This window comes from Nocardia sp. NPDC059229 (assembly GCF_042754165.1).
In the GTDB taxonomy this organism is placed as follows: domain Bacteria; phylum Actinomycetota; class Actinomycetes; order Mycobacteriales; family Mycobacteriaceae; genus Nocardia.
This window is the reverse complement of the sequence record NZ_JBHZAK010000020.1, coordinates 1-57,671: the sequence shown is the minus strand read 5'-3', so window position 1 is coordinate 57,671 and position 57,671 is coordinate 1. Positions and strand designations below refer to the sequence as shown.

Annotated in this window: 50 protein-coding genes and 1 pseudogene (1 of these 51 running past the window's edge); 14 read left to right on the top strand and 37 right to left on the bottom strand. The window is 69.7% G+C overall.

Annotated elements, in window-relative coordinates:
- Positions 1-568, top strand: partial view of a TetR/AcrR family transcriptional regulator gene (locus tag ACFXHE_RS34585; RefSeq protein ID WP_379388863.1) — the 3' portion only. The gene continues 11 nt to the left of window position 1, outside the view; only the last 568 of its 579 coding nucleotides appear in the window; its start codon lies off the left edge, out of view; its stop codon occupies positions 566-568.
- Positions 569-620: 52 nt separating this feature from the next.
- On the opposite strand, the gene ileS is transcribed toward ACFXHE_RS34585, so the two are convergent.
- The 21 genes from ileS to ACFXHE_RS34480 form a co-directional block, all read right to left on the bottom strand.
- Positions 621-3,776, bottom strand: a complete 3,156-nt coding sequence (gene ileS / locus ACFXHE_RS34580) for an isoleucine--tRNA ligase (protein ID WP_379388862.1) — start codon at positions 3,774-3,776, stop codon at positions 621-623.
- A 310-nt stretch (positions 3,777-4,086) separates the two neighbouring features.
- The gene (locus ACFXHE_RS34575) at positions 4,087-4,290 is read right to left on the bottom strand and encodes a hypothetical protein (RefSeq protein ID WP_379388941.1); all 204 of its coding nucleotides are present in this window, start codon (positions 4,288-4,290) and stop codon (positions 4,087-4,089) included.
- Between the two features lie 126 nt (positions 4,291-4,416).
- Positions 4,417-5,247, bottom strand: coding sequence for a DivIVA domain-containing protein (locus ACFXHE_RS34570; RefSeq protein WP_379388861.1), 831 nt, complete (start codon positions 5,245-5,247; stop codon positions 4,417-4,419).
- A 72-nt stretch (positions 5,248-5,319) separates the two neighbouring features.
- Positions 5,320-5,622, bottom strand: a complete 303-nt coding sequence (locus ACFXHE_RS34565) for a YggT family protein (RefSeq protein ID WP_040856625.1) — start codon at positions 5,620-5,622, stop codon at positions 5,320-5,322.
- Between the two features lie 429 nt (positions 5,623-6,051).
- Complete coding sequence (gene sepF / locus ACFXHE_RS34560; RefSeq protein WP_379388860.1) at positions 6,052-6,849, bottom strand: cell division protein SepF; 798 nt, start codon at positions 6,847-6,849, stop codon at positions 6,052-6,054.
- Positions 6,850-6,953: 104 nt separating this feature from the next.
- Positions 6,954-7,727, bottom strand: coding sequence for a YggS family pyridoxal phosphate-dependent enzyme (locus tag ACFXHE_RS34555; RefSeq protein ID WP_379388859.1), 774 nt, complete (start codon positions 7,725-7,727; stop codon positions 6,954-6,956).
- A complete protein-coding gene (gene pgeF, locus ACFXHE_RS34550) occupies positions 7,724-8,464 on the bottom strand; it encodes a peptidoglycan editing factor PgeF (RefSeq protein ID WP_379388858.1) in 741 nt (246 codons plus the stop codon). The genes ACFXHE_RS34555 and pgeF overlap by 4 nt, the downstream gene beginning before the upstream one ends.
- A gap of 143 nt (positions 8,465-8,607) precedes the next feature.
- Entirely contained in the window at positions 8,608-9,867 is a 1,260-nt protein-coding gene (ftsZ, locus tag ACFXHE_RS34545; RefSeq protein WP_379388857.1) for a cell division protein FtsZ, read from the bottom strand.
- 320 nt (positions 9,868-10,187) lie between these two features.
- On the bottom strand, positions 10,188-11,048 hold the full coding sequence (locus ACFXHE_RS34540) for a cell division protein FtsQ/DivIB (protein ID WP_379388856.1): 861 nt from the start codon (positions 11,046-11,048) through the stop codon (positions 10,188-10,190).
- A 6-nt stretch (positions 11,049-11,054) separates the two neighbouring features.
- Complete coding sequence (gene murC / locus ACFXHE_RS34535) at positions 11,055-12,500, bottom strand: UDP-N-acetylmuramate--L-alanine ligase (RefSeq protein ID WP_379388940.1); 1,446 nt, start codon at positions 12,498-12,500, stop codon at positions 11,055-11,057.
- Positions 12,501-12,577: 77 nt separating this feature from the next.
- A complete protein-coding gene (gene ftsW, locus ACFXHE_RS34530; RefSeq protein ID WP_379388855.1) occupies positions 12,578-14,071 on the bottom strand; it encodes a putative lipid II flippase FtsW in 1,494 nt (497 codons plus the stop codon).
- The gene (gene murD / locus ACFXHE_RS34525) at positions 14,068-15,510 is read right to left on the bottom strand and encodes a UDP-N-acetylmuramoyl-L-alanine--D-glutamate ligase (RefSeq protein ID WP_379388939.1); all 1,443 of its coding nucleotides are present in this window, start codon (positions 15,508-15,510) and stop codon (positions 14,068-14,070) included. Before murD ends, ftsW begins: the two co-directional genes overlap by 4 nt.
- Positions 15,511-15,559: 49 nt before the next feature.
- Entirely contained in the window at positions 15,560-16,636 is a 1,077-nt protein-coding gene (gene mraY, locus ACFXHE_RS34520) for a phospho-N-acetylmuramoyl-pentapeptide-transferase (RefSeq protein ID WP_354843024.1), read from the bottom strand.
- Positions 16,633-18,117, bottom strand: a complete 1,485-nt coding sequence (gene murF / locus ACFXHE_RS34515; RefSeq protein WP_379388854.1) for a UDP-N-acetylmuramoyl-tripeptide--D-alanyl-D-alanine ligase — start codon at positions 18,115-18,117, stop codon at positions 16,633-16,635. The genes mraY and murF overlap by 4 nt, the downstream gene beginning before the upstream one ends.
- Complete coding sequence (locus tag ACFXHE_RS34510) at positions 18,114-19,730, bottom strand: UDP-N-acetylmuramoyl-L-alanyl-D-glutamate--2,6-diaminopimelate ligase (RefSeq protein ID WP_379388853.1); 1,617 nt, start codon at positions 19,728-19,730, stop codon at positions 18,114-18,116. Before ACFXHE_RS34510 ends, murF begins: the two co-directional genes overlap by 4 nt.
- A 239-nt stretch (positions 19,731-19,969) precedes the next feature.
- The gene (locus ACFXHE_RS34505; RefSeq protein ID WP_379388852.1) at positions 19,970-21,928 is read right to left on the bottom strand and encodes a peptidoglycan D,D-transpeptidase FtsI family protein; all 1,959 of its coding nucleotides are present in this window, start codon (positions 21,926-21,928) and stop codon (positions 19,970-19,972) included.
- Positions 21,929-21,962: 34 nt separating this feature from the next.
- A complete protein-coding gene (locus ACFXHE_RS34500; protein ID WP_379388851.1) occupies positions 21,963-22,646 on the bottom strand; it encodes a hypothetical protein in 684 nt (227 codons plus the stop codon).
- A gap of 55 nt (positions 22,647-22,701) precedes the next feature.
- Complete coding sequence (gene rsmH / locus ACFXHE_RS34495) at positions 22,702-23,682, bottom strand: 16S rRNA (cytosine(1402)-N(4))-methyltransferase RsmH (protein ID WP_354843035.1); 981 nt, start codon at positions 23,680-23,682, stop codon at positions 22,702-22,704.
- Positions 23,683-23,866: 184 nt separating this feature from the next.
- Positions 23,867-24,298: a division/cell wall cluster transcriptional repressor MraZ gene (gene mraZ, locus ACFXHE_RS34490; protein WP_213560465.1), complete on the bottom strand. Its 432-nt coding sequence runs from the start codon at positions 24,296-24,298 to the stop codon at positions 23,867-23,869.
- Between the two features lie 457 nt (positions 24,299-24,755).
- Complete coding sequence (locus ACFXHE_RS34485) at positions 24,756-25,181, bottom strand: DUF3040 domain-containing protein (RefSeq protein ID WP_379388850.1); 426 nt, start codon at positions 25,179-25,181, stop codon at positions 24,756-24,758.
- A 125-nt stretch (positions 25,182-25,306) separates the two neighbouring features.
- The gene (locus tag ACFXHE_RS34480) at positions 25,307-25,747 is read right to left on the bottom strand and encodes an SAV_6107 family HEPN domain-containing protein (protein ID WP_354843042.1); all 441 of its coding nucleotides are present in this window, start codon (positions 25,745-25,747) and stop codon (positions 25,307-25,309) included.
- 209 nt (positions 25,748-25,956) lie between these two features.
- On the opposite strand from ACFXHE_RS34480, the gene ACFXHE_RS34475 reads away from it, so the two are divergent.
- The 5 genes from ACFXHE_RS34475 to ACFXHE_RS34455 all read left to right on the top strand — a co-directional run bounded on the left by ACFXHE_RS34475 (position 25,957) and on the right by ACFXHE_RS34455 (position 31,077).
- Entirely contained in the window at positions 25,957-26,568 is a 612-nt protein-coding gene (locus ACFXHE_RS34475; RefSeq protein ID WP_354843045.1) for an N-acetyltransferase, read from the top strand.
- Positions 26,565-28,181, top strand: coding sequence for a phytoene desaturase family protein (locus ACFXHE_RS34470; protein WP_379388849.1), 1,617 nt, complete (start codon positions 26,565-26,567; stop codon positions 28,179-28,181). The genes ACFXHE_RS34475 and ACFXHE_RS34470 overlap by 4 nt, the downstream gene beginning before the upstream one ends.
- Before the next feature lie 161 nt (positions 28,182-28,342).
- Complete coding sequence (locus ACFXHE_RS34465) at positions 28,343-29,122, top strand: carotenoid biosynthesis protein (RefSeq protein ID WP_379388848.1); 780 nt, start codon at positions 28,343-28,345, stop codon at positions 29,120-29,122.
- A gap of 108 nt (positions 29,123-29,230) precedes the next feature.
- Positions 29,231-29,914: an LppM family (lipo)protein gene (locus ACFXHE_RS34460; RefSeq protein ID WP_379388938.1), complete on the top strand. Its 684-nt coding sequence runs from the start codon at positions 29,231-29,233 to the stop codon at positions 29,912-29,914.
- A complete protein-coding gene (locus tag ACFXHE_RS34455) occupies positions 29,911-31,077 on the top strand; it encodes a glycosyltransferase family 2 protein (RefSeq protein ID WP_379388847.1) in 1,167 nt (388 codons plus the stop codon). The genes ACFXHE_RS34460 and ACFXHE_RS34455 overlap by 4 nt, the downstream gene beginning before the upstream one ends.
- A 9-nt stretch (positions 31,078-31,086) precedes the next feature.
- Here ACFXHE_RS34455 and ACFXHE_RS34450 read toward each other — a convergent pair whose 3' ends face one another.
- Together ACFXHE_RS34450 and ACFXHE_RS34445 are read right to left on the bottom strand one after the other, a co-directional pair.
- Complete coding sequence (locus tag ACFXHE_RS34450; protein WP_379388937.1) at positions 31,087-31,866, bottom strand: hypothetical protein; 780 nt, start codon at positions 31,864-31,866, stop codon at positions 31,087-31,089.
- Between the two features lie 97 nt (positions 31,867-31,963).
- A complete protein-coding gene (locus ACFXHE_RS34445) occupies positions 31,964-32,962 on the bottom strand; it encodes a methylenetetrahydrofolate reductase (protein WP_379388846.1) in 999 nt (332 codons plus the stop codon).
- A gap of 175 nt (positions 32,963-33,137) precedes the next feature.
- Between ACFXHE_RS34445 and ACFXHE_RS34440 the strand changes: the two genes are divergently transcribed.
- From ACFXHE_RS34440 to ACFXHE_RS34425, 4 genes are all read left to right on the top strand, one after another.
- Positions 33,138-34,247 (top strand): polyprenyl synthetase family protein, encoded by a 1,110-nt coding sequence (locus tag ACFXHE_RS34440; protein WP_379388936.1) that lies wholly within the window; start codon positions 33,138-33,140, stop codon positions 34,245-34,247.
- A 24-nt stretch (positions 34,248-34,271) separates the two neighbouring features.
- On the top strand, positions 34,272-35,885 hold the full coding sequence (crtI, locus tag ACFXHE_RS34435) for a phytoene desaturase family protein (RefSeq protein WP_379388845.1): 1,614 nt from the start codon (positions 34,272-34,274) through the stop codon (positions 35,883-35,885).
- Positions 35,886-35,948: 63 nt separating this feature from the next.
- Positions 35,949-37,613 (top strand): alpha-(1->6)-mannopyranosyltransferase A, encoded by a 1,665-nt coding sequence (locus tag ACFXHE_RS34430; RefSeq protein ID WP_379388844.1) that lies wholly within the window; start codon positions 35,949-35,951, stop codon positions 37,611-37,613.
- 11 nt (positions 37,614-37,624) lie between these two features.
- Positions 37,625-38,581, top strand: coding sequence for a phytoene/squalene synthase family protein (locus ACFXHE_RS34425; protein WP_379388843.1), 957 nt, complete (start codon positions 37,625-37,627; stop codon positions 38,579-38,581).
- 207 nt (positions 38,582-38,788) lie between these two features.
- Here the strand turns inward: ACFXHE_RS34425 and ACFXHE_RS34420 are convergent, their stop codons facing one another.
- Positions 38,789-39,157 carry an Rv2175c family DNA-binding protein gene (locus tag ACFXHE_RS34420; RefSeq protein WP_354843075.1) on the bottom strand — a complete coding sequence of 123 codons (369 nt, stop codon included), beginning with the start codon at positions 39,155-39,157 and terminating at the stop codon, positions 38,789-38,791.
- Between the two features lie 120 nt (positions 39,158-39,277).
- On the opposite strand from ACFXHE_RS34420, the gene ACFXHE_RS34415 reads away from it, so the two are divergent.
- A complete protein-coding gene (locus tag ACFXHE_RS34415) occupies positions 39,278-41,281 on the top strand; it encodes a PASTA domain-containing protein (protein ID WP_379388842.1) in 2,004 nt (667 codons plus the stop codon).
- Between the two features lie 111 nt (positions 41,282-41,392).
- Here ACFXHE_RS34415 and ACFXHE_RS34410 read toward each other — a convergent pair whose 3' ends face one another.
- Complete coding sequence (locus tag ACFXHE_RS34410; protein WP_354843080.1) at positions 41,393-42,781, bottom strand: class II 3-deoxy-7-phosphoheptulonate synthase; 1,389 nt, start codon at positions 42,779-42,781, stop codon at positions 41,393-41,395.
- A 138-nt stretch (positions 42,782-42,919) separates the two neighbouring features.
- Between ACFXHE_RS34410 and ACFXHE_RS34405 the strand changes: the two genes are divergently transcribed.
- The gene (locus ACFXHE_RS34405) at positions 42,920-43,417 is read left to right on the top strand and encodes a polyadenylate-specific 3'-exoribonuclease AS (RefSeq protein WP_354843238.1); all 498 of its coding nucleotides are present in this window, start codon (positions 42,920-42,922) and stop codon (positions 43,415-43,417) included.
- A 63-nt stretch (positions 43,418-43,480) separates the two neighbouring features.
- Here ACFXHE_RS34405 and ACFXHE_RS34400 read toward each other — a convergent pair whose 3' ends face one another.
- From ACFXHE_RS34400 to ACFXHE_RS34355, 10 genes are all read right to left on the bottom strand, one after another.
- Positions 43,481-44,206, bottom strand: coding sequence for a lysophospholipid acyltransferase family protein (locus tag ACFXHE_RS34400; RefSeq protein ID WP_357005413.1), 726 nt, complete (start codon positions 44,204-44,206; stop codon positions 43,481-43,483).
- A 275-nt stretch (positions 44,207-44,481) separates the two neighbouring features.
- Positions 44,482-45,477 carry an ROK family glucokinase gene (locus ACFXHE_RS34395; protein WP_379388841.1) on the bottom strand — a complete coding sequence of 332 codons (996 nt, stop codon included), beginning with the start codon at positions 45,475-45,477 and terminating at the stop codon, positions 44,482-44,484.
- Positions 45,474-46,373: a hypothetical protein gene (locus ACFXHE_RS34390; RefSeq protein ID WP_379388840.1), complete on the bottom strand. Its 900-nt coding sequence runs from the start codon at positions 46,371-46,373 to the stop codon at positions 45,474-45,476. The genes ACFXHE_RS34395 and ACFXHE_RS34390 overlap by 4 nt, the downstream gene beginning before the upstream one ends.
- Positions 46,370-47,659, bottom strand: coding sequence for an ArsA family ATPase (locus ACFXHE_RS34385; protein WP_379388935.1), 1,290 nt, complete (start codon positions 47,657-47,659; stop codon positions 46,370-46,372). The genes ACFXHE_RS34390 and ACFXHE_RS34385 overlap by 4 nt, the downstream gene beginning before the upstream one ends.
- An 83-nt stretch (positions 47,660-47,742) precedes the next feature.
- Positions 47,743-48,180, bottom strand: a complete 438-nt coding sequence (locus ACFXHE_RS34380) for an SRPBCC family protein (RefSeq protein ID WP_379388839.1) — start codon at positions 48,178-48,180, stop codon at positions 47,743-47,745.
- Positions 48,181-48,199: 19 nt separating this feature from the next.
- The gene (locus ACFXHE_RS34375; protein WP_364616259.1) at positions 48,200-48,592 is read right to left on the bottom strand and encodes a polyketide cyclase / dehydrase and lipid transport; all 393 of its coding nucleotides are present in this window, start codon (positions 48,590-48,592) and stop codon (positions 48,200-48,202) included.
- A 32-nt stretch (positions 48,593-48,624) separates the two neighbouring features.
- On the bottom strand, positions 48,625-49,779 hold the full coding sequence (locus ACFXHE_RS34370; protein ID WP_379388838.1) for a glycosyltransferase family 4 protein: 1,155 nt from the start codon (positions 49,777-49,779) through the stop codon (positions 48,625-48,627).
- Between the two features lie 72 nt (positions 49,780-49,851).
- Positions 49,852-50,862, bottom strand: a complete 1,011-nt coding sequence (locus ACFXHE_RS34365) for a peptidase MA family metallohydrolase (RefSeq protein WP_379388837.1) — start codon at positions 50,860-50,862, stop codon at positions 49,852-49,854.
- A gap of 111 nt (positions 50,863-50,973) precedes the next feature.
- Positions 50,974-52,008 (bottom strand): NlpC/P60 family protein, encoded by a 1,035-nt coding sequence (locus ACFXHE_RS34360; RefSeq protein WP_379388836.1) that lies wholly within the window; start codon positions 52,006-52,008, stop codon positions 50,974-50,976.
- Between the two features lie 227 nt (positions 52,009-52,235).
- Entirely contained in the window at positions 52,236-52,850 is a 615-nt protein-coding gene (locus tag ACFXHE_RS34355; RefSeq protein ID WP_379388835.1) for a C40 family peptidase, read from the bottom strand.
- Positions 52,851-53,520: 670 nt separating this feature from the next.
- On the opposite strand from ACFXHE_RS34355, the gene ACFXHE_RS34350 reads away from it, so the two are divergent.
- Both ACFXHE_RS34350 and ACFXHE_RS34345 read left to right on the top strand, forming a co-directional pair.
- On the top strand, positions 53,521-55,260 hold the full coding sequence (locus tag ACFXHE_RS34350) for a DEDD exonuclease domain-containing protein (RefSeq protein WP_379388834.1): 1,740 nt from the start codon (positions 53,521-53,523) through the stop codon (positions 55,258-55,260).
- Between the two features lie 108 nt (positions 55,261-55,368).
- Entirely contained in the window at positions 55,369-55,989 is a 621-nt protein-coding gene (locus ACFXHE_RS34345; protein WP_379388833.1) for a class I SAM-dependent methyltransferase, read from the top strand.
- Positions 55,990-56,068: 79 nt separating this feature from the next.
- Here the strand turns inward: ACFXHE_RS34345 and ACFXHE_RS34340 are convergent, their stop codons facing one another.
- Complete coding sequence (locus ACFXHE_RS34340) at positions 56,069-57,028, bottom strand: AraC family transcriptional regulator ligand-binding domain-containing protein (RefSeq protein ID WP_379388832.1); 960 nt, start codon at positions 57,026-57,028, stop codon at positions 56,069-56,071.
- A gap of 113 nt (positions 57,029-57,141) precedes the next feature.
- Positions 57,142-57,671, bottom strand: a pseudogene (locus ACFXHE_RS34335) (cytochrome b); the annotation flags it as partial.

Here is a 57,671-nt window from a genome sequence, read left to right as displayed (position 1 = left end):
GCCCAATCCCGAACTGCGCAGCGCCAAGTCCCACCAGGCGATCCTCGACGCGACCTTCGAACTCGCCGTGCGCAATGGCTACGGCAAACTCACCATCGAGGCCATCGCCGCCAAAGCCGGCGTCGGCAAGCAGACCATCTACCGCTGGTGGCCCTCCAAGGGCGCGATCGCCCTCGAGGCCATCAATGACCAGATCGGTTCGGCCACCGACTTTCCCGACACCGGTGACATCGCCGCCGATCTGAAGGCGCAGATCGGCGGCCTCGCCCGAATGCTGGCCGGCGATGTCGGCTGCGTCTACCGCGGCGTCATCGCCGAGGCCCAGAACGACCCGAAGCTCATGCAGATGGTCCGCGAGACCTTCGTCGAACCCCGGGCCCGGAAGGGTGGGCTCCGGCTCGAATCCGCCATCCGCGCCGGGCAGATCCGTGACGATCTGCCAGTGCTCGCCATGACCAATATGCTCTACGGCCCGGTCTACCTGCGGTTCCTGCTCGGCGTCGGCGACGTCCTCGACGCCCCCGAACTGGTGGACCCCATCCTCGACGGACTGCGTCCCCGCTCCTGACGCAAAAGGGAAGGGGCGGAACCGAGTTCGGTTCCGCCCCTTGTCTCTTCGGCTACGCCTTGACGATCGAGACCTTCACGCCGCCGACGACCTCGGGGGCACCGGCACCCACCTCACCGAGAGACAGTGTGGTGGCGAGGATTTCGCCCGCGATCAGCTCGCGGTGGGTCTCCGCCCAGCCCAGGCGCTCGGCCGGGACGTCGAGCACGACCGTGATGCGGTCGGAGACGTCCAGGCCCAGGGACTTGCGGGTCTCCTGCAGGTCGCGAATGAGGTCGCGGGCCCAGCCCTCGGCCTCCAGCTCCTCGGTGACCGCCGAATTCAGCACCACCAGACCGATATTGCCGGGCAGGGCGGCGGTGGATTCGGGTTCGGCGGCGACCAGGCGCTGGGTGTACTCCTCCGGCAGCAGGGCGATGCCGGCGGCGGAGACGGTGCCGTCGGCGGCCTCGCTCCACTCCCCCGCCTTGACGGCCTTGATGACCGTCTGGACCTCCTTGCCCAGGCGCGGTCCGGCGGCGCGGGCGTTCACCACGAGCTCGAAGCGGCCGTGCGCGGCCACATCGGTGGTGAGGTCGACCTTCTTGACGTTCACCTCGTCGGCGATCAGATCCACGAAGGGCCGCAGGCGTTCCGCGTCGGCGGCGGCCACGGTGACCTCCGAGAGCGGCAGGCGCACGCGCAGGTTCTGGGCCTTGCGCAGGCTCAGCACCGTGGAGCAGACCGTGCGGACCTCGTCCATGGCCGACACCAGTTCGGCATCGTGCGGCAGGTCGGTGTCGCTCGGCCAGTCGGCCAGGTGCACCGAGCGCTCGCCGGTGAGGCCGCGCCAGATCACCTCGGTCAGCAGCGGCAGCAGCGGGGCCGCCAGCCGGGTGGTCACCTCGAGCACCGTGTGCAGGGTGTCGATGGCGTCGCGGTCCTCTTCCCAGAAGCGCGAACGCGACCGGCGCACATACCAATTGGTGAGCGCGTCGGCGAAGGTGCGCAGCTCGTCGCAGGCCGTCGCGATGTCGTAGATCTCGAGGGCGCCGGTCATGACGTCGCGGGTCTGCGCCAGCTTGGCCAGGATGTAGCGGTCCAGAACGTTCGGCGAGTCCGTGCGCCAGGTACCCGGCTTGGAGGCGTAGAGCTGCAGGAAGGTCCATGCGTTCCAGAGCGGGCGCAGGGCCTGGCCGACACCCTCGCGGATGCCGCGCTCGGTGACGATGAGGTTGCCGCCGCGCAGCACCGGGGACGCCATGAGGAACCACCGCATGGCATCGGAGCCGTCGCGGTCGAAGACCTCGTTGACGTCCGGGTAGTTGCCCTTGGACTTGGACATCTTGAGGCCGTCGTCGCCGAGCACGATGCCGTGCGCCACCACCGATTTGAAGGCCGGGCGATCGAACAGCGCGGTCGAGAGGATGTGCAGGTTGTAGAACCAGCCCCGGGTCTGGCCGTTGTACTCGACGATGAAGTCGCCGGGGCTGTGCGCGGCAGCGTCGGGGGTGCCCTCGAACCATTCCTTGTTCTCGAACGGGTAGTGCACCTGCGCGTACGGCATGGAGCCGGACTCGAACCAGCAGTCCAGCACCTCGGGCGTGCGCCGCATCATCGACTTCCCGGTCGGGTCATCGGGATTCGGGCGCACCAGCTCGTCGATGCCGGGCCGGTGCAGATCGCTCGGCCGCACGCCGAAGTCCTGCTCCAGCTGATCCAGCGAGCCGTAGACGTCCACGCGCGGGTAGGCCGGGTCGTCGGAGATCCACACCGGGATGGGCGCACCCCAGTAGCGGTTGCGGCTGATGTTCCAGTCGTGGGCGTTCTGCAGCCACTTGCCGAACTGGCCGTCGCGGATGTGCTCGGGAACCCAGGTGATCTCCTTGTTGAGCTCCACCATGCGGTCGCGGAAGGTGGTGACCGCCACGAACCAGGACGGCACCGCCATGTAGATCAGCGGCTGGCCCGAGCGCCAGCTGTGCGGGTAGGAGTGCTCGATGGTCTCGTGCCGCAACAGCTTTCCGGCGGCCTTGAGGTCCTTGATAATGACCGGGTTGGCGTCGAAGACCATGAGGCCCTCGTAGGGCGGCACCATGGAGGTGAACTTGCCGCCCGGGTCGAGGGGCTGCACGACCTCGATTCCATTGGCGGAGGCCACATCCATGTCCTCCTCACCGAACGCGGGCGCCAGATGCACCACGCCGGTACCGGAGTCGGTGGTCACGTAGTCGGCGTTGAGCACCCGGTGCGCATTGGGGTGGCCGAGGAAGAAGTCGAAGGGCGGCAGGTAGTGCAGGCCCTCCAGCGCCGCGCCCGAATACTCGGACAGCACAGTCGGTTCCTCGCCCAGCTCGCGCGCGTAGTGCGAGACCCGCTCGGCGGCAAGCACATACCGCTTGCCGTCCTTGCCCTGGACGTGGGCATAGGTGATGTCGGGGTGCACCGCGATCGCCAGGTTGGACGGCAGCGTCCACGGCGTGGTGGTCCAGATGAGGGCGTTGGCGCCGTCCAGGGCGTGCAGCGGGTGCTCGGCGGGAACCCGCAGCACCATGTCGACGGTGACCGCCGGATCCTGGCGCATCCGGTAGGAGTCGTCGAGCCGCGCCTCCTGATTGGACAGCGGGGTCTGCTCGTACCAGCTGTAGGGCAGCACCCGGAAGCCCTGATAGATCAGGCCCTTGTCGTACAGCGACTTGAACGCCCACATGACCGATTCCATGAAGTCGAGGTCGAGGGTTTTGTAGTCGTTGTCGAAGTCGACCCACCGGGCCTGGCGTGTCACATAGTTACGCCACTCGTTCGTGTAGCGAAGTACCGAGGATTTGCACGCGGCATTGAATTCCGCGAGACCCATGGCATCGATCTGTGATTTGTCCGTGATACCGAGCTGCTTCTCCGCTTCGATTTCCGCGGGGAGGCCGTGAGTATCCCAACCGAATCGTCGTTCCACCTTCTTCCCGCGCATGGTTTGGAATCGCGGGATCAAATCCTTGACGTATCCGGTGAGCAGATGGCCGTAGTGCGGCAACCCATTGGCGAAGGGCGGGCCGTCGTAGAAGACGAATTCCTCTGCATCGGAACGGTTCTCGATGCTGGCGCGGAAGGTGTCGTCGGCGGCCCAGTAGTCCAGGACCCGCTGCTCCAGCTCGGGGAACGACACCTGACCGGACGTCCGGCTCAGGTCAACGCGCGGATATGCGCTTCGGGTGGTGGTCTCGTCCGCCATCGCGGCCTCTCAGCTCCTCGTGCCAGCACTGTGGACACGGGGACGATGCCGGCGCTCGGTGCGCCGTAACCGCGGTACCACCCCGCTTGCCCGGTCCAGGATCACGAAAACCCTTACAGGACCGAGCCTCTCGTTGTGAGCTGTGACGGGCTCACCCGTTCGGGTCTAGTGAGCGAGGCCCTGTCGTTCACTGCTGAACACAGACGCCCGCCGTTCTTCCGAAAGCTCCCCGGTGATGGCCGGATCAACGCCGTATAGCTCTCTACAGTCTAGCGAGGCCGGTCCAGCGGATATTCCGCGGACCCGCCCACTAGTGCTTCGCATGTCTTCCGCTCGGCCGTGACGAGGTGTCCTCGTCATCGGTCCGCAGCGACAACGCACTGACGAGCAGCAGCACCGCGCCTATCACGCACACGATGATGCAGCCCCATGCCCAGATCACCGAACCGGTGGTCAGTGCGGTCACCAGCAGGCCGAAACCCACGGCTGCGAGCGCGAGCGTCACCACGAGCAAGTGCACCACCCCCTCGTTGGGCTTCGACAGCGACGGCTATCGGAGGACTCGAAAGGTTGGCGGCGATACCGCGCCACCCGGGAGTTCGTCCCGCGCGACCTGGCATCGCTGGCCGTATCTACGACTTTACTTGCTGCCCTTGAGAAGTGCGCCGTTGCCGGACCCATCCTGGCCGAACTCGCCGCCGTCGACCGGGACCGCCGAACCACGGTTCTCCAGCTCCTCCAGCTGCGATTCCAGGTAGGACTTCAGGCGCACGCGGTATTCGCGCTCGAAGGTCTTGAGCTGCTCGATCCGGCTCTCCAGCACGCTGCGCTGCTGGGTGATGGTGGCCATGATCTCGGTGTGCTTGCGCTCGGCGTCGGCCTGCAGGGCGTCGGCCTTCTCCTTCGCCTGGCGCAGCTGGGAATCCGAGCGGGTCTGCGCGTCGGACAGCATGGCCTCGGCCTTCTGGCGGGCATCGGCGATCATCGCCTCGGAACGCGTACGCGCGTCGCTGACCAGGCGCTCCGAGTTGGCCCGGGCGTTGGCCAGCAGCTGCTCGGCCTCGGTCTTGGCATCGGAGGTGAGGCGGTCGGCCATCTCCTGGGCCAGCGAAAGCACCTTGGCGGCCTGCAGATTCGCGTCCGCGGAGGGCGCCTCCTGCTTGACGGCGGCCACCGGGACCGGAGCCGGCATGGGGGCCGGGGGCGGCGGCGGAGCGGCCTTGATGGGCTCCGGCGCGACGGGCGCCTTCACCGGCTGAACCGCGGGACCCCGATTCTTCTTGGCGTCGGCCAGTTCCGCGTCCAACTCGGCAACTCGCTGGCGAAGATCAGCGTTCTCTTCGATGAGGCGTGAGAGCTCCTGCTCGACCAGGTCGAGGAAGGCATCGACTTCATCCTCGTTGTAGCCGCGCTTCCCGATCGGCGGTTTGCTGAACGCGACGTTATGAACATCGGCGGGGGTCAGCGGCATGGAACGATCCCTTCACGCTTCGTATGGAGATCTAGCGGTAGATCTGGGCAAGCTTTCTTTCCGGCCATTCTGTCACACCTGAGCTATCGACTGCCCTGCCTGGCCCGTGATCGTCATCAAGATGAACACGATGAAAAGCAGGACCATAATCGACAGATCGAGCCGAATTCCCCCAAGATTCACTGGGGGTATCAAACGCCTCAGAAGTTTCACCGGAGGGTCGGTGACCGTGAAGATCACCTCCAGGATGATCACCACGAAGCCCGTCGGCCGCCAGTCTCGCGCGAAGCTGCGGATGAACTCGACGATGACTCGGCTGATCAGCAGCAGCCAGAAGAGGAACAGCAGTAGGTTCAACACCTGGAACAGGGCCACCGCACCACTGTGCCCTAGATTCCATGATCGGCAAAATAGAAACACTGGGCCCGATTGCCCTCCGCTTCGCTCCGGGCGGGTTCACGGCCCCGTCACCTCGGCCTTCCCTCCTCCGCTCCAAGCGCGGGGAGGCGGAGCGCAGTCCAGACCGAGGCGGGCCGCGAACTTCGAGTGGGACCGCAGCGCGGGACCGCATTAAGAGCAGCAAAGGACCACATGTAGAGCCCGAATCCAGGCATGTGATTCATGACATGCCCATCTGAATGAGCGTGCGATACCCGACAACTCGGGTGCAAGACTCCCCCGCGAATCCCCCGCGACTATTTCGCAACCCCCGTTGACGAACGCAATTCGTTGCCGCCGTTCAGTTTTGGCGCAACGGTCGAACCCCGGCTGCCGCCTCCGCGTACTCGTGGCTGCGGCAGCTCGTCACTTCTGGTTGTAGAAGCCGTTTTCCGCGATCCGGCGGCGCTCCTCGGCGGAGACGTCCACGTCGGCCGGTGAGAGCAGGAACACCTTGGTGGCGACCTTGTCGAACGAACCACGCAGGGCGAAGGCCAGGCCGGCGGCGAAGTCCACCAGGCGGCGGGCGTCGGAGTTGCTCATCTCGACCAGGTCCATGATCACCGGGGTGCCGTCGCGGAAGCGCTCACCGATGATGGCGGCCTCCGCGTAGGTGCGCGGGCGCAGCGTGGTGATCTTGGACAAGGTGCCTCCGTCCTCGAAGATCTGGGGACGGCGGGCCGCCTCGATCCGGCGCTCCTGCTCCCGCAGCTCCTCGATGCGCCGCTCCGCCTCGGTATCCATCGCGAGCGCGCCGCGGGTGCTGCCGCGCACCGAGGGCGCGCTGCCGCCCATGGCACGGGTGCGGCTGGACGGGGCGGTGTCGATGCGGGTGGGACGACGGGCCGCGTCGTAGCGGTCGTCGGCGTCGTAGCGGTCGCGGTGGTCGCGCTCGCGGTGATCGTCGGCGTAGTCGTCCCGGCGGGACACGCTGTACCCGGGCTTGTAGGGCGCCTTGTAGGACGGCTCATAGGCGGGCTCGTCGTCGTAGCGGTCCTCGCCGTATCGGTCGTAATCACGCTCGCGTTCGGCGTAGGGCCGGGGACGACGCTGGCCACGCTCATCGGCGCTCCGGGCGGCTCCGCGGTCGTCGACGTAATCGTCTTCGTAATCCTCGAGCGGAACCATCCCGAAGTACGCCTTGAACTTGTGCAGCGTGCTCATCTGGTCGACCTTCCTTCGGCCCCGGTTGGCCTGGGGTGTTGTCCTGCTCAGTCCTCGTCTGTCACCAAGCATATGTTTCAAATGTGACTGGTGAGGTTTCTTTGCTACGCCGAGGTTATCGGTCGCGCGCCCATCAGGGCTGTACCGACACGCACGCAGGTGGATCCATGGCGGATGGCCGACTCCAAGTCGCCGGACATGCCCGCCGACAGTTCTTTCGCATCGGGGTGGACAGTCGTTAATGCGGCGTGGATGCGGGCCAGTTGCTCGAAGGCGGCATCCGGTTCCACGTCCAGTGGCGGGATGGCCATCAGGCCCGCGAGCTGCAGGGATCGCGAGGCGGCGACCTGATCGGCGAGCGCGTGCAGGGCCGCGTCGCGGGCGCCGCCGCGGGACGGGTCCGCGTCCAGGGACACCTGGAGCAGCACGCGCAAGGGGGTGGTGCGGGATCCGTCGTCCAGTGCGGCCTCCGCGGCGGCGTCGAGGGCGCTCGCGAGCCGGTCGCTGTCCACCGAGTAGACGGTATCGGCCCAGCGTGCAACGGATTTCGCCTTGTTCCGCTGCAGCCGTCCGATGAAGTCCCAGCGTATCTGGGACAGGTGTCGCAGCTGCGCCACCTTGCCCGCCGCCTCCTGCTCACGGGACTCGCCGAACTCGCGGCAGCCCAATCCATAGAGGATCTCGATATCCGAGGCGGGGAAGAACTTGGTGACCGGCAGCAAGCGCACCGAACCCGGCGCCCGGCCCGCGGCCGCACACGCTGCGTCGATTCGCTCGTTGAGTGCCGACAGGGCGGTGGCGAGCTCGCCGGCGCGACCACCGGCGGACGTGACCTGCGCCGCATCGGATCCCTCTGCGGCGGTGAAGCTTTCGGTCATTCTGAAACTCCCTCGGATGACATCCAAATCACACCGGCGAGTCGTCCGGTCGGCGCGTCGCGGCGGTGCGAGAACAGCGTCCGGTCCTCGATGGTGCACCGCGGATCCACCGCGACCGCGCCCACGCCGGCCGCCTCCAGTTGCCGGCGGATGCCCGCGCGCAGATCCAGGCCGGGCGTGCCCTTGACCGTGGTCGTCGCACTGCCGGGCAGATGCGCCTCGACATCGGCGCGCATGGCGGCGGGCACCTCGTACTGGCGACCGCTGGCCGCCGGGCCGAGGAACGCGCCGATGCGCTCGGGCTGCGCGCCCACCGACACCATGGCCTCCAGCACCCGCGGCACGATCCCGATCCGGGCCCCGATCCGCCCCGCGTGCACGGCGGCGATGACGCCGGCCTCGTCGTCGGACAGCAGGATCGGCACGCAGTCGGCGGTCAGCACCACCAGCGCGAGATCGCGCCGGGTGGTCACCAGCGCATCGGTGGCGGGCACCGGCTCGGTCCGCGGTCCGTCCACGATCTCCACGTTCCGCCCGTGGATCTGCTCCATCCACACCAGGTGGTCCGGCGCGAGCCCGATGTTCTCCGCGAGCCGAACCCGATTGCGCCGCACCGCCTCCGGATCATCACCCACGTGATCGCCCAGGTTGAACGAGTCGTACGGCGCGGCCGAGAACCCGCCCGCCCGCGTCGTCACAACCCGTCTGGTCCGAAATATCCGTGCCGCTGCTGTCATGTCTTCGAGGGTAGTAGTCACCGGCGGGCAACCCCGAACTCAGCTCCGGCCCGGAACGCGATCGCGCCCGCTCCGGGAGCCGGAGCGGGCGCGATGGAGTGAATCCGTCAGGGGCGCAAGGTCAACGGCCCCCGAAAGACACGTCAGCGGCGCTGCATGAAGGAGGGGACGTCGACGTCGTCGTCATCGGCGTCCGGGGGCTGGATGTGGCCGCGAGTGTTGCTCGCGACCGTCGGGTCGACGGCCGGCCGGGGCGCACTGTAGGACGGGGCCGGGCCGCGCTCGGCCGGCTGCGGCGGCGGGGCCGGCGCGGGGTCGGGGCGCGGGGCGGGAGCGGGCTCGGAGGTGCGGGCCGAGGTGTATTCGTGTGAGCGGCCGACGCTTCCGGCGCTGGCGCTCGCGGTGCTGCTGGTATTGGTGAACCGGCTGACGGCGGGTTCGATGCGCCGGGAGGGGCCGCTGCCGTCGAAGCCGGCGGCGATCACGGTGACGCGGACCTCATCGCCGAGGGAATCGTCGATGACCGTACCGAAGATGATGTTGGCCTCGATGTGCGCGGCCTCCTGCACCAGCGAGGCAGCCTCGTTGATCTCGAACAGGCCGAGGTCGGAGCCGCCCGCGATGGACAGCAGCACGCCGTGCGCGCCGTCCATGGATGCTTCCAGCAGCGGCGAATTGATCGCTGCCTCAGCGGCCTTCACCGACCGGCCCTCGCCGCGGGCCGAACCGATGCCCATGAGGGCCGAGCCCGCACCGGACATGACCGACTTGACGTCGGCGAAGTCGACATTGATCAGACCCGGGGTGGTGATCAGGTCGGTGATGCCCTGAACACCGTTGAGCAGCACCTCGTCCGCGGAGCGGAAGGCGTCCATCAGACTCACGGCCGCGTCGCCGAGCTGCAGCAGCCGGTCGTTCGGAATGACGATGAGGGTGTCGCAGGACTCGCGCAGCGCCTGGATGCCGGCCTCGGCCTGGTTGCTGCGGCGCTTGCCCTCGAACGAGAACGGCCGCGTCACAACACCGATGGTGAGCGCGCCGAGCTTGCGCGCGATGGAGGCCACGACCGGCGCGCCGCCGGTGCCGGTGCCGCCACCCTCGCCGGCGGTCACGAAGACCATGTCGGCGCCCTTGAGGACTTCCTCGATCTCGTCCTTGTGATCCTCGGCGGCCTTGCGGCCGACCTCCGGATCGGCGCCGGCGCCCAGACCGCGGGTGAGTTCCCGGCCGACATCGAGCTTCACGTCCGCATCCGACATCAACAACGCCTGCGCGTCGGTGTTGACGGCGATGAACTCGACTCCCTTGAGTCCCTGTTCGATCATCCGGTTGACGGCGTTCACGCCGCCGCCGCCGATACCGACGACCTTGATCACAGCAAGGTAGTTGTGCGGGGGCGTCATGGGCTCTCGCCTTCCTTCGATCTGAAACAGCTTGTCGTCTTCGGCTACTCGCAAAATACCGGCACTATGGTCTCGGTCCGATAAACCCTCAACCATAGGTTCAGTGTTATGTCAAGTATCCGACTGGTGCCGAACGGTATTCGCAGCCACCGCGTTACGGGCGCAGGCGCGCCGAACCGAGCATCAGAATCTTGTGTGATTCGACTCGTCCGACCCACCCGAGCATCGTATCGTGGACGGTTGCCCTCCGGTCCTGGATCGGAACCGACGGTGCCCTTCCGGCAAACCACCGAAAATTTCGGCAGCCCAATGGGTATCGCTCACTTTACCGTGACCAGATTCGGACTCGAAACATCGAATACCTTGCCCGGCTGGGAAAGCAGGGGTCCGACCACCGCGGCCTTGCGCCCGGAGTCCGCGGTTCCGCCCCAGAGCACGGTGCGGCCGTCACGCAACTCCAGGGCAATATCCGAAACCGAGCGGGCCACAACCGCTCCCACGCCGACCTCGTCGCGCAGCGGAACAGGAATCGCGGCCATGACGGCCACCGCGGCCTTGGTCACCGGGTCCGATCCGCCCGGATGATCGGTCACCAGTTTGGGTATCCCCGGTCCAGGCGGCTCGATCGCGAATTCCACGCTGTCGCAATCGAGCAGATGGGCGCCGTCGGGACTGTCGAAGTACAGCACGGGCGTGCGCTCCACCACCGTCACCCGGACGGTGGACGGGAACACCCGCTGCACGCGCACGGAACGGACCTTGGGCAGCTGCGATACCCGTTCGGCCATGGCATTGGTGTCCAGCCGCATCATGGACAGACCGTCCGGTACCTCCAGCGCGTCCTGAACCTGTTGTTCCGGAACGGCACTCAGCCCTTCCATCTGCACCGTGCGCACCGACAGCAGTGGCGTGAACCAGGCGACCAGTCCGAACGCGATCAGCACCACGACGCCGGCCAGGCCGCCCCACCGCACCCGGCGCGACTGCCACGCCGTCACGATCCGCAATTCGCGGCGAACCCGCCCACGGCGCAGCCGGGCCCGCCGGGCCGCCGGGCTCTCGCCCGCGAATTCGGCGCTGTTGTCCGCTGCCGCAGCGGATCCGGTGTCGTAATCGTCCGCGTCGTAGCTATCGCCGGCGGCCGGATCCGGCCGATCCGCCGCTCCCCCACCCGAGCCCACGGTGGCTCACCGTCCGTGTGAGGGTCGTGCGCGCAGCCCGTCCAGAATCTGGCTGCCCAGCATGGTCACATCGCCCGCGCCCATCGTGATCACCACGTCGCCGGGCCGCGCCAGCGCGCCCACCTGCTTGCCGACCCGGGACATATCCGGCTGGTAGTGCACGGGTTTGGTGACCGCGTTGGCCACCAGCGCGCCGTTCACACCCGGCAGCGGTTCTTCCCGCGCGCCGTACACATCGAGCACCACCACCTCGTCGGCCAGCGACAGCGCCGCGCCGAACTCGGTCGCGAAAGTGGCGGTGCGGCTGTACAAGTGGGGCTGGAACACCACGATCACCCGGCCCGGCCGCGAGCGCGCGCCGTCGCGCGCCTCCTGCGCGACCAGTTCGGCGGCAGCGGAGAGCACCGCGCGCACCTCGGTCGGGTGGTGGGCGTAGTCGTCGAAGACGCGCACGCCGTTCTCGCGTCCGGTGAGCTGGAAGCGGCGGTGCACGCCGCCGAAACCCTCCAGGCCCTGGATGATCTCGCCCATATCGGCGCCGGTCGCGCGGGCGGCCAGCAGCGCGCCCAGCGCATTGAGGGCCATGTGCCGGCCGGGCACCGACAGGCGCAGGGTGCGCGGGGCATGCTCGTCGGCGAGCTGGAAGACGACCACGCCGCCGACATCGCGCGGCTCCCAGGACAGCAGCTGCGCGCCGACCGGGACACCGGACGTGGCGAAATCGCCGGAGCCGTAACCGATCACCTGGATACCGCGCGGATCCTCGGCCAGCCGGGCCACCGACCGCTGCGCCAGGCCCAGCGAGCCCGGATCGTCCACGCACACCACCAGGCGGCCGCCCGGTTCGAGCCGGTCCACGAAGTCGTCGAAGACCTGGACGTAGGCCTCGTCCGTGCCGAAGTAGTCCAGGTGGTCGGACTCGATATTGGTGACCACCGCGACGTCGGGCGCGTACTGCAGCAGCGATCCGTCGCTCTCGTCGGCCTCGGCCACGAAGATGCCGCCGGTGCCGTGGTGGGCGTTGGTGCCCGCCTCGTTGAGTTCGCCGCCGACGGCGAAGGACGGGTCGTACCCGCAGTGCTGCAGGGCCACCACCAGCATCGAGGTGGTCGAGGTCTTGCCGTGCGTGCCCGACACCAGCAGCGTCTTGTGACCCTGCATGAGCGAGGCCAGCACGGCCGGGCGCAGCAGCACCGGCACGCCGCGCCGATGCGCCTCCACCAGCTCAGGATTGGTCTTGGGAATGGCGGCGTAGGTGGTCACCACGGCGGTGGGCCCGCCGGGCAGCAGGTCCAGGGCGCCGGCGTCGTGGCCGATGCGCACCTGCGCGCCGCGCGCCCGCAGGGCCAGCACGCCGCGGCTCTCCTTGGCGTCGGAGCCGGAGACCATGCCGCCACGCGACAGGAGAATTCGGGCGATCCCGGACATACCGGCACCACCGATGCCGATCATGTGCACGCGTTGCAGATGGTCGGGTAGGTCGGTGTGAGCCTCGGCGGTTCCCACATCACTGTCCGGCCGCTCCACTGTCACCTCGAATTACCCCGTTCCCTGGCGTGTTTCATCGGATAGTTGGGCTCCCAGGCCCGGGTGCTGCGCCACGACTCCGTGGAGCGGCTGGTGCGCCGGGCCGAATCCGAATCTATCGACCGCCGCGCCGACGACTCCGAGCCGCCCCGGCTCCGACCCGAGGGTAGCGCGCGCCGCTGCGGGGCGGACTTCACCTTGGCCTTCGCCTTGGCCTTGGTGCGGGCCCGGGAGGCCTGCGCCCGCGCGGGCGAGTACAGCTCGGGCTTCGGCAGGCGCAGCAGCCGGCTGAAGCGGCCGTCCTGGCCCGCGTGCAGGGCCGCCACCGCCTCGGGCTCGTGCCGGGCGGCATTGGCGATGATGCCGAACATGAGCAGCGTGATGGCCAGCGAGGAACCACCCGCCGACACCAGCGGCAGCTGCAGGCCGGTCACCGGCAGCAAACCGACGACATAGCCGACATTGATCAGCGCCTGACCGGTGATCCAGGTGGTGGCCGAGGCAGTGAGCAGCCGGATGAACGGATCCACCGAGCGGGTCGCGATCCGCAACCCGGCGTAGACGAAGAGTGCGAAAAGCCCCAGCACCAGCGCACATCCGAGGAACCCGAGCTCCTCGCCGATGATGGCGAAGATGAAGTCGTTGTGCGCGTTGGGCAGATAACTCCATTTGGCCCGGGACTGGCCCAGGCCGCGACCCCAGATGCCGCCGTCGGCCAGCGAGTACATGGCCTGCCGGGCCTGGTAGCCGATGCCCTGCGGGTCGTCGCCGGGGCTGAAGAAGGCGCGCATGCGGTCGGACCGGTAGCCGGCCGAGAGCGCCAGGATCGCCGCCGCGACACCGCCCGAGACCGCGATGGTCACGAACATGCGCAGCGGCAGCCCGCCGAACCACAGCAGCGAGGTCAGCACGATGCCCAGCGCGATGGTGGTGGACAGGTTGGGTTCCAGCACGACCAGGAAGCACACCAGCAGGCCCGCGGGCACCAGCGGCATGAGAATGTCCTTGTACCCGGCCTTTTCGGTCTGCCGGGAGGCCAGCAGGTGCGAACCCCACACCACCAGCGTGACTTTCACGATCTCCGAGGGCTGCACCGACACCACGCCGAGGTCGAACCAGCGCCGCGAACCCTGCACCTCGCTGCCGATGCCGGGGATGAGCACCAGCACCAGCAGCACCACCGACAGCGCGAAGACCGGGAACGACAGCCGGCGCATCACCCGCATCGGAACCCGCAGCGCGATATAGAACAGCACCGCGCCGAAGACGGCCAGCACGGCCTGCTGGATGAACAGCCGGTAGGCCGAGCCGCCGTCGGCGTAGGACTCCACGCTGGACGCCGAGAGCACCATGACCAGGCCCAGCACGGTGAGCAGCACCGCGATCGCCACCACGAGATGGAACGACGCCAGCGGGCGGGCCAGCCAGGCCCCGAACCATCCGATTCTCGGTCGCTGGGTCTGGTTCCCGGCCCGCCGCGGCGTCGCCGTCGTCATTCGGTTCTCCCGATGTCCTTCTCGTCCAGGGCCTGCACAGCGGCCGCGAAGCTGCGGCCGCGGTGCGTGTAGTCGGCGAACATGTCCAGGGACGCCGCGGCCGGGGCCAGCAGCACGGTATCGCCGCGGTGGGCGAAGCCGGCCGCCACGCGCACCGCGCGCGCCATCACCGCTTCGGGCTCGATCTCGGTGAAGGGGTCACCCATCCGAGCATCGTCCCCCGAATTCAGCTCCACGACCGGCACATCGGGCGCGTGTCGCGCGAGTGCGGCCGCGATCGCCGCCGCGTCCTGGCCGAACAGCACGGCCGCGACGAGATGTTCGCGGCATTCCTCGATGAGGTCCTCGACGCTGGCGCCCTTGAGCTGACCGCCGGCCACCCAGATCACGCTGGGGTGGGCCAGGATCGAGGAGCGCGCGGCGTGCGGGTTGGTGGCCTTGGAGTCGTCGACGAATTCCACGCCGGACAGCTCCCGCACGAAGGCCGCCCGGTGCGGGCCGACCTTGTGCTCCTGCAGGCCCTCCTTCACGAACTGCGGTGCCACGTCGATGGATCGGGTCAGGGCGGCGGCGGCCAGGGCGTCGGCCACACCGGCCGGGCCCTGCGGGCTGATGTCGCCGACCTCGGCCAGGATGGCGGCCTTGGTGAAGGCGCGGTCGAGCAGCTTGCCGTCCACCACGCCCAGCTCGCCGTCGGCGGGAACGCCGATGCGGAAGCCGACGGTGCGGCGCGCCTTGGACTTTCGCGCCAGCGCCGCGGCGACGGCGTCGTCCAGGCCGACCACGCCGACCCGTCCGGTCAGCGCGCGCGCCTTGGCGGCAGCGTAGGCGTCCAGGCCGCCGTGCCAATCCAGGTGATCCTCGGCCACGTTCAGCACCACGCCGGCCTCCGGGCGCACCGACGGCGCCCAGTGCAGCTGGAACGAGGACAGTTCCACCGCCAGGATCTGCGGGCCCGGGGTGCGGCGCAGCGCGTCCAGGATGGGCAGGCCGATATTGCCGCAGGCCACCGAGGGAATCCCGGCGGCGCGCAGGATGGAGTGCGTCATCTGGGTGGTGGTGGTCTTGCCGTTGGTGCCGGTCACCACCAGCCACTTGCGGACCGGACCGTAGATCCGGGCCTGATCGACCCACCAGGCGAACTCGACATCGCCCCACACCGGAATGCCCTCGGTGACGGCCGAGACCAGCACCGGGGAGTCCGGCCGCCAGCCCGGGCTGGTGATCACCAGCGCGAAGCGTTGCAGCGCATCGGGTTTGAGCAGGTCGGCACTGGTGGCGGTGCCCAGGCCCAGTTCGGCGGCCTCGGTGAGCGCCTTCTCGCCGCTGTCGGTGACCACCGGGCGCGCGCCGATGTCCTGCAGCGGCTCGATCAGCGAGCGTCCGGAGACGCCCCAACCGGCCACCAGCACATCACGGCCACGCAGGAATTCGAGCATGGGCCCCGGCGACCGCAGGACCCTCGGAGAATGTTCGGACATTGCTCACTCACCCTGCCGCAGAGAGGTATTCGCTGTAGAACAGGCCCAGTCCGATCGCCGAGGCCATACCGGCCAGCAACCAGAACCGGATGATGACCGAGGTCTCGGCCCACCCGCTCAGCTCGAAGTGGTGATGGAACGGTGCCATCTTGAACAGGCGATTGCGCGTGGCGCGGAAGACCGCCACCTGCAGCACCACCGACGCGGCCTCGGCCACGAACAGCGCGCCGATGACGACCATCAGCAGCTCGGTGCGGGTGGTGATGGACAGGCCCGCGAGCAGACCGCCCAGCATCAGCGAGCCGGTGTCGCCCATGAAGATCTTGGCGGGCGCGGCATTCCACCATAGGAAGCCGATACAGGCCGCGCCGCCCGCGGCGCAGACCAGCGCCAGATCGAGCGGATCCCGAACCTGGTAGCAGCCCGCGACCGCGTGCGCGGAGCAGGAGTTACGCCACTGCCAGAAGGTGATGATCATGTACGCGCCCAGCACCAGGCTCATCGAGCCGGCGGCCAGGCCGTCCAGGCCGTCGGTCAGGTTCACCGCGTTGGACCAGGCCACCACCAGCAGGCAGACGAATGCCAGGAAGACCACCACGCTCATCGACAGCGTGTTGATGTCGCGGGTGTAGGACAGGCGCTTGTCGCCGGGGGTCAGGCCGTGAATGTTCTTGAACTGCAGGGCCAGGACGCCGAAGACGACGGCCGCGGTGAGCTGGCCGATGTACTTGCCGGCGGCGGTCAGGCCCAGGTTGCGCTGCTTGCGCAGCTTGATCAGGTCGTCGGTGAAGCCGACGAAGCCCAGCGCGGTGGCCAGGCCCATGACCAGCAGGCCCGAGGCCGAGGGGCCCGGCTCGCCGTAGGTCATGGAGATGAGGTGCGAGCCGAGGTAGCCGGCCCACATGCCGATCATGATGGCGACGCCGCCCATGGTGGGGGTGCCGCGCTTGGCCTTGTGGCTCTCCGGGCCGTCGACCCGGATCTCCTGTCCGAAGCCCTGTTTGGCGAAGTAGCGGATCACCACGGGGGTCAGCAGGATGGAGACGGTCAGCGCGATGGCCGCCGACAGCAGAATCTGGGTCATCGCGCGGCCTCCTGCTCCGCACCGATCAGGTGTTCGGCGACCGTCCACAGGCCGACCGACTTCGAGGCCTTCACCAGCACCACCGCACCCGGCTCCAATTCCTCGTCGAGCAGGGCGATGGCGGACTCGATATCGGGCACGTGGATGGCCTCCTCACCCCAGGAGCCCTCCTGCACCGCGCCCTGGAACAGGGCGCGCACCGGACGGCCCTGGCCGACCACGATCAGGCGGTCCACGTCCAGCCGCACGACCAGGCGGCCGATCCGGTCGTGTTCGAGGACGGATTCCTCGCCCAGTTCACCCATTTCGCCGAGCACCGCCCAGCTGGGGCGCGGCTCGGTCCCGGCCTTGGACATGGTGACCAGCGCCTTGAGGGCGGCGCGCACCGAATCCGGGTTGGCGTTGTAGGAGTCGTTGACGACGGTGACGCCGTCGGCGCGGGTGCGCACGTCCATGCGGCGGGCCGAGACGGGGGTCGCGCCGGACAGCGCCCGCGCGACGGTCGCGAGGTCCGCGCCCTGGTCCAGGGCGACGGCCGCCGCGGACAGCGCATTGCCGACCTGGTGCTCACCGTGCACGGCCAGCTGGACCTCGATCGATTCGCCGTTGGCGTGCAAGGTGAATCGGGCGCGGGCCCGATCGTCGAGCACCACGTCGGAGGCGCGGACATCGGCCTGCGCGGCGTGGCCGACGGTCACCACGCGGGCGGCGGTCCGTTCGGCCATCTTGGCGACCAGGTGGTCGTCGGCGTTCAGGACGGCCAGGCCGGAGGCCGGAAGGGCCTCGACGAGTTCGCCTTTGGTCTGTGCGATGACCTCGCGGCTGCCGAACTCGCCCAGGTGCGCGGTGCCGACATTGAGCACCACACCCACGCTCGGCGGGGCGATCTCGGTGAGGGCCTTGATATGCCCGGGTCCGCGGGCGGACAGCTCGAGCACCAGGAAGCGGGTGCCGGCGTCGGCGCGCAGCGCGGTCCACGGGTGGCCGAGCTCGTTGTTGAACGAACCGGGCGGGGCCACAACGGGTCCCAGCGGGGCGAGCACCGCCGCCAGCAGATCCTTGGTGGAGGTCTTGCCCGAGGAACCGGTCACCCCGACCACCGTCAGGCTCCCGGCCCGGACCAGCCGGTCCACGCTGACGCGGGCCAGGGCGGCCAGCGCGTCCAGCACCGCCGCGCCGGAGCCGTCGGTGTCGTGGGCCAGCGCGATGGCGCGCGTGTTCCCGGGACGGGGCGTCACCACGATGGCGGGCACCCCGACGGGCCGGGCGGCCAGCACCGCGACCGCGCCCTGCGCGACGGCCTGCGCCGCGAAGTCGTGGCCGTCGGCGCGCTCACCGGGCAGCGCCAGGAACAGGTCACCGGAACCGATACGGCGCGAATCGAATTCGGCCGAGCCGGTGACCTTCGCCTCGGGATCGGGGGCGTCGTGCAGCGTGCCGCCGACGACCTCCGCGATCTCCCGCAAAGTCATCTCGATCATGAAAGCGTCAGGTCCCTCGTCTTTTCCGACAGGGCGGCCGCGAGTACCTCGCGGTCGTCGAACGGATGCTTCACGCCTGAAATCTCCTGCCCTGTCTCATGTCCCTTGCCCGCGACCAGCACCACGTCGCCGGGCTGCGCCCAGTCGACGGCGGTCTTGATCGCGGCCGCCCGGTCCCCAACCTCCCGGACCTCACCGCGTTCCGCGACCGGTACCTGTTCGGCACCGGCGAGCACCGCGGCACGGATGGCGGCCGGGTCCTCGCTGCGCGGATTGTCGTCGGTAATGATGGCCAGGTCGCTGCCGCGCGCCGCCGCCGCACCCATCAGGGGCCGCTTGCCGGCATCGCGATCACCGCCCGCGCCCACCACTACGGCCAGACGGCCCTCCCCCTGTTCGGACAACCACGTGCGCAGGGTCGCCACGACCGATTCGATCGCGGCGGGCTTGTGCGCGTAATCGACCACGGCCAGAAACTCCTGACCCTTATCCACCCGCTGCATGCGGCCCGGCACATCGACCGTGCCGAGCGCCGCAGCGGCAGTCTCCGCCTCGACCCCGGCTGCCGCGCACACCGCGACGGCCAGGATTCCATTGGCGATGTTGTACGCACCCGGAAGCCGCAGCCGCACATCCACATTGACACCCGGCCCCGAAGCGGTGAACTCCTGGGTGCCGCCGAGTCCGGCGGTGGCCGCGCCGGCGGTCCAGTCCGCGGGCACGCCCGGCCGGGTCGCCACGGTGCGCAGGCGGCCGGTGGTATCACCGGATCCGGCTGCGAGACAGTCGGATACGTCGTCTGCCAGGCGCCGGCCCCACGTGTCGTCGACGCAGATCACGGCCGTGCGCGCCGCCACCGACGGGCGTGCCGCGGCGGCCGAGTCCGGGCCGTCCGGAATGAACAGGCGGCGCTTGGCCGCGAAATAGTCCTCGAAACCGGCGTGGAAGTCGAGGTGGTCCTGGGACAGGTTGGTGAACGCGCCGACCGCGAAGCTCACCCCGTCCACCCGGCCCAGCGCCAAGGCATGGCTGGAGACCTCCATGACCACCGCGTCCACACCCCGCTCGACCATGAGCGCGAACATGGCGTGCAGCTGCGGAGCCTCGGGCGTGGTGAGCGCCGAGGGCACCCGGACGCCGCCGATGCGGGTCTCGATGGTGCCGATGAGGGCGGTGCGCAGCCCGGCCGCGGCGAGCCCGGCCTCCACCAGATACGACGTGGTCGTCTTGCCGGAGGTACCGGTGATACCGACGATGCGGAGTTTGCGAGACGGATCACCGTAAAGGGCCGAGGACAACTCGCCGAGCACCGCGCGCGGCGCATCGTGCACGAGCACCGGGACGGCGATCTCGCCGATCAGTTCCGCGCCCGCCGGATCGGTGAACACCGCGACTGCGCCGCGCTCGACCGCGTCATGGGCGAAGCGAGCGCCGTGCGCGTGGGCCCCGGCCAGACCGGCGAACAGGTCACCCGGCAGCACCGCGTTCGAGCGCTGCTCGATGCCGGTGACCTGGATGTCCTCGGGAGCTGCCGCGAATTCCGCGGGCCGCGCGCCCGTCAGCTCCGCCACCGCGCGCAGGGTGGTCGCCGGCGGCGCGGCGGGCCGAAGCACCTGCGGCTCCGCCGTTCTTCCGCTCGGCGGCTCTGCTCGATCACCGCTGTACGGAACCGACTGCGCGGGCACGAAGCTCCTCTCCAAGGGGCGGTCATATGCATGAATCGGTCCGGATGACCGGATCGACGTGTCAGGTTACCTGTGTTCGATCGCCGCGCGATCGGCACGGCGGAGTTCGGTCACCCGCCGGTGCGCGCACCGGCGGCGGTGGGCGTCACAACCATCCGTTCCCTGCTCTAACTCGCCTGCAGAATCAGCTGTTTGGCAGGCGGCGACGGCGGGATGCGGTCGCGCTGCAACAGCCACGACGCGATGCTGTGGAACAGGGGCGCGGCCGAACCGCCGCCACTGCCGTCGGAGCTGCGCACCGGCGCATCCAGCATCATGCCGATCACATAGCGGGGATTGTCGGCGGGGGCCATACCCGCGAAGGTGATCCAGTAGCGGTCGCTGGAATAGCAGCGGCACTTCGGGTCGATCTGCTGGGCGGTGCCGGTCTTGCCCGCGATCTGATAGCCCTCCACGGCGGCCGGGCTGCCGGTGCCGCTCTGGATACCGCGCGGATCCTTTTGCACGATGGCCTGGAACATCTGGCGCAGCGTCTGCGCGGTCTGCGGGGTGACCACCTTGACGCCCTCCGGCGGCTCCTCCTCGGTGCGGGTGCCGTCCGGGGCGATCTTGGCCTTCACGATGCGCGGCGGCATCCGCACGCCGTCATTGGCGATGGCCTGGTACATGCTGGTCATCTGCAGGGTCGTCATCGAAAGACCCTGGCCGATGGGCAGGTTGGCGAAGGTGGAGCCGGACCACTGGTCCCGGGCGGGCACCACGCCCGCGCTCTCACCCGGCAGGCCGACGCCGGTGCGCTGGCCCAGGCCGAACTTCTTGAGCATGTCGAAATAGCGGTCCTCGCCGACGCGCTGCGCCAGCATGAGGGTGCCCACGTTCGAGGACTTACCGAAGATGCCGGTGGTCGTGTAGGGGGCGACACCGTGGTCCCAGGCGTCGTGCACGGTGACGCCGCCCATGAAGATGCTGCCCGGAACCTGATGCACCTCATCGGGAGTGGTGAGGCCGTACTCGATGGCCGCGGCCGCGGTGACGATCTTGTTCACCGAGCCCGGCTCGAACACCTCCTGCACCGACGGATTGCCCAGATCGGTGGTGGACCAATACTGCGGTCCCATGGCGGGATTGAAGGTGTTGTCATTGGCCATCGCCAGCACCTGGCCGGTATGCACGTCGAGCACCACCGCCGAGGCCGCGCTCGCGCCCGAGAGGTCCTTGGCCTGCTGCACCTGCTGCTGCACGTAGTACTGCAGATCCGAATCCAGGGTGAGCTCGAGGCCGTAGCCGTTCACCGCGGGCTGACGATCGCGCCACGAACCCGGGATCACCGCGCCGTCGGAGCCGCGGTCGTAGGTCTCCGAGCCGTCGGAGCCGGCCAGCAGCGCGTCCATCGAGGACTCCAGGCCGATCTGGCCGTGCCCGTCCCAGCCGGTCGCGCCGATCACATTGGCGGCCAGGGATCCACCCGGGTACTCGCGCATATCCTGCCGATCCATCCCGACCTCGGGGAACTGCAGAGTGATGTCCGAGGCGACCCGGGGATCCACATTCCGCGCGAGGTACACGAACGGCTCGTCGCTCTTCAGCTTGGCCAGGATGTCCTTCTCGGGCGCGTCATTGCCCAGCTTCTCGTGAATGTATTTGGCGATGGCCGCCAGCCGATCATCCGGATCGGGCGCGGTCTTGGGCGTCTTGTCGTGCGCGTCCGCCAAATCCTTGCGCACCCGCACCGGCTGGAAGCTCAGCTCCTTCGCCGCGATGGTGAATGCCAGCGACTTCCCGTACCGATCCGTGATCGGCCCCCGGTTGGCCGGATCGGCCACCTTCACGGTGCGCTGGCTGGCCGCCTCCGCCGACAGCTTCGGCGCGGAAATACTCTGCACCCACAGCAATTGGATGGCCGCCACCGCGAGCGCCACCAGCATGACCAGCCGGCCCACCCCGAACCGGAAGCGCGCGCTCGAGTCCAATCCCGCAGCGGGCCGCGGTCTGGACTGCCGGCCCGGCCCCGAACCGGCACGGCCGGAACCCGACCGGCTCCGGCCGGCGGCGGCGACCCGCCCTCGACCGGAATCGGACCGGCCCCGGCCGGAATCACGCCCGCGCCCCGCGCGGGTTGGGCTCATCGACCAGCCCCGTTCGCCGGCGCCGCGGTGCGGCTCATCGGGGCGCTCCGTTCGCCTGCACCTGTGGGTTCTGCGGAGTCGTGATCGGCGCCGCCGGAACGGGATTCGCGGCGGTGGTGGTCGGCGGGGCCGCGGCCGGCGGGGCGGGCGTCGTGGTCACCGGGACCACCCGCTCACCCTGGGCCTGCTGCAGCTTCGACGGCGGCGGGGCGGGCGACGGCGTCGTGTTGAGCGGCGGCGCGGGCGCGCCCTGAGCGGGCTGCGGATTGCCGACCACCGTGACCTGACCGTCCGGGCCGATCACCAGCCGGGCCGGATCCTTGGCCGGGATCATGCCCAGTTCGGCTGCGCGCTTGGCCAATTCGGGAGCCGAATCGGCGGAGGCCACCTCACGCTGCAGCGCGTCCCGCTCGTCGGACAGCTTCTGGTTGGCGCGGCGCTGATCGCCGAGCTGATAGCTGTCCTCGGTGGCGCGGGTGGTGAGCAGCAGCGTCAGCGCCAGGCCGCAGCCCAGCAGCGCGATGATGGTGGCCACGAAGGACATGCGGCCGCGCGGCATCGGATCGCTGCGCCGACCGCGGCGCATACCCGGCAGGTCGCTCCCGCCCTCACGATTGCGCCGGCGCGCGTAGGCCCGTTGCGCCGCACCCGATTTCACCCGTTCGGCGGCCTGCACCCGGCGGGCCCCCCGGCCCGTCGCCTGCGTCCTGATCGTCATAGTGCGGCTCCGATCCAGCGGACGCCCGCTCGATGTGCCGTTCTACCCCGGAACCTCACGATTGCTCCTCCCCTACGATCCGTTCGGCCGCCCGCATGCGCACCGGGGCGGCTCGCGGGTTGTCCTCGATCTCCTGCTCGGTGGCCTTCTCCGCGCCGCGGGTCAGAATCCTGAATTCCGGTCCCATACCCGGCAATTCGACCGGCAGGTCCAAGGGGGTACGCGACACCGACCGCTTGGCCAGCGCCGCCTTCACCACCCGGTCCTCCAGGGACTGGTAGCTCATGACCACGATGCGGCCGCCCGGGGCCAGCGCGTCCAGCGCCGCGGGCAGCGCGGCCTCCAGGGACTCCAGTTCGCGGTTGACCTCCACCCGCAATGCCTGGAAGGTGCGCTTGGCCGGATGCCCGCCCGTGCGCCGGGCCGCGGCCGGGATGGCGTCGTAGAGCAGCTCCACCAGCTGCGCGCTGGTGGTGAACGGGGTGCGCTGACGACGCCGCACGATCTCGGCGGCGATCTTGCCCGCGAACCGTTCCTCGCCATAGGTTTTCAGCACCCGGGCCAGCTCGCCGTGGCTGTAGGTGTTGAGCACGTCGGCGGCCGTGGGGCCGGTGCTGGAGTCCATCCGCATGTCCAGCGGTGCGTCGATGGAGTAGGCGAAGCCGCGGTCGGCCTCGTCCAGCTGCATGGAGGACACACCCAGGTCCATCAGAATCGCGCTGACCGAACCCTTGTCCGGTAGCCCGGCCTGCTCCAGCGCGGGCGCGATGCCGTCATACCTGGTGTGCACCAGGGTGATCCGGTCCCGGAACGGGGATAGTCGCTCGCCCGCCAGCTTCAGCGCCGCGGTGTCGCGATCCAGCCCGACCAGGCGGATGTTCGGATACGTCTGCAGGAAGTACTCGGCATGACCGCCGAGCCCCAGCGTGCAGTCCAGGTAGACCGCGCCCTCGGAATGCAGTGCGGGACCGAGAATTTCGTCGGCGCGATGCAGGAGAACCGGAACATGGCGGGGGCCGTCACTGCCTCGGTGCACCTCGACCTCCCGGAATTCCTGCCTCACGTTTCATTCGCACGGCCACCTGGGGTCGCTAGCGAAAAGGACCTTCGAATTGGGCGAATGCCCCGTGGTCTCTGACCGAAGCACCGCACCTGGCGTTGGGGAAGTACGTCAGGGTCGGTGTCGGGCAGAGGCCGCAGGGCACTCGCCTCGTTGCGGGCTAGAAGATCTCGCCCAGCGACTCGTCTCTGGCCTGCGAGTAATCCTCCTCGTGTTCGGCGAGGTAGGAATCCCACGCCGTCTTGTCCCATATTTCGAGGAAGTCGACCGAACCGATCACCACGCAATCCTTGGACAGATTGGCGTAGCGGCGATGCTCGGCCGACAGCATGATCCGGCCCTGTGCGTCCGGACGCTGCTCATCACTGGAAGCCGCCAAGGCCCGGACGAATGCGCGGGCCTGCGGATTGGACCGGGATGCCGCCGCGGCTCTCCGCGCCAGCGCGGTGAACTCGTCCTTGGGATACACGGCAAGGCTGTGGTCCTGTCCCTTCGTGACCATCAACCCTCCCGCCAGCTCGTCCCGGAACTTCGCAGGCAACGTCAGTCGCCCTTTGTCGTCCAACCGAGGGGTATAGGTCCCGAGAAACAAGCCTCGACACCTCCTGCCGGATCACCCTCTCGACTGTTCGGCCTCCTGTAGTGCGGGCTCCACATTACCCCACTTTCCCCCACTTTCAATCGAAAGCGTCGGTGATCTCTGTCCCCGCTTGGCGAACTTCGCAGGTCACACCAGCTATCACCGGGGTGGGGAAGATTTCGTGCAGTTCCCCCGACACGCGCGACGCGCGCCGGCGGGCATCCGACAACCGCCAGCAAACCCGCAGATAGCGTGCATTTCCGGCATTCGTGGGGCGCGGTGGGGAAGCTCCGTGGGGAGGTGTGGAGAATCCTGGACCGCTCCCGACACGCCGAATCGGCACCAACGAGAAACGCCGTGACGCCACACCCCAAATCGGTGTGGCGCCACGGCGTGTCGCTGAATCTTCAGTTAGCCGATCATCCGCTGCCGCGCGGCGCCGAAAGCCTTCGGCGGCACGGCAGCCCGGTCAACTGTCCTGTTCGAACCTCTTGCGGAACCGGTCCTCCATCCGCGCGGAGAACCCGCCCTGCTTCCGGGGCTTCCCGCGGCCGGCGCCGGGAGCGCCACCCGCGCTGGGATGCGCATCGGTGCCGCGACTGCTCGGTGTACCCATCCGAGGGCCACCGATCAGCAACAGCACACCCGCACTGAACATGATGATGAATCCGACCAGACTGATGATCGGGAAGCCGCCCGGCTTGAACGGTGCGGCAATACCGGCCACCAATAGGAACAGACCGAGGACGAACAGGGCGGCCGCCTGAAGTCTGCGTCGACCAGTGGCAGAACGTAACCGTCCACCCCGAACAGTCGAGGCGAACTTCGGATCCTCAGCATAGAGCGCGCTCTCGATCTGTTCGAGCATGCGCTGCTCGTGCTCGGAGAGTGGCACGGTACCTCCCCCGGCACTAGGTGGTGGCTGTCGTCTCCGGGTAGACGACGGATAGCCGACCTTGGCGGCTGTCTGTCACCAATAATACGAGTTCGATCAGACCGCGACCACCTACTCGCCGATACTCACGCCAGCATTCCGGTTACCCACCCTGAACTGGGGCGCAGGCGGGCGGCGGCGGCCAGCAGGTCCGCCACGTCGTGCAGGAATGCGTTTACCCGCGAAGCGAACTCGTCCGCGCGGCGATCATCGATGGGCCGCGGCAACCCGGCCTCCAGGGCCGCCCTGGTCTCGGATTGACCGGTGAAATAGTCGGCCCACATCACGAATTCCGGTGCCGCGCGCTGCATCAGGACCCAGGCGTTGCGAGAACGCGCGCGAGGCGCGCGGTCTGCCCCCGTGAGGGCCAGCACGGCGCCCGCACCGCGGAGGGCGGCGAGGTAGGCCGTACGGAAGCGCTCCGCCGGGTCGGTTTCCCCCTGGGCTGCCAGCAATAGACCGTCCGCCTTGCGCAGTAGATCGCCGGCGCGGCCGGGATGGCCCGGTCGTTCAGTTTTCCCGCTCATTTCGGGTACCTCCCCACTCGTACACCTGATTCGCCTTCCATGAGGACATCCGGTCCCGATCAGGCATTTCGCCCGCTGGAAAGATCGAACAGATATTCGAAGGTTTCTCGTGCGTTTGAATATAGAGAGACCCACCGACAAGTTGACGCCCCGACGTGGCGCTACTGTCGACCCCATCCGTCCGCGCCAACGAGAGTTGCGTCCAGCCGATGACCGCAGTCACCCCCAAACCGACGCCCGCGCCCGTGGTGGTCGATCTGTCGGCCGCCACCCTGCGGCACCGGCTGCACGACGCCCTCTCGGTCTATGTGGCGGCGATGGACTACCCGCGCGGCACCGAACACCAGCGCGCGCCCATGTGGACCGAGCACACCACCCGGCCCGGCTGGCAGGCCGTGGCGGCGGTGCTGCCCGACGACGACGGACGGCTCGACCTGCGCACCGCGCCCATCGTGGCCATCGCCTACGGGTATCACGGCGCGCCGCACCAGTGGTGGCACCAGCAGGTGTACAGCGGCATGCGGCGCACCGGATGGCCCGAACACGCCGCGCGAGAACTGCTTTCGGACTACTTCGAACTCACCGAGCTGCACGTGCACCCGGCGGCGCAGGGCCGCGGGCTCGGCGAGATCCTGCTCACCCGGCTGCTGCAGAACCGGCCCGAGCCGACCGTGCTGCTGTCCACACCCGAGGTGGATCGGGAATCCAATCGGGCCTGGCGGTTGTACCGGCGGCAGGGGTTCGGAGATGTGGTGCGGCACTTCATCTTCTCCGGCGACACCCGGCGGTTCGCGGTGCTCGGCCGGCGGCTGCCCCTGTGAGCCGCGGCGATCTCGGCGCCCGCCGCGTCGTCATCGTCGGTTCCGGGCACAATGCGCTGGTCGCGGCCTGCTATCTGGCGCGGGCCGGGCATCGGGTCGAGGTGCTCGAGCGCGACACCGTGCTGGGCGGGGCGGTGTCGACGGTGGAGCGGTTCCCGGGTCACCTGGTCGATCGGGGCTCGTCGGCGCACATCATGATCCGGCACACCGGGATCATCGAGGAGCTGGAACTGGCCCGGTTCGGGCTGCGGTACATCGACTGCGACCCATGGGCTTTCGCGCCCGCACCGCCCGGGAGCAGGCTGCCGCCGATCGTGTTCCATCGCGATGTGGACCGCACGTGCGCGTCCATCGCGGCGGCGTGCGGGGAACGGGATGCCGAGGCGTATCGGCGATTCGTGACCGTGTGGGGGCCGCGCAGCGCCCGGGTGATGCGGGCGTTCTCGGCGACGCCGACGGGCGGGAACCTGCTGAAGGCGTTCTGGGGCATGGACCCTCGCGAGGCCGCCGGGGCGACCGGCCGCACCAGTGCCGGGGCCCTGTCGCGGGAGATGATGCAGACCGGAGACGCGCTGCTGGACAGCCTCTTCGACAGTGAACGGCTCAAGGCCGCGCTGGCCTGGTTCGGCGCGCAGTCCGGGCCACCCATGTCCGAACCCGGATCCGCGCCCATGGTGGGATTCGCGGCGCTCATGCACACGCTGCCGCCGGGCCGCGCGGTCGGCGGCAGCGGGGCGCTGACCGCGGCGCTGGTGGCGCGGCTGGAGTCCGACGGCGGCATCGTGAGCGCCGGGGACGCGGTCACCGCCATCGTCCGGACCGGGGACACCTGGGAGGTGCGCACCGCGGACGGGCGAAACGTGCCGGCGGACACCGTGATCGCGGGCACCCACATCCTCACCACGCTGAACCTGTTGGAGCAGGGCGGATTCGACGCCGGGGTGCTCGCCGGGTGGCGGCGGCGCATTCGAGTGGGGCCGGGCATCGGCATGGTGGTGCGGGCCGCGCTCAGCGACCTGCCCCGGTATCCGGGCGCGGAGACCGCCGAGTCCGCCCACGGCCTGCAGCTTCTCGTCACCGATCGCCGCGACCTGCGCCGCGCGCACGGCGCCGCGCTGGCCGGGGATCTGCCGCCGCGACCGGTCGTGCTGGCCATGAGTTTCAGCGCCCTGGATCCGAGCATCGCGCCCGTGGGCGAGCATCAGGTCACGCTGTGGTCGCAGTGGCATCCCTATCACCTGGCAGACGGCACCGCCTGGTCCGCGCACGCCGACCGCGAGGCCGACCGCATCATCGCCGAAGTCGACGCGCACGCACCGGGATTCGCCGGGTCGGTGACGCAGCGCTTCGTCCAGACGCCCGCCGACCTGGAACGCGAGATGGGCCTGCTGGGCGGCAATGTCATGCACGTCGAGATGTCCATCGACCAGATGTTCATGTGGCGGCCGCTGCCCGAGCTCTCGGGGCAGCGGGTTCCGGGGGCGCCTGGGCTGTATCTGACGGGCGCGTCCACGCATCCCGGCGGCGGAGTCTCCGGTGCGAGCGGACGCAGCGCGGCCCGCCTGGTCGAACACGACCTGCGACCGCGCCGCCTGTTTCCGCGGCGCCGATGACCTCTCCGGGCCTACCCGAGCCCACCACGAATCCCACTGCGGCCGCGCCCAAACCGGCGTGGTGGCCGCGGTGGCCGGCGCAGGAGCCATCGTCTCGGCGCCCCGGTCGTCCGACACCGAACGGCGCGGCGCGAGCGGAGACCGGATTCCCCGGCCGGGCCGTGGCGATCGCGTCTACGCCGGCGGTGCTGCTGGTGCTGGTGCAGATCACGTATCCGCTGGCGCACGGGCTGGGGCGGGATCGGGTGACCGTGATGGTCGTACTGCTCTCGCTGGGGACCGCTCTGGTGCATGCCGGGGTGACGCGCGGGGTGCGGTGGGCTGTGGGTTTGCTGGCGATCGTGTCCGGGATCGGGTTCGGTGCGGAGGTGCTGGGGATCGCGACGGGGCTCCCGTTCGGTAGCTACGACTATGCGAGTGGGCGGCTGGGGCCCGCGCTGCTCGGGGTGCCGTTGATCGTGCCGCTGGCCTGGACCGGTGGGCTGTATCCGGTGTGGGTGGTGGCCGGGATGCTGGGTCATGGTGCGGTCGGACGGATTTCGCTGACGGCGCTCGGGGCCGTCGGGTGGGATCTGTTCCTGGATCCGCAGATGGTCGCGGACGGGCAGTGGACGTGGCGCTCGACGGTAGCCGGACTGCCGGGGCTGGGCCAGATTCCGGTCACCAACTACGCCGGCTGGTTCGTTGTCGCGGTGGTGATGGCGGGATTGCTGGAGTGGTGGGATCGGACCGCTCCGGATACCGGCGCGGCGCGGATGGTTCCGGTGGCGGTGTTCCTGTGGACCTGGCTGGGCTCGACGCTGGCGCACGCGGTGTTCCTGGGGCTGCCGGTGTCGGCCGGTTACGGGTTCTGTGGGCTCGGTTTGCTGGGGATTCCGCTGGTTCGGACGCTGAGCGCCCGTCGAATCACCCTGTGGCCCGGGGCGCATGGCACGATGTGACCCGTGCAGCCGAGTCCCAACATGTCGACAGCAGAGGAAACGCCCGAATCCATGACACCGTCGGATCCCAGCGCATCGGGAGCGCGGCGACCGCGCCGGTGGGTGCGGATGCTGGCCGTGGTCCTGTTCGCGGGGCTCGCCGTCATGCTGACCGGATGCCTGCGGGTGCAGGTGTCGATGGGTGTGTCCTCCAATGACCGGGTGTCGGGCCGCATCGTCGCGGCGGCCGTGCCCCAGAACGACAAGGACAAGGGGCCGCAGCTGAAGGCGCCCGACGGGTTGCAGGGCAAGGTGCGGGTCGATTCCTACACGCAGGACGGATACGTCGGCAGCCAGGTGTACTTCGACGACCTCACCTTCGGTGAGGTGCAGCAGCTGGGCGGCATGTCCGACCAGACCTCCGGCATGTTCAACCTGATCTTCAGCCGCACCGGCGACCTGGTCACCCTGACCGGCCGGGTGGACCTGAAGAGCCTGCCGCCCCAGGGTTCCGACGTGCAGCTGACCGTGGCCTTCCCGGCCCGCGTCGCCACCACCAACGGCACCCGCGAGGGCGACTCCGTGGTGTCCTGGAAGCTCCCCGCCGGCGATGTCAGCACGCTGCGCGCGGAAGTCGGCTACGCGGACCCGAATACGCGCTCCTTCGCCGGCTGGGCGGGCATCGTCGGCGGCATCACCCTCGCGGTGGCGGCCGTGGTCGCGGTCCTCGCGTTCATGACCCGCAACCCCGACCCGCCCGCGTACGTCCGCGCGGCCCGCTGGCTGCGCCCCGATCGCACCAAGACTCGATGACCCTCGCCGCCAGGGCGGTGACGGCCGGTAGTGCCGTCGCCGCCCTCGGCGCCGCCACCGCCCTGGCGAACCGCCTCGGCACCCGCCGCCTCCGGCCCGCCGACCGGGCCGTCACCGAACCGGTCACCGTCTGCGTCCCCGCCCGCAACGAGGCCGCCCGCCTCCCCGCCCTCATCGCCGATCTGCGCGCCCAGCAGGGCATTCCACGGCTCCGGATCCTCATCCTCGACGACGGCTCCACCGACGGCACCACCGCCGCCGCCCGCACCGCCATCGGCGACGACAACCGATTCCTGCTCTCCCGCAACGACATCGACCCCGCACCCGGCTGGACCGGCAAGACCGCCGCCTGCGCCCGCCTGGCCGACCTCGCCCTCGAGCCGCCCGCACCCGGATCCCCCGCCGGCGCGCTGATCTTCCTCGACGCCGACATCCGGCTCGCGCCCGCCGCGCTGGCGGCAGCCGTGCGCGAATTGCGTTCGGCCCCAGCCGACCTGGTGTGCCCGTGGCCCCGGCAGCGCGCCGAATCGCCCGTGGAGCGCCTGGTCCAGCCGCTCCTGTGCTGGTCCTGGGCCTCGACCTTGCCCATCGCCCTGGCCAACCGCACCCTACGCCCCTCGATGGCCGTAGCCTGCGGCCAGTTCCTGGTCTTCGACGCCGCGGCCTACGCCGCCCTCGGTGGTCACGCGGCCGTGGCCGGCAGCATGACCGAAGACCTGGCGATCGCCCGCCGCCTCCGCCGCAGCGGACGCCACACCGCCCTGGTCACGGCCGGCCCCCTCGCCGAAACCCGGATGTACCGCAACACCACCGAACTCACCGAGGGATTCACCCGCTGGCTGTGGTCTGCCTACGGCGGCCCGGCCGGCAGCCTCGCGGTCGGTTCGATTGCGGCCCTGGCGTTCTGGGCCCCGCCACTGGCGGCAATATATGGGCGGGGACGACTGCGCCGGATGGGACTGCTGGGTTACGGCGCAGCGGTCACCGCCCGGCTGCTGGCCCGCTCGACCGAGAGCGGGGGTACCCCGCGCGGCGCGGATCTCGTTGCCGCGCTGGCACACCCGTTGTCGGTCGCGGCCTACCTGACGCTGTCGCTTCGCTCCCATCGCACGTACCGGGCGGGCGGGCTGCGCTGGAAGGACCGCCCACTCGCCACCCGCTGACCGTGCCGGTCAGGGGACGGGGGTCATGCCGATGGTCGGGAGGAAGAAGCAGGTGGAGGTGCCGTTGCGGACGGTGCCGAAGACCGCGGCGAGGACGGTGCCGGAGCCGGTGGTGACGGGGACCGCGCGGACGCCGCCGACAGGGAGGGCGGCGGTGAAGTAGTCGTGAACGGCCTGTTCGACCGTGGGGCGGAGTTCGGCGGGGACCTGGGGCGGGATCATGGCGTTGAGGACCTGGCTCAGGGGGCCCATGGGGACGAGGCCGCCGCGGCCGGTGGACAGGTTGAACCAGGCGACCTGCATGCCGGAGGTGTCGGCGCCGTCGGGGCTGATGCCGTAGGGGACGAAGGCGAACATGGTCTGGCCCGCCTTGACGGCCGAAAGATCAAGGCCGGGAATGGAAACCGTGTACTTGGGCCACGGGCCGGGGATGGCGCCCGCCACGCCGGGGGCGATGCCGAGGGTGGTGCCGCCGAGGCAGAAGGGGGCGGCGGTCGGGTAGAGGAAGGGCTGGATGCCCAGGGCCTTCAAGCCGTCGACGGCTTGATCGTAGGCCGAGAGCCAGTCGGATGGGCCGGCGGTATTGGACCTGGCCGATGGATCGAACCCGGCGGTATTGCCCGCGGCGGTGATGGCTGCAAGGGCGGCGGCCGCCTCCTGGGTCACGGCCGCCGCGGGCGAATCGGCGGGGGCCGCGGCGGCCGGGCCGACCAGGGTTGCCGGACCGGCGGCAGTCAGGACGGCGCAGGCGCCGACAGCGCCTGCGACACGGACAAGGCTGTGGAACACGGACAAGGTAGCTCCCCTCGAGGTCACGAGTCGAGGGCGACGCTACTCCGCTGACCAGCGCGTACCGGGGATTTGATCCGGCATGCCGGGTGGTGGATCAGGCGTTCGCCGGAGTCGCCGACATGGTGTAGCCGAGGTTTGCCAGAACTTCGCTTGTGGTCTTGGCGAAATTCAGGGTGATGAAATGCAGGCAGGGCGCGCCCTCGGCGATGAGGCGCTGGGCCATCTCCGTGGCGATCTCGATGCCGACCTCGCGGACCGCGGCGCGATCCTCCTCCGGCCCGTCGCCCGCGGCCTTCCGCAGCCGCTCCATCACCGTGGCCGGCAGCGGACGGCCCGACAGCTCCTCCGCGCGCTGCACGGTGCGCAGTGAGGTGACCGGCATGAGCTCGGGAATGATCGGCTTGGCGCCCTCGACCGGATCGCAGGCGATGGCCCGATCCCGCAGGCGCAGATAGTGCTCCACGTCGAAGAACATCTGGGTGATCGAATACTCCGCGCCCGCACGGAGTTTCGACACCAGGAAGTGGGTGTCCTGGTCGAGGTCGGTGGAGCGCGGGTGGCCCTGCGGGAACGAGGCCACACCCACGTGGAAGTCGCCCAGGTTGCGGACGATGCGCACGAGTTCGTCGGCGTACTCGACGCCCTCGGGGTGCTTGATCCACTCCCCCAGCACGTCGCCGGGCGGATCGCCGCGCAGCACCAGCAGATTCCGGATGCCGGCGTCGGCGTACGCGCCGACGATCGACCGCAGCTCGGCGACCGAGTGATCCACCGCGGTCAGGTGCGCGACCGTGAGCAGTGTGGTCTCACGCGCCAGCTGGCCGGTGACCCGGATGGTGCGATCGCGGGTGGAGCCGCCCGCGCCGTATGTCATGGACACGAAGGCCGGATGCAGCCGCTCGAACTCGCGTGCGGCCCGCCACAGCCGCGCCTCACCGGCGGCGTCGCGCGGCGGATTGAACTCGACCGAGAACGGGATCGACCCGTCCGGGCGCGGGCCCAGCTGCTGAACTATGGAGCGAGTTCCGGACACCCGAGGCGTGCGGGAAACTCGGCCTGGGGTCGAATATCCCCGTACATTGTCGAAACTCACGCAGACATTTTACGGGCCCGTACCGGGTGCTGGACCGCGACCTGCGCTTATCCCAGCAGGTGAGACCGATTCGGACCCGACCGATTCCCGTCGGCGACACGGTGGTCGGTAGAGTCGGACACAACCCCGCTGGCTGCGCACGCGCCGCGCCGCGGCTCTCACCAAGGAGGCCCCCCTGTCCGCCGGACCCGGTACCCCGACCCGCCACCCGGTCGGCGCGGGATCACTCGTCGCCGCCGTGGAGGACCGTCTCGCCGCCTTCTTCCGCACCCGGGAACCGATCGTCGCGCCGCTCGGACGGGTGTTCGTGGACGCGGCGGCGGCCCTGGAGGACTTCGTCATTCGCGGCGGCAAGCGGACCCGGCCCTCCTTCGCGTGGACCGGCTGGCTGGGCGCGGGCCGCAGCGCCGACGACCCCGACGCCGACGCCGTGCTCACCGCGTGCTCCGCGCTGGAACTGGTGCAGGCGTGCGCGCTCATCCACGACGACATCATCGACTCCTCGCGTACCCGGCGTGGCTTCCCGACCGTGCACGTGGATTACGAACAGCGGCACCGGGATCAGCGCTGGGCGGGTGACAGCGACCACTACGGCGTGAGCGTCGCCATCCTCATCGGCGATCTGGCCCTGGCCTGGGCCGACGACATGACCCGCGACGCCGGCCTGCCCGCCGACGCCGCCGCGCGTTTCGCCCCGGTGTGGGCGGCCATGCGCACCGAGGTGCTGGGCGGGCAGCTGCTCGACATCCACGGCGAGTCTGCCGGCGACGAGACCGTGGAGGCCGCGCTGCGGATCAACCGGTACAAGACCGCGGCGTACACCATCGAGCGCCCGTTGCACATGGGCGCGGCGCTGGCCGGGGCCTCGCCCGACCTGGTCGCCGCCTACCGCGAATTCGGCACCGATATCGGCATCGCCTTCCAGCTGCGCGACGACCTGCTCGGCGTCTTCGGCGATCCCGCCGTCACCGGCAAGCCCTCCGGCGACGACCTGCGCGAGGGCAAGCGCACCGTCCTCATCGCCGAGGCCCTGCAGCGCGCCGACGCCACCGCCCCGGCCGCCGCGGACCTCATCCGCTCCAGCCTCGGCACCGACGTCACCCCCGAGCAGGTCGCCGAATTGCGTACGGTCCTCACCGAACTCGGCGCGGTCGACGCCGTGGAGCAGCGGATCGGCTCGCTCACCGACCAGGCGCTCACCGCCCTGGACGCCAGCACCGCCACCCCGGACGCCAAACGGCAGCTGCGCGCCATGGCCCTGGCCGCCACCGCGCGCTCCTACTGACCGGCCGGGCGCGAGGTGCGGGGCATGAGAACTGTTGGGGGACCGGCCGATCGGGTCGTGGTGATCGGTGCCGGACTGTCCGGGCTGGCCGCCGCGCTGCACCTGGTGGCGGCCGGACGGCAGGTGACCATCCTGGAACGCGATGATCGCCCGGGCGGGCGGGTCGGCGCGTATCGCGGACCGGACTACGAGATCGACTCCGGGGCAACGATTCTCACCCTGCCCGAGCTCATCGACGAGACGCTCGCGGTGGTCGGGCAGACGCGCGAGTCGGTCGGCCTGCGGATCCTCGACCTCGCCCCGGCGTATCGGGCCCGGTTCGCGGACGGCGCCGAGATCGCCGTCTACTCCGACGAGGAGCAGATGGCGGCCGAGGTCGCGCAGGTGCGCGGGCCGGGCACGGCGCGCCGCTACCGGCGGCTGCGCGGCTGGCTGAAAGACGTGTACGAGGCCGAGTTCCGGCAGTTCATGGACACCAACTTCGATTCCCCGCTGGACATGGTGCGGGTTCCGGAGAAGCGGGTGGCGCTGGCGAAACTGGTGCGGCTCGGCGCGTTCGGGCGGCTCGGGCCCAAGGTCCGGCGACTCGTGCGGGACCCGGAGGTGGCCCGGCTGTTCAGCTTCCAGGCCCTGTTCGCCGGGATGGCGCCGAATCGGGCACTCGGGGTGTACGGCGCGATCCCATACATGGACACCTGCCTGGGCGTCACCTACCCCGAGGGCGGGATGCGGGCCATCGCCGCGGCGCTCGGCCGCGCGTTCACCGCCGCGGGCGGGACGCTCGAACTGAACGCCGAGGTGATCGGCATCGACTACGCGGGCCGGCGGGCCACCGCCGTGCGCACCGCAGACGGACGTGTCTTCGACTGCGACGCCGTCGTGGTGACCGCCGACCTCGGATCGCTGCCGCGCCTCGGGCTGCGGCGCCGGATCGGACTGCGGGCCTCACCGTCGGCGGTGGTGGCGCACGGCACGATTCCCGCCGCCGTCGCCCAGAGTTGGCCCGTGCAGGCACATCACACCATCGACTTCGGCCAGGAATGGGACCGGACCTTCCGCGAGATCGCCGCCCGGCGCGGCCGCGGGCGGCTGATGAGCGATCCCTCGCTGCTGCTCACCCGGCCCGCGCTCACCGATCCGACCCTCTACATCGAGCGCGCCGAACAGCACATCGACCGGGACGGGCACCTGCGCGACACCGTGCGCTACGAGCCGCTCTCGCTGCTGGCCCCGTGCCCGAATCTCGACGCCGCGCCCCTGGCCTGGGAACAGCTCGGCCCCCACTACCTGCGCGAACTGCTCGCGACTCTGGAAGAGCGCGGCTATCAAGGCATTTCGCGATACTTCCGGATCGACCACCTCGACACCCCGCGCACCTGGCGGGACAAGGGCATGATCGCCGGCACCCCGTTCTCGGCCGCGCACCTGTTCCGGCAGACCGGACCGTTCCGCACCCGGAACCTGGTGCGGGGCCGCGCGAATGTGGTTCTCGCAGGCTCGGGCACCGTGCCCGGTGTCGGCGTGCCGACCGTGCTGTTGTCCGGGAAACTGGCAGCGGCGCGCCTGACGGGTGATCCACGACATGCCAGTGTCGGATCCGCCGACTCCGGGGCTGTGGCTCCCGCGCCCACACACTAGACTGACCGCGTCCTGAACCAACGCGGCTGCCGCCGCCTACCTTTCCGGGGGGAACGACCGCCTATGCCGACCCCCTCCATGGACGCCGCCATCCCGGAGGCCGCGGGCGCCACGCGCCTCGCACCGGCCGAACCGGCCATCCCGAGCGCCCCCGCCACCGACGGCGCCGCCACGCAGCGCTGGCTGCGCCACGCCTCCGACTTCACCCGCAGCCCCGAGGGACACGCGGCCACGCTCGGATTCTTCGGCGCCCTGCTGATCACCTTCGGCGGGTTCGGCGCGGGCAGTGTGCGGCGCAGCGACCCGCTGCTGGAGGTCATGCACCTGTCGTGGCTGCGGTTCGGGCACGGGCTGGTGCTGTCGTCGGTGTTCGTGTGGCTCGGCGTCATCGCCATGATCACCGCGTGGGTCCGGCTGGGGCGCATCGTGATCGGCAAGCAACCGGGCGCCACCGTGTCACTCAACGAGCTGCGCGCGATCGTCGGCATCTGGATCTTCCCGCTGCTGTTCTCGGTCCCCCTGTTCAGCCGCGACGCCTACTCGTATCTGGCCCAGGGCGCGATGCTCCGCGACCACATCAACCCGTACGTGTTCGGTCCGTCGGAGTTGAAGGCGAATGCCGCTGCGGTACTGGACAATGTGAGCCCCGTCTGGCTCAATACGACCGCGCCGTACGGTCCGGTCTTCCTGCTGATCGGGCGGGCCATCACCACCATCACCGGCGACAATGTGGTGGCGGGCACCATCGCGCTGCGGCTGGTGATGCTGCCGGGCCTGGTGCTGATGGTGTGGGCGATCCCGCATCTGACCAAGCACCTGGGCGGCAAGCCGACCATCGCGCTGTGGCTGGCGGTGCTGAATCCGCTGGTGCTGATCCACCTGATCGGCGGCGTGCACAACGAGATGCTGATGGTGGGCCTGATGGCCGCGGGCATCGCGCTGGTGCTCGAGCATCATCACGTGGCGGGCATCGTGGTGGTCGCGATCGGGGTGGCGGTGAAGGCGACCGCCGGGGTGGCACTGCCGTTCCTGGTGTGGATCTGGATGATTCACGAACGCGAGCGACGCGCGGCGCAGGACGAGGGCGATCTGCCGCATCCGATCCGGACCTTCGCCAAGATCACCGCGCTGGGCGTGGCCATCTTCGCGGCCGTGTTCGCGCTGGCCACCTGGGCCACCGGCCTGCGGGACCACCAGATCGGCTGGCTCACCGCGCTGTCCGGGTCCAAGAAGATCATCAACTGGCTGTCGCTGCCGACCATCATGGCGCACGTGGTCAGCTGGGTGACCCCGCTGCCGCTGGAGTCGGTGCTGCCGTGGACCCGCACCCTGTGCGCGGTGGTGATGGTGGCCGGCTTGGTGTGGGCCTGGTGGCGGTTCAGGAACAGTGAGCGGGAGGCCGTGCTCGGCATTCTCGTCGCGTTCGTGGCCATCGTGATCCTCTCGCCCGCGGCACTGCCCTGGTACTACTCGTGGCCGCTGGCGCTGGCCGCCGGATTCGCACTGTCCACCCGGACCCTGCAGGTGCTGGTGGGGTTGTGCACCTGGCTCATGCTGGTGTTCCAGCCGGACGGTTCGCCCGTGACCAATTCCGTGCACGGCACGCTGGCCATCCTCGCGGCCGTGGTGGCGGCGCTGTCGCTGTGCACGATGGATCCGCTGAAACTGCGGGCCGCCCGCCCGCAGACCGATCAGCTCGGCGTCGCGCCCGCGCCCGGCCCGGCGTGAACCAGCCCGCCGTGCCCGACCAGACCGTACTGCCGGATCAGTCCGGACGACTCGACCGCGCCTACCGCGACTGCCGCCGGATCGCGGCCGCCCACGGCCGCACCTACTTCCTGGCCACCCGGCTGCTGGAACCGGAGCGAAGACCGGCCGTGCACGCGCTGTACGCCTTCGCCCGGACGGTCGACGACATCGTCGACGCGAGCGACGCGCCCAGTCGCACAGCGGAATCCGCCGCGCGGCTGGATCGGATCGAACACGAGCTGCGGGCCCGCCTGGTGGACGCGCCCATCGACGCGGGCGACGGGCCCGAGGACCCGGCGCTGCTCGCGGTGTCCGACACCATCCGCCGGTATTCGATTGCCGCCGAACACTTCTGGGTGTTCCTGGACTCCATGCGCATGGACATCCCCGGCGGGCCGCAGTACCGCGACCGCTACCCCACCATGGCCGACCTGCGCGACTACATGCGCGGCTCGGCGGCCGCCATCGGACTGCAACTGCTGCCGGTGCTGGGCACGGTCGTCCCGGTGGCCGATGCAGAACCCGCGGCGGCGGCGCTGGGAGAAGCCTTCCAGCTCACCAACTTCCTGCGCGATATCGGCGAGGACCTCGATCGCGGGCGGGTGTATCTGCCCGCCGACGAACTGGCGGCCTTCGGCGTGGACGCCGAACTGCTGCACCACTGCCGGGAATCCGGCCGCACGGACCCACGGGTACGACGCGCGCTGGCCCACCTGATCGCCATCAACCGCGGCGTCTACCGCCGCGCCACCCCCGGTATCGAACTGCTCAGCCCCCGCGTGCGCCCGGCCATCCGCGCCGCGGCCACGCTGTACGGCAGCATCCTCGACGAGATCGAACGCGCCGACTACGCCGTCTTCACCCGCCGCGCAGTCGTTCCCCAGCACCGCCGCCTACGCGTCGCGGCCCGGGAACTCGCCACTACCCGGCGCATCAACCAGAACTGACCGCGGGCCGCATCGAAACACGACACGACCCGCAGGTGTCCCGATCCCTACGTGCCAACTGATTTGGCACCGTCCGGGTAACTCGTCGGGTACGCCCAGAAGCCAACCCTCTCCCTACCGTCGGCCCGGCGACCGACGGTGAGGGGCTCCCCACGACCGGCAAAAGGCGCGGAGAGGCGAACGAGCCGCGGGGAGGCGGGAGGCGGCTCAGAAGGGGTCGGCCGCGGCGCGGCGCAGGACCTCACGGGCCAGCGGGCCGTGGATGGCGTCGATGGGACGGCCGGGGAGGCTGTCGTCCTCGGTGTAGATCCACTCGAGGATTTCCTCGTCGGTGTACTTGCCGTCGCGCATCACCGTGATCAGACCGGTCAGATGCTTGGCGACGGCGCCCGTGGAGTCGAAGAACTCCTTCGGGATGCCGGCCACGCCGTCCCGGCGGACGGCGAGGATCTGGTGGTCGCGCAGCATCTGGTGAACCCGCGTGACCACCATGCCCAACTGGTCGGCCACGTCGGGCAGCGGGATCAGGGTCACCGAATCCGGCAGGACGTCTTCGCTGCATGGAAAGGCACTCACGCCGACCACGGTAGTCTCTCGCGTCGCGACCGTCGCATCACACCCCGACGCGACTACCATCGGGTGAGCCGCACCGGGCGGACTCGGGAATATCGGAAGGGTTGCAGTTTGATCGGCCAGATGCTGGAAGGGCGCTACCGCATCGACGCGCCGATCGCGCGTGGTGGCATGTCCATGGTGTTCCGGGGGGTGGACACGAGATTGGATCGACCGGTCGCCATCAAGGTGATGGACCCGAAGTTCGCCGGCGACCCGCAGTTCCTCACCCGCTTCGAGCTCGAGGCGCGGGCCGTGGCCAAACTCAAGCATCCGTCGCTGGTCGCGGTCTACGACCAGGGCGTGGACGGCGACCATCCGTTCCTCATCATGGAACTGGTCGAGGGCGGCACGCTGCGCGAACTGCTGCGCGAACGCGGGCCCATGCCCCCGCACGCGGTGCGCGCCGTCGCCGAGCCCGTGCTCTACGCCATCGGCGTGGCCCACGCGGCCGGGCTGGTGCACCGCGACATCAAACCGGAGAACGTGCTCATCTCCGACTCCGGCGAGGTGAAGATCGCCGACTTCGGACTGGTGCGGGCGGTCGCCGAAGCCAAGATCACCTCCGACAGCGTGATCCTCGGCACCGCCGCCTACCTCTCGCCCGAGCAGGTCACCAGCGGCACCGCCGACGCCCGCAGCGACGTCTACTCCGCGGGCATCCTGATCTTCGAAATGCTCACCGGCCGAACACCGTTCACCGGTGACAACTCGCTGTCCATCGCGCTGCAGCGGGTCGAGAAGGACGTGCCCAGCCCGGGCCGCCTGATCAACGGCGTCCCACCGGAAATCGACGAGCTGGTCGCGCACGCCACCGCGCGCGAACCGATGCACCGCTACACCGACGCCACCGAGATGGCGAACGATCTGCGCCGCATCGCCCGCGAACTGCAGCTGCCCGACTACCGGGTGCCCGCGCCCACCGAATCGGCCGAGCATCTCAGCGCCAAGCACCGGGTCGGGCCCACCCCCGCACCGCGGGGACCGGTCTCGCCGCCGTCCCGGCCCCTGCCGGGCGCGGCCGATCTCACCACCCGGCTACCCGCGGACCCGCCGACCGTGCACATGCAGCCGCAGGCGCAGCAGACCCGGGTGATGACCGCGGCGCGGGAACTCCCGCCGGAGTACCAGCCGCAGCCCGAGTACGCGCCGCCCGGAGCGCCGGGCGGCCACGGCCACGGCTACGGCTCGGACCTGATCGAAAATCGTGGCAAGTCGCGGCGCAAGGTCGTCATCTGGTTGAGCATCGTGGTCGCGCTGGCGGTGCTGCTGGGCCTCGGCGGCTGGTGGCTCGGCGTCGGCAGATATTCGGCGGTGCCGTCGATCGCCGGCATGGACACCCAGAAGGCCGTTTCCACGCTGCAGGGCGCGGGCTTCAAGACCGAGACCCGGCAGAAGGCCTCGGACATGATTCCGGTGGGCAATGTGGTCGGTACCGATCCGCCCGCGGGAACCCGGGTCACCAACGGATCATTGGTCGCGGTGCTGGTCTCCAGCGGCAAGCCGAAGGTCCCCGACATCCAGCCCGGACAGGACGTCACCTCGGTCGACAAGGCCATCAGAGACGCCGGACTGACGCCGGTGGACGCCGGTGAGATGGGCAGTACCGCGCCGAAAGGCACGGTCGCCAAGGTGGATCCGGGGCCCGGCACCGTACTCCCGGCCAATGCCCAGGTGAAGGTCTACCGCAGCAAGGGTTCCCAGCCGGTCAAGGTGCCGGATGTGCGGGGCAAGACCGAGGACGAGGCCAGGACGGCCCTGCAGAAGGCCGGGCTCACCGTCAGCTCCACCCGCGACCAGTACGACGCGAAGATCAAATCCGGGCAGGTGATCGGCACCGATCCGGCCACGGGCACCAGCACCGAATCCGGCAGTGGCGTGGTCCTCATCGTCAACAGCGCGATCGACATGCCGAACCTGCTCGGCGCCAACGTCTCCACCGCCCGCAGCAAACTGCAGGCCCTCGGCCTCTCGGTCACCGTCCGGCAGCTGGCCAACAACGACAGCTCGATCGTCATCTCGCAGAGCACCGCACCCGGCGACGCCGTCCAGCCCGGCGCCACCATCACCCTGGTAGCGATTCCGTAGCCGCCTCCCCGGGACTTCAGCGGACAGCCGAGAGCCGTTGACCAAAAAGCCGAGAGCCCGGGCCGCTTACGTGGCCCAGGCTCTTGGCTGTTACGGAGCGCTTCTAGGCAATTAGCGCAGCATCTCTGCGACGAGGAAGGCCAGCTCCAGCGACTGCTGGGTGTTCAGGCGCGGGTCGCAGGCGGTCTCGTAGCGCTCTTCCAGGTTGAGGTCCGAGATGTCCTGCGCGCCGCCGAGGCACTCGGTGACGTTCTCACCGGTGAGCTCGATGTGCAGGCCGCCCGGGTGGGTGCCCAGCGCGTGGTGCACCTCGAAGAAGCCCTGCACCTCGTCGACGATGCGGTCGAAGTGCCGGGTCTTGTAGCCGGTGGAGGACTCATGGGTGTTGCCGTGCATGGGGTCGCACTGCCAGATCACCTGGTGGCCGGTGGCCTGCACCTTCTCGATGATCGGGGGCAGCACGTCGCGGACCTTCTGATTGCCCATGCGCGCGACCAGGGTCAGGCGGCCGGGCTCGTTGTTGGGGTCCAGCCGCTCGACGTACTCCACGGCCTGATCGGGCGTGGTGGTCGGGCCGATCTTGAGGCCGATCGGGTTGGCCACCAGTTCCGCGAAGGCGACGTGCGCGCCGTCGAGCTGACGGGTGCGCTCACCGATCCACAGGAAGTGCGCCGACAGGTCGTAGAGCACCGGCTCACCCGAGACCGGGTGCTCGCTCAGGCGCAGCATGGCCCGCTCGTAGTCGAGCACCAGCGCCTCGTGGCTGGCGTAGAGCCGGGCGCTGGACAGGTTGGGATCGTTGACGCGACACGCCTTCATGAAGGCCAGCGCGCGATCGATCTCGGTGGCCATCTGCTCGTAGCGGGCGCCGGCCGGGGACTGGCTCACGAACTCGCGGTTCCAGTCGTGCACCTTGTGCAGGTCGGCCATGCCGGCGGAGGTGAGCGCCCGCACCAGGTTCATGGCCGCCGAGGCATTGGCGTAGGCGCGGACCAGTCGCGACGGATCGTGTTCGCGCAGCGCCGCATCCGCGACCAGCGAGTTCACCATGTCACCGCGGTAGGACCGCAGGCCCAGTGAATCGATGTCGGCGGAACGGGGTTTGGCGTACTGACCCGCGATGCGGGCCACCTTCACCACCGGCAGGCTGGCGCCGTAGGTGAGCACCACGGCCATCTGCAGCAGGGTGCGGATATTGCCGCGGATGTGCGGCTCGGTGTTGTCGGCGAAGGTCTCCGCGCAGTCACCGCCCTGCATGAGGAACGCCTCGCCGCGGGCCACCTCGGCCAGGCGCAGGCGCAGCTCCTCGACCTCGGCGGGCACGCAGATGGGCGGCACGCTCTCCAGCACGGTGCGCATCTTGGCGGCCTGCTCTGGATCCCAGGACGGCTGCTGCAGCGCCGGGCGGGCCAGCGCGTCGTCGAGACGCCGACGGAGCTCGGCGGGCAGCGGAGGAAGTTCCGGCAAGCGATCGATCGGTACGTCGACGGTCCAGTTCACCAGTTCAGAATACGGATTGCTCTCGGTGAACCGGATCACCCCCAGGGCTCGAGTTCCTCACACCGGGTCGCCGCCTACGCTGGGACCCGATGATCTGCCCATCCGACCCGGACCTGAGCTGAGGAGAGACCCATCTCACTGCGGTACTTTTACGATTCGGAATTCATCGAGGACGGGACCGTCATCGACCTCGTGTCCATCGCGGTGGTGTGCGAGGACGGACGCGAGTTCTACGCGGTCTCCACCGAATTCGATCCCGAGAAGGCCGGGCCGTTCGTCCGCCGCAATGTCCTGCCCAAGCTACCGCCGCCGTCCTCGCCGCTGTGGCGTTCGCGCGAGCGCATCCGCGATGACCTCTACAAGTTCCTGGTCCCCCGCCCCGGCGTGGAACCCGAACTGTGGGCCTGGGTCGGCGCCTATGACCACGTAGCGCTGTGCCAGCTGTGGGGCTCCATGGTCGATCTCCCCAACGCGCTGCCCCGCTACACCAATGAGCTGCGCCAGCATTGGGAGCAACACGGGCGGCCGCCACTGCCGCCGGTACCGAAGGACGCGCACGACGCGCTCGCCGACGCCCGCCACAACCTCGCCAAATTCGAGGCCATCGAAGCGGCACGGCGCCTGCGCGCGGTCTGAGATCCACATACGAAAGGCCCCGGGAGACTTGGTCTCCCGGGGCCTTCTCGATGGTCCGGCAGGCTAGCCCGCCATGGTCTCCGGAATGCGGTCCGCGTCGGGGCGGCTGCCCGACGGCACGCCCTTCTTCAGGCTCGCGGCGTACACGTCGACGTACTCCTGATCGCCCATCCGCATGAGCTCGTACATGATCTCGTCGGTGACGGCGCGCTCGACGAAGCGGTTGCCGCCCATGCCCTCGTAGCGCGAGAAGTCGATCGGCTCACCGAATTTCACGGTGACCTTGCGCGGCCGCCAGCGGAAAGGACCGGGCGGGCACACCTCGTCGGTACCGATCAGGGCGACCGGGATCACCGGCACTCCGGTCTCCAGGGCGAGGCGTGCCACACCGGTCTTGCCTTTGTAGAGGCGGCCGTCCGGGGAGCGGGTGCCTTCGGGGTACAGGCCGACCAGGCGACCCTCGTCCAGCAGCTTGCGCGCGGTATTGAGAGCGCTCTCGGCGGCGTCCGCACCGGAGCGGTCGATCGGGTACTGACCGGCACCGGAGAAGAACCATTTCTGCAACCGGCCCTTGAGACCGGGCGTGGTGAAGTATTCGGCCTTGGCCAGATAGGTGATGCGGCGCGGGCTCATCAGCGGGGTGAAGAGCCAGTCGGTGAACGACAAGTGATTGCCGGCCAGAATCGCTGCGCCCTTGGCGGGAATGTTCTCGACGCCCTCGACCTGGGGCCGGTTGACGAGATGCATCCATGGACCCGGGAACACATACTTCAGCAGCCAGTAGAACATTGCGTCCTTTCCCCTGTTTTCGATACCCGGGACCGGCCTCGTTGCGGGCACCACCACTCGCTTGCCTACCCTACCGCTGAGTCCGCACGGTAACCAAGCTCCCCCGCCTCCCCGAGATTTCAGCGGGCAGCCGGGAGCCGTTGACCGTCATGCATCCGTGCCGGCGGTCAAGTGCCGAACCAATTTTGGACGTACCCGACGAGTTACCCCAACCGGCACTAAATCAGTTGCCAGTTCCAGCAACGGGACGACAAGCGGAATCGGTCGGGCGGTGATCAGCGGTGGGCCGGTACCGCGTCCTGCGGGGCTAGTACCGCAGCGCGTGCCAGTTCGGCCGCGCCGATCATGCCTGCGGCCTCACCCAGCTGAGCGGTGCGGATGCGGGCCAAATGGCGGTGCCGGGCGCCGGTGATGGAGGCCGCGTAGTGCTCACGGGCATCGTCGAGGAACAGTGGGGCCGAACTGCTCACGCCGCCCGCCACCACGATCAGGTCCGGGTCGAAGATGTCGCTCACGAAGGCCAGGCCCAGGCCGAGCCAGCGCGCGAAATCGGCCATCACGTCGAGGGCGACCGGGTCGCCGTCCTGCGCCGCGCCGGCCACCCGGCGACCGGTCAGCGAGCCGGGATCGCGCCCGGACTCCCGGGCCAGCACCGTGGAGCGCTGTGGATCGGTGGCCAGCAGTTCGATCGCGGTGTCCACCAGAGCCGTTCCGCTGCAATACCTTTCCCAGCAGCCGCGCTTGCCGCAGGCGCAGGCGCGGCCATTGGGCACCACCTGCAGATGCCCGAGTTCCGGTGCGACACCGAAGCTTCCGCGATACAGCTGGCCGTTGCTGAGCAGCGCCGCGCCGATACCGGTGCCGATGGCCACCAGCACCACATTGCGCCCGCCCGCCGCCGCACCGAAGCGGTACTCCGCCCACAGCGCGGCATTCGCGTCGTGCTCGAGGATCACCGGCAGGCCGAGGCGGTCGGTGAGCCGCTGCGCGACCGGGGCGTCCTCCCACGGCAGGTGCGGGGCGAAACGCACGGTGGCGCGATCCTCGTCGACGAAACCCGCCACCGCGAGACCGACCGCGCCGATGGCATGGCGGGAGCACAGGTCACGCACCGCCCGGGCCAGACCGTCCTCGAGGGCGCGGGCGGAATGCGGGGTCGGCGCGGTCACGGTGTCGAGCACCTCGCCAGCACCATCCACCACCGACGCCCGAATATTCGTGCCGCCCACATCGATACCCACGGTCAACGGCACGTCCTCACCGCCCGTCATGCCTTGATCGTCACGTCGATGGGCACGTACTTGGCTCGCTTGGACCTCCTGCCGCCACCAGGCTGCGTACTGCCGCGACCAGCGGCCGGGCCCGAATCTCGGGCGGGTGCGTGCTGTCCCGTGGATCCGGCAGGACCGGGCTCGGCGTCCGGGTGCGCGACCGGCGGGCCGAAGGGACGGTCGGGGGCGGGCTGGTCACCGGTCACTCGTCCACCGGCGGGCTCTGTACGGACATCGTTGTGCGGCACCGCGTCCGAGTCATCCGGGGCACTGTCTCCCGGGCGGCGTGCCGCGCCCGGGCCGGGACCGAAGGGGTCGTCCGACGCCTCGGCGGCCGGGTGGGCGTGGGACCGACTCCGGGCCGCCGTACGGCCCTGCGCACTGGCGAGGAAACGCGCGAACACCGCGGCCAGGCCGGCCGCACCGTGCAGGTCGCCGGATTGCCCGCCGGCACGGGGGAATTCGCTCTCATCGTCCGGGCCGACATCCCCGCGCGCGTCGGCGAACGGCAGATCACCTGCACCGGAGCCGGTTTCGGCGACGTGCGAAAAGTGATGCCAGGCTTGATATTCCGGCGATTCCGGATCCAGGTCCGGCGGGATCACCGGATCCACCGGCACACCGGCGAGCGCCTCGCGCAGCACGGTCACGATGGCGGTGCCGTGTTCGGCGATGGCCGCCACCACATCGTGGTGCTCGCCGCGCACGATGGCCGCGGCCGCGCACACGGGACACCAGCTGCAGCTGGACCATTCGGTGCGGCCGTCGGCGGCGGTGCGGCGCAGCACCGGTTCGACGCGCTCGAGGACGGCCTCGGCCAACAGCCGTAGCTCCTCGGCGAATTCGCCGAGATTCTCGTCGGGGTGGCCGGGACGCGGGTGGTGCGTGGTGGTCATTTCGGCCAGACCTGAGGATCGGGCCGGAAACGGATCACCAGGTGGTCGCCGTCGAGCTCGGCGGTCTCGACCGTGCACCGCCGCAATACCGGGGCCAGCCGCAACCGCCGCCGGACCCCGTCCGCTCCCACGATCAAATCGTCCTCCACTCGTCCCAGCCGCAGGGTCGACGAATCGACCACCGGCAGATGCATGCGCATCGCGAACACCGAGTGCACGCCCGCCCCGGACTCGAGCCGCACCACCGGCTCGGCGGCGGTACTTGTCTCGGGGCCGGGCAGCACACCGTCCGCATCTGTGCCAAGCATAGGGACCGGACGCCCTCCCACCCAGTTACCACTCGCGTCCACCGCGTAGGACAGCGCCGCCAGCGAGCCGATCCCCACCGGTTCGGCTCCCGCATGCGCCACGACCTGCACCGGAACCCCGTGCAACCGCTTGCGCAGCTCCCCCGCGACATCGAGTTGCTCGCCGCGCCGGTTGAAGTACCACTGCACCGCCGGATGCGGCGGCTCGACCGGATGCGGGGCGGGCAGCTCGGGGAGCACCTTGTTCACCAGCACCGCGTCCAGCCGGATACCCAGCAGCGCCGCCGCCGAGCGCACCCGCGCCGACTCGGCCACCGCGACCAGTTCCGCGGCGGTCACCAGGCGGGCGCCGGTGCGGGCCTGATCCGCCAGCAGGTCACGGGCTTCCGTCACCGCCTGCACGATCTGCTCGACGGTCACCGCGAGCACCGCCTTGCGGAAGTCCGCGCCGATCGCCTCCATCGTCCTGGCGTGCGCGGGCCATACCCGCTCCAGGTAACCGAGCACGGTGTCCGGCATGGTGACGATGCGCAGCATGTCCGCCGACGGCGGGCAGTCCACCACGATCACATCCCACCGCGCGTCGTTGGCGAACCGCGTGATCTCCAGCATGGCCAGCAGTTCCTGCACCCCCGGCAGCCCGGTCAGCTCCGCGGGATCCAGTGCCCCCAGGTCGAATCCGTGCTCGTGCCCGGCCCCGGACGCCATGACCAGCACCTGCCGGAACCGATCCTCCAGCAGCGCAAGCGAATCCACCTCGATGACATCCAGCGCCGGCTCGGCGTCGGGGTCACGGACGTCCGCGAAAGCCGGTGCCGGGCTGTGGAACATGGGGAGCGGCAGGGTGGCGACCGCGGGGGTCGCGCCGTGGCGCAGGCGGTAGCCCAGGGCATCGCCGAGGGAGTGGGCCTGGTCCAGGGAGGCCAGCAGGACGCGGCGGCCGTTGCGGGCGTAGGCGAGTGCGGTGGCGCAGGCCAGGGTTGTTTTTCCGACACCGCCCTTGCCGATGAACAGCTCGACGCGAGTGGCGGGGTGCGGCGAACGTTCGGTACCGCCGGCGGTCAGCCTTCGACCCGTTTCTTGAGTTCCTTGAGGGCGGTGTCGGTGATGACCTTCTCCGCTTTGCGTTTGAACATGCCGATCATGGGGATATTCAGATCCACGGTCAGTTCGTAGACCACCTGGGTGGTGCCGTCGGGCAGCGCGATCAACTCGTAGGTGCCGTCCTGCGCCTTCTGCAGGTCACCCGAGACCAGGCTCCAGCTCACCGCGCGACCGTCGGGCCGCCAGGTGTAGGACAGGGTGTAGGTATCCTTCACGACGCCGGCGTCCAGCACGAAGCGGGCGGTGCGGGCGCGGCCGTCCGGCAATTTGTCCAGCACCTCGACCGAGCGGGCCGCGGAGACCCATTCCGGATACGACTCCAGGTCGGCGATGACCGCCATCACTCGATCCGAGGGGGCGTCGATCACGATCGACCTCTGAGTTCGATCGGCCATGGGCGGCAACGCTTCCTTTCTAGTGAGCGGCCGCGGGAGCGACCCCGGCCTTGCGCCCCGCCTCGAGGCGGGCCTTGATCTCGAAGGACATGGCCTTGCCCGCGACGCGGCGAGTCCGGTTCAGGGCCAGCAGCTCACGTCCGGACATACCGCCGATGCCGCCGCGGGGTTCGGCGTGCATGAAGTAGTGCATGATGACGCCGTCCAGCATGGGCTCCAGCCAGACCTCCATGGTGCCGTCCGCACCACCGCTGACGGTCCAGCGAATTCCCTTGTCACCCCGGTCTTCCCGGACCTCCAACTGCAGGTCGGGCCACCAGCGGCGCCAGCGGGCACGATCGGCCAGCACCTCGGCCACGGCCGTGCCCGGTGCGGCGACGAATGTCTGGTCGGCAACCTGGATACTGCTCACGGCGCTGAGCCTAGCGCAGGTTGGGAATCGTCTCAGACCCGCGCCGACCGGGGAGCCGTGGGATCCAGCAGATGGTGTAGTCGCGCGCCCATCAGGTCCCAGCGCCACTGCTGCTGCACCCAGGCGCGCCCGGCCGCGCCCATGCGGGCGGCGGCGTCCCGGTCGGAGAGGATGTCGACGATGGCGTCGGTGAGCTCTTCGGCGGAGCGGCCGTTCACCACCCGTCCGGTCTCACCCTCGCGCACGGTTTCCGGCGCGCCACCGGAATTGCCCGCCACCACCGGCACTCCCGTGGCGGAGGCCTCCAGGAACACGATGCCCAGGCCCTCGACGTCCAGGCCGAAACCACGGGTGCGGCAGGGCATGGCGAACACGTCGGCGATGGTGTGGTGGGCGGCGAGCTCGCCCGACGGGACGCGTCCGGTGAAGACCACGTCATTGCCGAGGCCCATGACCTCGGCGAACTGCCGTAACTTCTGCTCGTACGGCCCGCCACCGGCGATGACCAGCACCGCCCCGTCGACCCGCCTGCGGATCTCGAGCATGGCCGTGATCAGCATGTCCTGGCCCTTGCGCGGCACCAGCCGCGACAGACACAGAATGGTCGGCCGGTCCCCCAGCCCGTAGCGGGCCCGCAGTTCGGCGCGGGCGGCCGGATCCGGCTTGAACACCTCCGAATCCACGGCGGGGGGCAGGTATTCGAGCGCGGCCTGCGCCCCGAACGCGGACGAGAACCGCCGCCGCGTGTATTTGCTGACATAGGTGACGACATCGGTGTGATCGCCGATGACCCGCAGCGCCTGCCGCGCCGCCGGCAGCATCGACCAGCCCACCTCGTGCCCGTGCGTGGACGCCAGGATCCGCTCCGCGCCCGCCTGGCGCAGCACCGGCGACAGCAGCGCCAGCGGCGCCGCCGCCCCGAACCACACCCGATCGCACTTCTCGTCGCGCAAGAGCTTCTTGGCCCGTCGCGCCACCAGCGGCGTCGGCAGCATCAGCGTCGTCGGATGCCGCACCACCTGAAAGGGCTGCTGCGCATCGAACTTCCAGTGACTGTCGCCCCGCCACCGCGGCGCGTACACCACCAGCTCGTCGGCGGGCAGCTGCCGGGCGAGCGCATGCAGATACGACTGAATCCCACCCGGTCGCGGCGGGAAATCATTGGTAACCAGCAGAGTTCGCCCCATGCCTCAAACCTACTGCACCCGGGGCCCGCACTCCTCCCACCCCGAAACCTCGCACCCCTGGGCCTCCGAGTGCTACGCGCCCTCGGCGGTGCGGGTGGTGAGCCAGGCGCGCCAATCGGTGACGAGGTCCTGGTAACCGGTGCCGAGCGTGGCGCGCAGGGCGGTGTCGACGGCGGCGCGGTCCTTCGGGCCCGACGCCAGTTGGCGGTAGAGGGCGACGAGCTTCGGGTCGCCGTAGCGGTCGGCGATGAAAGCGCAGACGGACCAGCCCTGTTCGTAGGCCAGGGAGGCTTGGCCGCTGGTGGGCTCGAACATGGCATCGGGCGGGAGGTCGCCGGGGAGGTCGCCGGCGCGGGCACGGGTGGTGAGGGTGGGGGCGATCTCGGTGATGGGCTGGTGCAGGTTGCGATGGGCCGAATATTCGGCGAAGCCCTCGAGCGTCCACATCGGGGAACCGTCGACGGTGACCGCGCGCGAGGCCATGTGGGTGAGTTCGTGCCGCAGCACCGAGCGGAGGCCATCGGCGCCGAGGCGGCGTCCGGCGTCGGGTCCGAAAACCACGCGCTGGCCGGTCAGTTGGGCGCCGGGGCGAAAGGGGTCGGCGACGGTCGAGGCCGCGACCTCGGCGGGCACGTCACCGGCGGCGTGGGTGAGGGCGGCGAATTCGGAGACGCTGGACGCCACCACGACGACGGGGGCCTGATTCCAGTCCGAACCCCAGAGCGCGGTGACCGCGGCGGTGCTTGCCGCGAGTTCGCCTGCCAGCACATCGATATCGGCGCGCTGCCCGGAATGACCGAGCACGACACCGATCCGCCCCGACCCGGTCGCCTCGGTCTCGGCGACCACCTTGCCGTAGCCCTCCATGGTCCGCTTCACCAGCGGCACCTGCGGATCGGAGGCTGTCACCCGACCCGAGTCCTGCCCGGGCGCCACCGCACGCAGCTTGGGCAGCACCGAGTTCGGCAGCATGAGCAGCGCCCCACAGGCCGCGGTCAGCGCGCTGACCATGACCAGGGTGGCGACGAACTGGAACCGCCGCCGCGCCGCCAGCCAGCCGCGCATCTGCCGCAGAGCGCTCATCGCCACCTCGTCGTGATCATGCTCTGCACATCGGGCATGGGTGGGGACCCTACGTGGTTACGCAAGCTGCCTCCTCCGGGTCCTGACCACTGATGCCGGGTCCGCGAGAGCTCAGAACCGGCGCGCCGAATGGAACGGTGTGGAGCTCATCGGCGCGACCTGAACCGGTATGCCGAAAGTGGAAGCGTGCAGCATCAATCCGTTGCCGGCGTAGATGCCCACATGCGAGATATCAGAGTAGAAGAAGACGACGTCGCCGGGCTGGAGGTCCTTCTCGTCGACCGGCGTGCCGTAGCTGGACTGCTGCTGGCTCGTGCGCGGCACGCTCTTGCCGACCTGGTGGAAGGCCCACTGCACCAGGCCGGAGCAGTCGAACTGGTCGGGACCGGTGGCGCCCCAGACATAGGGATCGCCGACGCGGGTGAGTCCCGCGGCCAGCGCGCTGGTGCCGGAACCGGGCACCAGGCCCCGGAGCAGGCTGTCGCGATCGAAGCCGGGCGGGAACATGGAGCCCGCGAGCGCGGACTTGTCACCGGCGGAGAGCTGACCCCAGGCGGCGATCACCTGAGCCATGGATCCTTGCAGCGCAGCACGTTTGGATTCCAGGTCCTTGCGGACCGCGTCGGCGGCGGCGCTGGCGGCGCGCGCCGTGTCGGCGGCGGAGCGGGCGGCGGCCTCGGCGACCGAGGCCGCGTCGGTGGCCTGCTCGTACTGGCCCAGTTGATCATTCGTGCGCGCGCCCACGAAGTCCACGATGGACATCTGGTCGAGCAGCTGCTGTGGCGAATTGCTGACCAGTAGCGAAGTCAGCCGGTTGGTGCGGCTGCCAAGCAGCGCGGAGGTCGCGGCCCGATCGATGACCGGTTGGTAGCGACGGGTTTCCGCCTTGGCCGCGTCCAGGGTGGCGGCCGCGTCGGCGGCCCGCTGGTCGGCGACGCCGGCGGCTGCGGCCTTGGTGTCCAGATCGGACTGCGCGTCGAGCGCCTGCTGATTGAGCTGTTCGGATTGCCGCGACAGATCGATGAGCCGCTGCACTGCTTCCCCAGCAGATGCCGGTGCGGAGACCGGATCGGCTGTCGCGGATCCAAGGCCCAGGGTGCCGTAGGTGCCGACCATGAGTGCGCCTACCGTGAGGGCTTCACCCACCAGTCGCCTGGTTCGCTGACTGTGTGTCCGATGATGTCGCTGCTGCGCTGCCACCGTTGGTGTCGTCCCGTTCTCTTACCCCGAGCCGGTTCAGAAGGTCTCGATAAGATTACGAAACGGCGACCGCTTGTGTCCAGCAGGCCACGGAATCATCACGGTCGCCGCCCCTTCCGCAGGTCGGCCGCCTGCGGTCGGCTACGGGGAAGACTCCCCGGTCGAGCAGCGGATCAGATGCGGCGCGCGCCCGCGAACGGCATCGAGGAGATCGGCGCGACCTTCACCGGCTGACCGGAGGTCGACGCGTGCACCACATTGCCGTCGCCGACGTAGATGCCGGAGTGGCTGCCGCCGTAGAACGACACCACGTCTCCGGGCTCCAGATCGTCGAACGACACCGGGCTGCCGGTATTGAGCTGCTCATAGCTGGTGCGCGGCAGGCTGACTCCGGCCTGCGCATAGGACCACTGCACCAGACCGGAGCAGTCGAAGGCGTCCGGACCGGCGGCGCCGTAGACGTAGGGGTCGCCGACGCGGCTCAGGGCGGCGTTGACCGCGGCCTGACGCGGGCCGCTCTGGGGTCCGGGGGCGGCCGGGCCCCACGGGGTGATGATGCCGGGGATGGCTGGGATGTTCACCGGGAGGCCCGGAATGCCGGCAGGGAGCTGGATCTGATCGGGCACGTCGATGGTGCCGACCGGAGTGTTGACCGGCTGGGCCGACGCGGGGGTCGCGGGCAGCAGCAGCGCGCTCACCGCGGCGGCGCCGACGGCACCGGCCGCAGCGGCACGACGCGCAGTGCGCTGCATGCCCCGGACCTGTCGCTTGACGGTGGTGGTCGCCATGATGAGGTACTTCCAATCTCCCCCGCGACGCCGCACCGGGTGGTGCGTCGGACTCCGCGAGGTCTCAGGAAGATTACGAGTGCATAACGGTGCTTTGTAAAGCCGAGACGGCCGGCCCGTCACTCGAAATTGTTACGCGTCCCTATTTCGGTGCGATAAACGTCACAGCAATCACGAAACGATAACAGCGGTCATTTTCCGGAGAGCGAATCAATAGCTACCGGCGAGTAGCCACCGCCCGCCAGGAGCCCTCCCGACCTCGACAAATTACGCATAACACAAGGTCGGAGCCATGACCGCCGACCTGGGCGAGTTCGACACGCCCACGCGACACGCCCGACCGCAGGACAGCGGGGCGGCACACCCGGAGGCTGGCGCGAACCGACCACCCCCACGCCGATGATTGATTCACTTTCTGAATAACTGTGACCCTGATCACAATCTCGCATATTTCCGCAATTCGGGGATTTCATCTCGAGAATCTCCACCACATATTCAGAGCTTTCCCCAGGTCGCGCGGAGCAACTCCCAGGGCCCGGCCCGAGTTCCCGGCCCGACCTGCGGAAAGTGCCGGATCCCGCGTTCCCGGAGACGGTCACGACCCTCCGGAGCTGTGGTGAATGCCTTGGCGGGGAAAGGTTGTCGGACCCTGCGCCTAGGCTTCCCGTCCGTGTCCGGACAGCTGGCCTTCGACGAGCTCGAAACCCCGCTCTATGACACGACGTTCGTGGTGGTGGACCTGGAGACGACCGGCACCAGCCCCGAGGGCGACTCGATCACCGAGATCGGCGCGGTGAAGGTGCGCGGCGGCGAGGTGCTCGGCGAGTTCGCGACCCTGGTGAATCCCGGCTGCGCGATTCCGCCGCAGATCGTGCAGATCACCGGGATCACGACCGCCATGGTGGTGGACGCGCCGCGCATCGAGCAGGTGCTGCCCGGGTTTCTGGAGTTCGCGCGCGGTGCGGTGCTGGTCGCCCACAATGCCCGCTTCGATACCGGATTCCTGAAGGCCGCGGCGGCCCGGTGCGAATTGCCCTGGCCCGCTTTCCAAACGCTGTGCACGGTCCAGCTGGCGCGGCGGGTGCTCGGCAAGGACGAAGCGCCCTCGGCCAAGCTGTGGTACCTGGCCCAGCTGCTGGGCGCCGAGACCCGGCCCACGCACCGCGCCCTCGACGACGCCCGCGCCACAGTGGACGTGCTGCACGCACTCATCGCCCGGGTGGGCAATCAGGGGGTGCAGAGTCTCACCGAACTGCTGGACTATCTGCCCGAGGTGACACGCCGCCAACGCGCGAAACGTGTGATGGCGGCGGATCTTCCGGCCACGCCGGGGGTGTATCTGTTCCGCGGGCCGTCGGACGAAGTCCTCTATATAGGGACGGCGGTGAATCTGCGCCGTCGTGTCCGCACCTACTTCACCGGGTCCGACACCCGCCCGCGCATGCGCGAGATGGTGCAGCTGGCCACCCGGGTCGACCATGTCGAGTGCTCGCACGGCCTGGAGGCAGGTGTGCGGGAGCTGCGATTGCTGCTCGCCCACACCCCGCCCTACAACCGGCGATCGAAGTTCCCGCAGCGCGCCTGGTGGCTGACGCTGACCGACGAGCCGTTCCCGCGGTTCGCGGTCTCGCGCACCCCGGCCCGGGACGCGCTGGGCCCGTTCACCTCTCGCGCCGACGCGCTCGAGATCGCCGCCACCGTCGCCGAGCAGGCGGGCCTGCGCACCTGCACCACCCGCATCCCGCGCACCGGCCGCCATGATTGCCCGCCGGCGGTGGTCGGCGGTTGCCCCGCGAGCGCCCACGGCAGCCCCCTATATATAGAGGAGTACGAGCGAGCTCCGGCCGTGGTCCGCGCCCTGTTCGCGGGCGCCGACGACGCCCTGCTGCACGCGATTGCCGAGAGGCTCGAAAGCCTTTCCACCGCAGAACATTTCGAGGCCGCAGCCCGGCTGCGGGATCGCACCGTGACGGTGATCCGCGCCCTGCGCCGCACCCAGCGTCTGGCCGCCCTGGCGGCCATCCCGGAACTGATAGCTGCCCGCCCAGACGGTGCGGGTGGCTGGGAGTTCGCGATCATCCGCCACGCCCGCCTCGCCGCCGCGGGTACCGCCGTGCGCGGTATCTCCCCCATGGCGGTGGTGGACCGCCTGTCGGCCGCCGCCGAAACCGTCATCCCGCCCCGCCTCTCCGGCCCGGACGACGACCCCGCCTATCCCCCACTTCGCGGGGCACTTCCGGAGGAGGCGGGCCTGCTGGTCCGCTGGCTCGAACAGCCCGGCACCCGCATCGTCCGCACCACCGACGGCTACGGCGAACCCCGCCGCGGTGCGGGCGCCTGGCTCGACTGGGTCGCGCGCGCCGAAGCCGCCGCCCAGATCACCACCCCGGATCAGTCCCCACCGGGCTGATGACCAGCGCGGTGAAAACGCGCGGCTTCGAGGCCATTCCGGAGTAGGTGCGGATGCGAGTACCGGAACGTGCAGGCGGCGGGAGCGGCGCGCTGCCAGAATGGCGGGATGTATGTGCCAGATCCGGAGCGCTGGAATCACAACATCGAGTATCATCCACTGCTGGCGGCGGCGGTCGCGGGGGCACGGGATGTGCTGGACGTCGGGTGCGGGGAAGGCATGCTGGCCAGGCGGATTCGGCGGGGCGGGGCCACGGTGACCGGGATCGATCCCGATGCGCGGAGTATCGAGCTGGCCCGGGACCAGTCCGGGGCGGACGACATCACCTATCTCCAGGCGGATTTCCTCGAGTACCCCTTCGAGCCGGAGTCGTTCGATGGCATCGTGTCCATCGCGGCCCTACACCACATGGACACCGTCAAGGCCCTCACCCGGATGCGGGAGCTGCTCCGGCCCGGCGGGACCCTGGCCGTGGTGGGGATGGCGCGCAACGACTTTCCGGCCGATCTGCCGTGGGAGGCGGCTGCCCTTCTCACCAGTTTCAAGGATCGACTGTTCCGGGCCCAGTGGGCACACCCCTCACCAGTGGTGTGGCCGCCGCCGCAAACCTATGCCGAGACGCGGCGAACAGCGGCGGAAATCCTGCCGGGCGTGCGCTACCGACGGCACGTACTGTGGCGGTTCTCACTGGTGTGGACCAGGCCGAATCCGGCTGCGCCGCAGGGTTAGCCGCCGAAGTGGCAGGTCAGCGCCGACCGCGAGTGCGGCACGTCGGTGGGAACGCAACCGTGCACTGTTGGCGCCATCGCTAACGCGGGATGTCGTGGGTGCGGCCTGGTTGGGCGCCCGGGCGCCCTCGGTAACCGGGGCCGAAGACGGGCTGGGCAGGCGCACCGACCATGCGGGCGACGGTCTCGCCGGTGAGTCCGAGCTCTAGGAGTTCGGCAGCGAGCTGCTGCCGGATCTGATCGACCAGGCCACGAAAGCTGATGTGCTGGTCGGCGAGTCGGCGGTGCAGGCCGCGTTCGGACAGTGAGAGTTCCCGGGCGACCTCGGCGAGTGAGGGCGCGGTCGCGGGCGTCCGCAGCAGCACCCGGCGCACCTGCGCTGCCGGACCGGTGTGTCGATGCCCGCGGTCCAGTGCCAGCTCGCACTGCTGGATGCACAGCGCACCGGTGTGCGCGTCCGGCGGTCGGGCGGGCTGATCGAGCACTTCGGGCGGCACGGTGAACCCGCCTCGGCCGGGCTCGAATACGAGGCCGAGCAGCACATCGGTGTCCGAGACCAGCGCCGAGACCAGCGTGCAGGCGGCCGTCAGATCGCGGGCCAGCAGGAACGCCCGCACTTCGCCGCGCACCTCCCCGTCCCCGGCCGTGACCGCCAGCCCCGCCTGGGTCTCGGTGAACGACGGCCCGAATCGGACGGAGGTCACCGCGAAGTACCCGGGCAGCAGCCGGATCGCCTCCCGCACGGTCGGACTCGTCATCATGGCGTAGCCCACGATCCCCGCGCCGGGGAGCGCGTAGCGCCGCCCGGTCGCGGCCCCCAGTTCGGCCGGGTCTCCCCCGTGCGCGATCAGATTCCGGATGACCCGCAGTTCCTGGCCCGACCGCACCTGTGCGCCGGGTTCTTCCAGGTCACTGCCGCGCAGCCCGGTCCCGGCCAGGCACGCCGAGGCCGGAATCCCCTGTGCCCGACCGGTCTCCACCGCATAGCGGGTCGCCACCGCGGGCCGGGCGACCGCCCGTCGATCCGGCTGGACAGCCATAGTCCGGAAGCTAACAGGTCCCGGTCACCTTGTCATCCGATCGGCCGAGTCCCGGGAACGGGGAAGGCCCCGAGTCGAATTCGACTCGGGGCCTTCCCGTGTGACGGCGACGATCAGTGCTCGTGCTTGCCGGCGGCGGCGTTCTGCGCCTCCTCCAGCACCTCGAGCATCTTGTGCTCTTCCTCGTGGGCGACGGCGACCAGGTCCGCCTGCTCCGACGCGGGGTCGGCGCGCAGGAAGGAGCCGGTGCCGGGCTTGCCCGCGGAGCCCAGCTTGGCCATCTTCTTGGGCACCGGGGCGCCCTGGTACTCCAGCGGGATCGGGTGGCCGTGCGAGTCGACCGGACCCAGCGGCTGGTGCACCTCGATGTACTCACCGTGCGGAAGCCGCTTGATGACACCGGTTTCGATGCCGTGCTCGAGCACCGCACGGTCACTGCGCTGCAGGCCGATGCAGAACCGGTACGCGACGAAGTACGCGAGCGGCGGGGCCAGCAGCAGCGCGATGCGGAAGAACCAGGTCGTCGCGTTCAGCGAGATGTCGAACTTGAGCGACAGGATGTCGTTCACACACGCCAGCGTCAGCACCATGTAGAACGCGATGGCCATGGCACCGATGGCGGTGCGGACCGGCACGTCGCGCG

Excerpts from the sequence above, each read along its gene's own strand:
- ileS (WP_379388862.1), bottom strand. The coding sequence starts at position 3,776 with ATGGCGGACGAGACCACCACCCGAAGCGCATATCCGCGCGTTGACCTG.
- ACFXHE_RS34570 (WP_379388861.1), bottom strand. The coding sequence starts at position 5,247 with ATGCCGCTGACCCCCGCCGATGTTCATAACGTCGCGTTCAGCAAACCG.
- sepF (WP_379388860.1), bottom strand. The coding sequence starts at position 6,849 with ATGAGCACGCTGCACAAGTTCAAGGCGTACTTCGGGATGGTTCCGCTC.
- ACFXHE_RS34555 (WP_379388859.1), bottom strand. The coding sequence starts at position 7,727 with ATGACCGAAAGCTTCACCGCCGCAGAGGGATCCGATGCGGCGCAGGTC.
- pgeF (WP_379388858.1), bottom strand. The coding sequence starts at position 8,464 with ATGACAGCAGCGGCACGGATATTTCGGACCAGACGGGTTGTGACGACG.
- ftsZ (WP_379388857.1), bottom strand. The coding sequence starts at position 9,867 with ATGACGCCCCCGCACAACTACCTTGCTGTGATCAAGGTCGTCGGTATC.
- murC (WP_379388940.1), bottom strand. The coding sequence starts at position 12,500 with ATGATCGGCATCGGTGGTGCCGGTATGTCCGGGATCGCCCGAATTCTC.
- ftsW (WP_379388855.1), bottom strand. The coding sequence starts at position 14,071 with ATGACGACGGCGACGCCGCGGCGGGCCGGGAACCAGACCCAGCGACCG.
- murD (WP_379388939.1), bottom strand. The coding sequence starts at position 15,510 with ATGCTCGAATTCCTGCGTGGCCGTGATGTGCTGGTGGCCGGTTGGGGC.
- mraY (WP_354843024.1), bottom strand. The coding sequence starts at position 16,636 with ATGACCCAGATTCTGCTGTCGGCGGCCATCGCGCTGACCGTCTCCATC.
- murF (WP_379388854.1), bottom strand. The coding sequence starts at position 18,117 with ATGATCGAGATGACTTTGCGGGAGATCGCGGAGGTCGTCGGCGGCACG.
- ACFXHE_RS34505 (WP_379388852.1), bottom strand. The coding sequence starts at position 21,928 with ATGAGCCCAACCCGCGCGGGGCGCGGGCGTGATTCCGGCCGGGGCCGG.
- ACFXHE_RS34500 (WP_379388851.1), bottom strand. The coding sequence starts at position 22,646 with ATGACGATCAGGACGCAGGCGACGGGCCGGGGGGCCCGCCGGGTGCAG.
- ACFXHE_RS34480 (WP_354843042.1), bottom strand. The coding sequence starts at position 25,747 with ATGAGCGGGAAAACTGAACGACCGGGCCATCCCGGCCGCGCCGGCGAT.
- ACFXHE_RS34475 (WP_354843045.1), top strand. The coding sequence starts at position 25,957 with ATGACCGCAGTCACCCCCAAACCGACGCCCGCGCCCGTGGTGGTCGAT.
- ACFXHE_RS34460 (WP_379388938.1), top strand. The coding sequence starts at position 29,231 with ATGCTGGCCGTGGTCCTGTTCGCGGGGCTCGCCGTCATGCTGACCGGA.
- ACFXHE_RS34455 (WP_379388847.1), top strand. The coding sequence starts at position 29,911 with ATGACCCTCGCCGCCAGGGCGGTGACGGCCGGTAGTGCCGTCGCCGCC.
- crtI (WP_379388845.1), top strand. The coding sequence starts at position 34,272 with ATGAGAACTGTTGGGGGACCGGCCGATCGGGTCGTGGTGATCGGTGCC.
- ACFXHE_RS34430 (WP_379388844.1), top strand. The coding sequence starts at position 35,949 with ATGCCGACCCCCTCCATGGACGCCGCCATCCCGGAGGCCGCGGGCGCC.
- ACFXHE_RS34415 (WP_379388842.1), top strand. The coding sequence starts at position 39,278 with ATGCTGGAAGGGCGCTACCGCATCGACGCGCCGATCGCGCGTGGTGGC.
- ACFXHE_RS34400 (WP_357005413.1), bottom strand. The coding sequence starts at position 44,206 with ATGTTCTACTGGCTGCTGAAGTATGTGTTCCCGGGTCCATGGATGCAT.
- ACFXHE_RS34395 (WP_379388841.1), bottom strand. The coding sequence starts at position 45,477 with ATGACGGGCGGTGAGGACGTGCCGTTGACCGTGGGTATCGATGTGGGC.
- ACFXHE_RS34390 (WP_379388840.1), bottom strand. The coding sequence starts at position 46,373 with ATGACCACCACGCACCACCCGCGTCCCGGCCACCCCGACGAGAATCTC.
- ACFXHE_RS34380 (WP_379388839.1), bottom strand. The coding sequence starts at position 48,180 with ATGGCCGATCGAACTCAGAGGTCGATCGTGATCGACGCCCCCTCGGAT.
- ACFXHE_RS34370 (WP_379388838.1), bottom strand. The coding sequence starts at position 49,779 with ATGGGGCGAACTCTGCTGGTTACCAATGATTTCCCGCCGCGACCGGGT.
- ACFXHE_RS34365 (WP_379388837.1), bottom strand. The coding sequence starts at position 50,862 with ATGAGCGCTCTGCGGCAGATGCGCGGCTGGCTGGCGGCGCGGCGGCGG.
- ACFXHE_RS34355 (WP_379388835.1), bottom strand. The coding sequence starts at position 52,850 with ATGGCGACCACCACCGTCAAGCGACAGGTCCGGGGCATGCAGCGCACT.
- ACFXHE_RS34345 (WP_379388833.1), top strand. The coding sequence starts at position 55,369 with ATGTATGTGCCAGATCCGGAGCGCTGGAATCACAACATCGAGTATCAT.
- ACFXHE_RS34340 (WP_379388832.1), bottom strand. The coding sequence starts at position 57,028 with ATGGCTGTCCAGCCGGATCGACGGGCGGTCGCCCGGCCCGCGGTGGCG.